Raw genomic sequence first — 57,671 nt, 5'->3', positions numbered from 1 at the left:
ATGCGGCGGCCTCTCCGGTGGAAATGCCAACGCCCCAGGACTTCGTCATCCTGATCGTTACAGCGCTATGGGTCGAGACTAAGACTGCGTCGCTCAAATTGTCAACAGTTCTACAGTTGACCCGTAGCCCTATCACTGGCATCCTTGTATAACTGTTGAACAGCAAATGAGGCCGTTCAATGTTCACCCATTCCCCGCTGGACGGCAGGAGCCTAAGACATGGATGTCACTACCGATTCTGCCTTTATCGAAGCCGTGGCATCGGAAAGCGGGCTTCTAACTTCGCAGTCACAGCTCACGGACCCCAACGTCTTGGAGCTACTTCAACAGTTCTACGAACTAAAGGGAACGCTTATACGTATTCCAACGGAGAAAGATGACACCTTCAGACTCCACGACGGAGAAGAAACGTACTTGGTCAAGGTCTCACCAGCCGATGAGGATCCGCTGATTGTCGAACTGCAGACGGCATGCATGGAGCATTTGGAGCGGACCGCCCCTGAACTTCCCGTACAGCGTCTCGTGAGGAGCCGCAGCGGGAATCCTCAAGTCCTCCTCGCGGCAACCGATGGTCCTTTTAGCCGCGTACTGCGGGTAATGCGCTTCATGCCTGGAGCGCTCCTGGCCAACCATTCGGCGTCGGCAGGCCAGCTTCAATCAGTGGGCTCAAGCCTTGCCCAACTTGGCCTTGCCTTACAGGGTTTTGACCATCCCCGCGCCGACCGGATGCTCCTTTGGGACCTTAAACACTTCCACCGGCTGCGTCCTTTGCTTGACTACATCGATGAGAAGCAGAGACGCGGACTGGCCGAGCAGATTTTCGATCAGTTCGATGCAAAGGTCGCTCCTCTTCTGGATACCCTCTCCACCCAGGTTGTCCACGGGGATTTCAGCCCCTTCAACGTTCTGGTCGATCCGCATAAGCCAGACTATGTGGCCGGGATTATCGACTTTGGGGATGTTGTACGAACCCCCGTGATCTTCGATCTCAGCGTGACTATGGCAAATCTTCTGGGGGCGGTTCCCGAGAGTCCTTGGGAACAGGCTCTCCACGTCATGGATGGCTTCCTAAGCATCCGCCCGCTGCCTGCCCGGGAGCTGGAAGCCCTTATTGTCTCAGCCAAGGCCCGCCTCCTGCTGCGGGCCCTGATAACGCAGTGGCGGGCCAGCCAGCTTCCCCAAAGACGGGACTACCTTCTCTCCCATTCAAAGCCGGACTGGGAACGTCTGGCCTTCACAGCTGCAGTGCCCGCACCAAAACTCCACACCACCACCTGAACCCGACCCACCAGCATTCAAGGAGACATCGTGAGCAACGCTCCCCAGACCATTCGCAAGCCATCCCGGGCCATGATCAACGGCTTTGACCCGAACCGCCTCAATGAACTCCCGGAGCAGATGCAGAAAAGCATTCGACGCCGGGACCAAAGCCTGGGACCGAGCTACCGGCTTTTCTATGACGAACCCTTGGAAATCGTTCGTGGCAAGGGCGTGACGCTGTTCGACCGGGACGGCAATGACTACCTCGACGTCTACAACAACGTTCCGTCCGTCGGCCACGCCCACCCTCGTGTCATCGAAGCCGTGCACCAGCAGATGCAGACGCTGAACACCAACACCCGCTACGTCCAGGAGTCCATTCTCGAATACTCCGAACAGCTGCTTGCTACATTCCCTGCCGAACTTGGCCATGTCATGTTCACTTGCACCGGGTCCGAAGCCAACGATTTGGCCATGCGCGTCGCCAAGTATGCAACGGGAAACCAAGGCATCATCGTCACCTCCGGCGCGTACCACGGGCTCACCGCCGAAGTGTCATCTTTCTCGCCGTCGCTGGGTGTCGGCGTACCGCTGGGCGCGAACGTCCGCGTCATCGACGCGCCGGATGCCCTGCGGCACGCCTCGGACAAAGGCTCCCTGGGGGAGCACCTGAGGGATCAGGTACGTGCCGCCATCGCTGACCTGCACCGGCACGGAATCGGAGTAGCTGCGTTCATTGCCGACAGCATTTTTTCTTCGGACGGTGTTTTCGCCGGGCCGACAGGCTTCCTCCACCCCATCATCGATGAGGTCCATGCTGCGGGCGGCTTGTATATCGCCGATGAAGTGCAGCCGGGCTTTGGCCGTACCGGCCAGGAATGGTGGGGCTTCCAGCGCCACGGAATCGTCCCGGATATCGTGACCATTGGCAAGCCCATGGGCAACGGCATCCCCGTAGCGGCAGCGATTTTCAAGCCCGAACTCCTCGTGGAGTTCGGAAAGAATATCCGGTACTTCAACACGTTCGGCGGGAACTCAGTAGCGATCGCTGCCGCTCAGGCAGTCCTGGATGTCATCCGCGAGGAATCACTCATTGAGAACGCCCTGAAGGTGGGCGGAAAGATCATCTCCGAGCTGAAGAGTCTTTCGCACGGCCTGGAACAGGTCGCAGAAGTTCGCGGTAGCGGTTTCTTTATTGGGGTCGATCTCGTCACCGACCGAGCCACCCTGTCACCCGATGGGGTGGCAGCAACTGAAATTGTTAATTCCTTGCGCCAGGATCGAATTCTCATCTCTGCCTGCGGCGCCCAAGGCAACGTCCTGAAACTGCGCCCACCCATGCCGTTCTCCAGCAGCGATGCTGATCGCCTGATAGAGGGCATGGCCAAGGCATTCACAAACTTGCGCTGATCCCACACTCAACCGGGCGCGACAGACAGCGATCAGGGGCGCCTTCCTCCCGAGGAAGGCGCCCTCGCCTACCGCACCAGACGCAGTTCGAAATACAAGCGTTATTGCGACTCATTCTTGATAGGCTGATGGAGTCCAGCGCCGTTAGATAAGGATCCACCATGGCCAGCCCCGACATACGGCAGCGAAAGATGAGTCCGACGGCGGCGCGCACCCTTCGTTCGAAACGCACTGGGTTACGTCCTGCAAGGGCTCAACCCGCTCCGCAATTGCTGCTCGCCAGTCAACTCATTTTCAACATCGGCTTCTACGCAGTTGTACCCTTCCTTGCGGTGGCCATGCGAAACGACTTTGGAATGGGCGCGATGGCGATTGGCATCGTCCTGGGGGGCACGCACCTTCGCCCAACAGGGAATGTTCCTGTTCGGTGGGGCGCTTGCAGACCGATGGGGAGCACGTCAGTCCATGATCACGGGATGCCTTGTCCGCATTACCGGATTCTTGCTCCTGGCTTGGGCTGCTGACTTCACCCTGTTCCTGATCGGAGCCGTGGTCACCGGGATAGGCGGGGCATTGTTCTCCCCAGCATTGCAAAGCCTAGTCGGTGCTGCGGCCGGGCGCGGTTCTTCCAAGAACACCGACCGCGCCGGAAGCAATGCCGCCGGGCAGAACAACAGGTCCAGCCTGTTTGCGTTGCTTGTGATCTGTGGAGAAGTAGGCGTTGTTGTGGGTCCGCTGCTGGGATCACTTCTCCTCGCCACAGGCTTCGACACCGCACTGCTGACCGGGGCCGCTGTCTTTGCCCTGATGGCTGTGGTCTTTTGGCTCTTCCTGCCAAAGACCGCCTGCACGACCAAAACTCCTGCCGAACCAACTGGCCGCGTGCCGCCGTCGAACCTCTGGTCCTGCCTGAAGGACAAAAAGTTCATCGGGTTCGCGGCCTTTTTCAGCGTCAACCTGGTGGCGACCAACCAGCTGTACTTCGGACTTCCGGTAGAACTCGAGCGGAGCGGGGCCGGCGCAAGCTCACTGGCGCTCGTCTTTGCCTACGCATCTATTCTGACCATCACTTTGCAGTGGCCAATAGCAGGCCTCATGCGGAAAGCCGGACCCAGGATCGCCCTTCCCCTAGGTTTCGCCTTGCAGTCCCTCGGCTTCGCATCATTGGGAGTTCTGGCGATTTTTCCCCCGCCGAACTGGCTGCCGATCCTTCCAGCCCTAGTGCTGGTGACGGGTACAGCACTGGGCAACATGTGTGTGTTGCCCGTCGCCATGGGCCTGGTCCTGGAGTTCGCGGCTGGACGCCCCACCGGCGCGTACTATGGCTTACTGGCAAGCGCTGGAGGCCTGGCGGTTGTCCTGGGCAACACGGCCCTTGCTCCCCTTTACGAACTCGCCTACACGCCGTCAGCCACCGCCCTCGCTCCCTGGATCTTCCTGTCCGCGCTCGGGGCCATCACAGCTGCGTTCATCCGGCTTTTCGTCCCCACATCTTCCGTGCACCATTCACTTCGACAGGACCTGCATGCTGCCCAAGGTGGGGCAACGCCTCAGAGATAGTCGCTGCCACGTTCACGGGCAATCTCCAGAAGGGTTGAGTGGAAGGCTACCTCAGCGGGCGCATACACCTTGTCCTGGCGCTGGGCCAGAAGAACCCGGCGCAGTGGGGCGTCAGCACCGAGACTTAGGATCCTGACGTCCGGATGTTGCAGGGCCACTGCTGTTTTGGGGACCATCGCCACGCCCATTCCAACGCTGACCATGGCCTGAGCCTCTTGGTAATCATTGGCAAGGAACCCGATGGTCGGCTCAAAGCCGGCGTCGTGGGCGGACCGCTGAAGTACCTCTACTACAGGGTGTGCCTCCGCGCGGACTATCCATGACTCCTTTCGGAGTTCTTTCATGGTCACTTCATCACGGTCCGCCAGAGGGTGCCCCTTGGCCACGAGGATAACCGTGCTCTCCTGGAACACCTCCGTGATCCGAATGGCCTCGTCGTTGAACCGGTTCCAGGGATAGTCCCAGAGCAAGCACAGTCCCGTCACTCCGGACTCCAGGTCTGAGACGAGCTCATCGAAGCGCGCGCTGCGCACGGAGAGGCCAATCGCCGGGTATCGCTTTTTGAACGCGCGGATCACCAATGGCAAGAAGGAACCGGCCAGCGTGGGGAACGTACCCACCGTCAACGAGCCACGCCCCAAACCGGCGATCTGGCCCAGGTCAGACCTCGCTGCTCTCATCTGTCCGACAATTTTCCGAGCATGCCCCGCCAGCACCTGACCCGCCTCAGTGGGAACCACTCCGCGGGATCTGCGGTTGAGGAGGGGTTGCCCTACCTCCTGCTCCAACTTTCGCAGCTGCTGCGAGACGGCTGAGGGCGAATACATCATGATGTCAGCCGCCGCCGTGATCGATCCCTGCTCAACCACCTCCACCAGGAGGGCAAGCCGCCGGATATCGAACAAATCCAAATTCTCATCGTTAAGCAAGGCTTCACCCTTCTCCTTCTTTAGTTCATTCTATGCAGTCTGCTGCTCTGACGAGGGAGTTACGGATGAAATGACAGCATGGCAGCAGCCATCCAAGAATCATTTGGGTCCGTCTCTCAATGAATGAAGAGTTCCTACACTCCCCCTCATATATCCAACATTGTCTTCATATGTGATCCGCATCATTCTCGTAATAGGCCAAAAGTTCACTAAGTGCCACGGGAAAGCAGGGAACACAATGAAGATCGAAGCGGAATGGATGCGCGGGGGCACCAGCAAGTGCTGGGTGTTTGAAACGGACCACTTGGAGAGGGCAGGCGCCGACCTGGACGATCTCCTGCCGCGACTCTTCGGAAGCCCCGATTCCCGGCAGATCGATGGCGTGGGCGGGGCTACTTCAACCACCAGTAAGGCGATGATCCTGAGCCGCCCGGCGGACCAGGACGTGGATGTCGAATTCACTTTCGCCCAAGTGGGCATCGAAGAAGCAGCAGTTGACTGGGGCAGCAACTGCGGGAACTGCTCGGCGGTGGTGGGTCTCTACGCTATCGAGAAAGGGTGGGTAGTGCCCGATGGCGATTCCACCCGGATCGTCACCAGGAATACCAACACGGGCCAGATCATCATTCAGCGGGTTTCAACTCCCGCCGGGGCCCTGCCGATCGTCCCGGATGCACAGATGCCCGGCGTCGTGTTTCCCGGCTACCGGGTGGGCCTCGGATTCCAGAATCCGGCAGGTAAGACCACCGGACTGCTGCTTCCCACCGGCTCTGCGACTGACACGATCGTTGCCGGAGGAACCCACTGGACGGTTTCCATGGTGGATGCCGGCGCACCGGTGGTCATGGTGCGGGCTGAGGAGCTTGGATTGGACACTGCCCGCTATGACACGTGGAAAGCCGGCGTCGAATTGCAACTGGACACCTTGGATATTATCCGTCGCGAGGCAGCCGTCCGGATGGGAATGGCGGCCACTCCCGCTCAGGCCGCGCGGGCTGTTCCCAAGCTCGCAATCATTGGGCCTCCCGAAGGGCCCGAGGCGGAAAATGACGTCAACGTCATGATGCTCTCCATGGGCAAACCGCATCCCGCCCTGGCCATCACCGGCAGCATTGCGCTTACGCTCGCAGCCCGTACGCCCGGCACCGTGCTGAACACCATCACCGGCACCACAGACGAATCAGTTCTGAAACTCAGGACGCCTGCCGGCGTCATCGAAACCTGGAGCGAGGAACAAGACGGGTCCGTCCTGGTGGGCGTCGACCGAACAGCGCGCACCATCGCCTCCAGCATCATTCATCTCCCGGAGACTCTCGGCAACGTCGTCGAAGCCCCACTAGCAACAGCCACTCGATGAGGAGAAAACACCATGGCTAAGACTATTTTCAAACCAGCGCCCGAAGCTGAGAGCGACATCCGGGAAGAACCTTCCCAGCGCCCCAACAACCGCCGCCGTATCCTGCTCATAACGGTTGCCGCTTCTGTCATCCTGGGTCTGGCTGCCATCCTGTTCGGGGGTGTCATCTTCAACCCGGCGGCTACCCCGGAATCGGAGCCGACCATGACAGCCACCCAGATCATCCCGCTGGTAATCCTCGTGGTGATGTTCGTCGTCGCAACGAAATGGCCTTTGAACATCGGCGTCATGGGACTCGTGGCCTCCTTCGGCGTGGGCTACTTCATGCTCGGTATGACCGACAAGGAGATCCTGGCCGATTTCCCCGCCAACATCGTGATCACGATCATTGGTGTCACGTACTTCTTCAGCATGGCCCAGAGGAACGGGACCATAGACATCATCGTCCAGAACTGCGTCCGGCTTGTTCGCGGAAAAACACTGCTTCTGCCGTGGGTATTCTTCCTCCTGGCAGCATCACTCACTGCTTTGGGCACGTTCTCTCCCGCCGCCGTAGCGCTACTGGCACCCGCCGCAATCGGACTGGCCTACGAATCGCGCATCCACCCGGTCCTCATGGGCGCCTTCATCATCAACGGAGCTCACGCCGGCGGTTTCTCCCCGCTCTCTGTGGCCGGCGTTCTGGTGCATGACATCGCTGTGAAGAACGGCTTCCCGATCTCCCAAGGCGCGCTTTTCGGAGCGAGCTTCGCGCTGAATCTCATCCTGTCAGTCCTCACCGTGGTCCTCTTCGCCCTCCTGGGCAAACTTCGCGACGGCGCTGCCGGCCAGCGCGCCGACCTCGAGGCACGGGCCACCCGGCCTCACGGCCAGCAGATCCTCACCTTGGGACTCATCGTGGCCATGCTCGTCTGCGCTTTGGGCTTCCACATGCCGATCGGCTTCGTCGCGCTCTCAGCGGGACTCCTGCTGGCGTTGGTCAACATCAAGGAGCACCAGACGTTCATCGGTGGAGTCTCCTGGTCCACCGTACTGCTCGTCGCCGGCATGATCACCTACGTTTCCCTCCTTCAGCACGTCGGAGTCATCGATACCCTCGCCGAGCAAGCCCTTGCACTCGGAGCACCGCTCCTCATCGCCTTGGTGCTCTGCTACGTGATCGGTGTCGGCTCCGCCTTCGCCTCGTCCACCGCACTCCTGACGGCCTTCATCCCCTTGGCCGGTCCACTGCTTGCGACGAGCTCACTCAGTGCGTCGGGGACAGTGGCTGCCCTCGCCATCGCAGCAACTGTCGTTGACGTATCGCCGTTTTCCACCGACGGAGCACTGGTGGTAGCCAACGCCCGTGAAGACGACCGTCAGCGCGTCTACAAACAGCTGATGATGTACGCAGGCGGAGTAGTCCTGGTAGCACCCGCACTTGCCTGGGCGCTGCTGGTTCCCACGGGCATCATGTAGCTCCGGGTGGATACACGCCGACGAAACAGTTCGGCAAACGTAGGGAAGCGCTCCCGCACACCATCGCAACAGGTAGCCCGATCGACGGGCGCAGGAGCGTGACCCAACGCAACAAGGGCAGGACCACCCATTGGTGGTCCTGCCCTTGTTTGTGCTTCAGATGTTAAAGGTCAGTGCGATCCGAGGGTGATGGCGATTTCGTTGGGCACTACGTCAAGCTTGGACGATGCCGTGACCTTCCCGGTGGTCAGATCCACTGAATGAACAGTGTTTGCTGCCGGTTCAGTGACATAGGCGATGTTGCCGTTGACCACGATGGCGGGGTGGGCGTCCTGCCAATCGGCCGGGCCTTCCCAGGCCTTGATCACAGGGAACTCGTTGACAATCTTCCCGTCCTTGGGATCAAGCACATGGATTGAGCCGTCCGTGGAGAGGATGTAGGCCAGGTCTCCCGGCCCCCGGGCTACATCCCGGAACGTGTACTGGACGGTTTCGGGGAGCTTGACCACGTTGAAGGTGTGCTTTTCGGTGTCGATCAGCGCCACCGAGTTAAGAAGGTAGCCTTCAGCGTCAGGATCAGTCTTGTAATCACCCACCACGATGGGGCTGGTCTCGGAAACGAATGCATTGCCCATCCGGCCGTATTTGTCCGGTGCCGTGAACTTCTCGAATTTGCCGTGGTGGTATAGCAGGGCACCATCCTCGCAGCCGAAGATCACTGCCTCGCCGGCTGCAGTTCCCTCGCCATGGATGCCCGGGCATTCTTTGCTTTCGGCCACTTTGTCCCAGTGGTCGCCGTGGGATTCGAGTGCCATAGCGCCGCTGCGTGAAGTCTTGTCTCCGATGGTGGTGAGAAGCTTCCCGTCCTCCAGAACAATCGACACACCATGGTGTGCGGAGTCAGCCTTGTACGTCTGTGCCGCAGGCACAGCACCCTCAGCCTTGGCGAGCTCGTCGGTCTTCAGGATGGTGGTGGTGCCCGTCCCGTCGTCGAACAGGACGGTGTTGCCGGCGTGCCGGACCACGTGGCCGGCAGCCGTCGCGTCAACCTGCAGATCGGTGAGCTTCGGTTCCACCGTGTCCAGCAGCTGGAAGCCTGCCTTGGTGGTGACGAAAACATGGCGACCGTCCCCAGCTGCGTTCAGCCTGGTGAACTCCTCGGAGTCGAATTTCTTGACGACTTCCAATGTTTTGCTATCCAGGACGCTGATGCCTCCCGGGTAGGAGATGGCGACGCGTCCGTGCGCTTCGACCGAATCCGTGGAAGATGCGCCGGGCGTCTCGGATGTACCGGCTGGAGTTGTGCTGCCTGGTGTGGTGTTGGCGCAGGCGGAGGCCAGGAGCGTCATCCCGGCAATCAGTGCGATGCCACCCAGGCGGGTTCTTCTTTGGCGGAGCATGTAAGGGTTCCTCATTCTGTTGTGGTGTTAAAGAGCGGGTGAAGTGATCAAGGCTTGAGCCCGGTGACAATGCGCTCGGTATTGGTGCGCATCATGTCCAGGTAGGTTGCTGCGCCGCCGTCGGGTCCTGTCAGGGATTCGGTGAAGAGCTCCGCGACCTGGACCTTAACGCCGGCTTCGTTAGCGAGGACTTGCACCAGCCGGTCGGGCTGGGACGAGTCCGCAAAAATGGTGGGGACGCCGGCACCACGGATGGCCTCGCTGAGTTGGCGCAGATCAGCAGCACTCGGTGCCGCCAAAGTGGTCCCCCCGGGGATGACCGCACCAATAATCCGGAAGTCGAATCGTTTGGCAAGGTAGCCAAAAACGTGGTGGTTTGTGACCAAGGCCCGGCGTTCCTTGGGGATGGCAGCAAATGCGCCAGTCATTTCCGTGTCCAGTTGAGTGAGCTTGTCCCGATAAGCCCCTGCACTGGCCGAAAGCCGGGCGGAGTCGATTCCTTCGATATCGCGTGCCGCACCCTCTACGGCGTCCACGACGTCGATCACCGCTGCCGGGTCGGTCCAGAAGTGAGGGTCCGGCGCCCCTTCAGCATCACCGGAACTGTAAGGCACGACGTCGATCACCTCACCCGCCGCCATTACCGGTGCACCGGCTTTCGCGGCCCTGTCCAGGTGTTGCTGCAGCCCTTCCTCCAGGCCGAGGCCATTGGAAACCACCAGGTCTGCGCTGCCCATGAGGGCAGCCTGTTGCGCCGATATTTCAAAGGAGTGCGGATCAGCGTTGGGTTGCATGAGAGTAGTTACTTCGGCCTGGTCGCCAAGGACCTCTTTCGTGATGTCACCCAGGATGTTGGTTGTCACCACTACCTGCGGCTTCTCCGGAGTCCCGGGTTGGGAGCAACCCGACAGAACCAGCCCGGCCACCGCGGCGAGGGCAAGTAGTGCCGCCCGCCTCATCGGCCGGTCTCCACGAAATGGACGGGCTTCGTAGGCAACTCGAGGGTCCGGGCAATCCGGGCGTTATCGGCATAGTCAATTTCATGGACCACGCCCTCGGCGGGCGCATTGACGTAGGCGCGTTGGGCGTCAACTGTGAGCTGAATATTGTCGGCGAAGGCCGGATCAGCCAGTGATCCGACCAGCAGCGGTTTCGTGCTGGCAATCTGTTCTTTGGATGATCCGTCATATACCTGAACCGTGCCGTCGGCGCCGATGACCACCACGTGGTGGTCGGCGTCGTCGACTGTTGCGGCGGCGACAACGGGGGTACTCGTCGGCAGCCATTCCCACGTGCGCTGGCGGGTGTTCAGGAGCCAGACCCCGGAATCGGTGCTGAGGCCGGCAATCGTGGGCCTGCTCTTGCGTCCGTCGAATTCGGTGGCCGGAGCAGCGACGCCCCGCGGGTAGGGAACCCTTTCGAACACTGGCGTTGACCCTTCCATCGTGGCGATCACCGCGCCATCGGAGCAGCCAACCACCAATCCCACCCTGGTGGTGATAGTTCCTGCCGCTGCGGGGCAGTCGGTGGTGGCCAGTTCCTTACCGTCGACGTCAATGGCTCGCAGGCGGGCGGCATTCCCTGCATTGCCGGGTTCGGTGACCACCGCCCCTTCGCCCAGTGGAGCGATCAAGCCCGCGTGCGGTTCAGTCTTGAAGCGAAGGGTCTCGGTAATGGTCCCGCCGGAGAGCGCCGGATTATCCAGAAGTACCGCCTCCCCGGAGTTTGGGAAGAAAATCCCCGTTGTGCCGGCCGTCGACAGCAGCCCCGTGGCAATGGTGGTAGTACCTTCACCGTCAACCCTGCCAATATTCCTCGCTGCGCCCCGGTAGTAGTGGAAGTGATCCACGTGATCCCAGGTCCACGCGCCACTGTCCACGATGTCAACACCGGTGTTGCTGGCGGCAAAGACGTAACGCCCGTCGGTGCTGACATCAGCTGGAGAGCGGACCTTCCCCAACCGGGACTGTGTCCCGTTCAGGAGGTCCAGCATGGAGGTTTCGCCTTCGGCGTCGATGGCCACAAGGTGAAGCTGCGGTTCAGCGACCTCGGCCACTCCGGTGATCGTCCCGTGCCCGTCACCGGTCGACGCCGATTCGCTCGCGTCAGGTTGCGGCGCCTGCGCAGTGGACGGGTTGCCGCACCCCGCAAGCAAGAGCAGTGCCAGCGTGGCTAGTGCCACCGGTTTTATAGGGATGTTCATGATTACTTTCCAGTGAGGGATACAAAGTCAGGGGCCGGTTCCGGCTCAGGAGTTTTGACCGCCCGCTTGCTGTGTCCGGCGTAGAGGTGCCCACCAATACCGGATAAGGCAGCCAGCGTAATGGCCGCCATGGCGATGGATGCGCCCGCAGCTGTGCCGGCATACCAGGAACACAGCAGACCAAGAGCCACGGCCACTATGCCGAAGGCGACTGCTACGGTCATGCGGGCCGGAATACTGCGTGTCCACGGGCTGGCCGCAACTGCCGGCGCAAGCAGGAGTCCCACCACCAGGAGCGACCCCACTGCCTGATAGGACGACACAACAGCAAGGGTTACCAAACCCACCAGTGCCAACTGGACTACATGCGGACGGAGTCCCAGGGTTTGTGCGATCCGTGTATCAAACGCTGCGGCGACGAAATTGCGGTGAAGGATGACCGCAATCGAGATTGTGGCAGTCGCCGCCAGCAACAGGCCAAGCAGGTCACCATCGTCCATGGCGAGGATGTCACCAAACAGCATGGCAGTTGCGTCCGTGGCAAAAGAGCGTGAGTGAGACACAATAATGACCCCGAGCGACAACATCGAGACGAAGAGAAGGCCGATGCTGGTGTCATATGACAAACGGCCGCGCCGTTGCAGCAGGCTGATCATCGCACTCATGACGACGGCGCTCGCCGCCCCGCCCGCTATTGCCGGGGCGCCGGCTACTGTTGCCAGGGCCACCCCTGGCAGCATCCCGTGACCGATGGCTTCGCCAAGGAACGCCATCCCTCGAATGACGACCCAGGTGCCGACGACACCGCAGATGATTGCGACGAAGGCACCACCGACGAGGGCCCGGAGGAAGAAGTCTGCGGTAAACGGTTCAATTAGCCAGTGCACTCAGCCACTGTAAAGCATATTGAGATTCATTATCAAAAAGGATTAGGATCGAGTGTGAACTCTTCCAATTCAGCCCTGCGCGCCCGCAACCTTCACTTCAGCTTTGGTGACGCTCCAGCGCTGGTAGGCGTTGACCTGGACCTCGAGTGGGGCAAAGTGACCGCCATTGCCGGCCCCAATGGAGCAGGCAAATCGACGCTCATCGAGATCCTTGCGGGGGTTCGTAAAGCCGCCCGCGGGACGGTGGACTGCAAGGACGACGTGGCCTTGGTAGTCCAACGGGTGACAACCCCCGACGCTCTCCCCCTCACCGTTCAGGACGTGGTGACGATGGGCACGTGGGGCGATCGGTCAGGCCGGGCGCCGATAAACCGCGCCCCCAAAATAGGGGCAGCGGAACGAAAAGCGCGGGTCTCTGAGGCCCTGGCCCGCGTTCAGCTCAAGGAACACGCCTCATCGCCGTTCAACGCACTGTCCGGAGGCCAACGACAGCGTGCTCTACTGGCCCAAGGCATAGCCCGCCGTGCACGGATCTTCCTACTCGATGAGCCCGCTGCGGGGCTGGATCTGGAGAGCCGGCAGCGTACGAGGGCCATGCTCGCAGCAGAAGCAGCGCGCGGTGCAGCAGTGGCCTGCGTCAGCCATGACGAAGAATCAATTGAAGCCGCAGACTGCATCGTGAGACTTATCAGCGGTCGACGCGTCAGCTAGCTCTGACGTCAAACGACCTTGAGCTCCCGGATGGTCAGGTCCCGGAACGTCGCCGCTCCTTCATGGGCGTAGAGGCGGATGCCGTCATCGCCTTCAAGCGGGAAGACCCGGTGCGAATGCACCACACGGCCATCCCCAATGAACATCTCCAAGCTTGTGCGATCCACGAGGATGCGGATGGTCAGGCGCCCGGCGGAGGGGTCCATTGGTGTTTGGGTTTCGCCTGCCGTGGGGTTGACGGTGGGGCGGCGGTTGACGTACGTGAACGGACCTGGCAGGAAGGCACCTGCGGCCACATGCCTGCCCCCGCCTGGTGCACGGCATACTTCCAGCCCGAGATTGGCCGGCGGCGAGGCCGGATCCCACACCACCTCGCAACTCAGATCATAGGCGCTTGAGCGAACCTTCAGATCATGAGTACCAGCAACCGACACATCACCGAGTAGATGTGTGCGCTTCACGTGGTCCCCCAGCGCAGACGTTGGCGCGGAGACGAGGTAGTAGGTGCCGTTTCCACGCTTGAGCCGGACATCGCGGACGATCATGTCATCGCCGTTATAGCCGTCAGTGGCAAGGGTTGGCGTGTTGTGCGGGTAGTCCCAGAAATTTGCCCAACCGATCGCCCGGCGGAGGGTTGGGTCCTCGGCACCAGATACAACATGATGCGGGTAGGTCACTGCACCGTAGAAGTCGAAGCCATAATCGAGCCATTCCGGCTCGTCATGGTCCGGCGTGAAGGAACTGCCGTCAAAAGCTCCCGTCCAGTACGCATACGTCGCGGGCAGTCCGCGACCCTTGCCGTTCGCACTGGTGCCAAGAACCCAATGCGAGGTGCCGTCGTCGGCCGTCATTCGAAAGATGTCCGGACACTCGAGCAGACCCAAGTCAGTGCGCACGAACTCGCCAACACGCTTCCAGGACCGCAGGTCCGGTGACGTGTAGAACCCGAGCTTTTGCCCTTCTGCATTAACCATGAACCACCGCCCACGTTCCTCGTCCCAGATAACCTTGGGATCGCGGAAATCGTGCACCCCCGGGTTGGGCAGCACCGGGGCCTCGCCTCCCGGCTTGAAAGAGCGGCCCCTGTCCGTGGAGTACCAGAGGTACTGTGCCTGCCGGCCCTCCGGCGCCTGGGTGACAAGCGCAATCACCGCGCCCGCCCCGTATCCTGCGGTATTTCCCTCATCGACCACCAGGCATCCCGACCAGCAGTCACCGTTGCCGTTGCTGAACTTCGGGATGGCGACACCGCGGTCCCGGAACGCGACGTGATCGGTAGTGGTGGCCCGTCGCCATGACGTGCCGCCACCGCCACTGATGTAGTCGGCGTTGTACAAGTAGTAGTAGTGGTACTCGCCGTCCAAGTAGATGGGTCGCTGGGGATCGTTCTTCCAGTTGTCGGCCACGCTGAAGTGATAGACCGGGCGCATCCGGGATGATCCTTTCGAAGGGCCACTCACCGCCGAGGCGGGGCCGGCGGGACTGGACAGCGCCAGGGACCCGCCCAGCGCAACCGCCCCAGCGCCGGTCAGCAGTCCACGGCGGGAGACCGATGAAGACTTTTCCATGGGTTTCACTTTCCTTCCGGCAAGAGGCTCCGGGTACTTTCAAAGATCCCGACCATGGTCCAGGCGTCGAAAGTAAGGAGCCGCGCCGAACCTTCGGTAGCGGCCAATGTCACGCGCTCGCCCCCCAGGGTCGGGTAGACACGGGCCGTCAGGGGCTTGCCGTTGGCAAAAATCTCGACGGCGGACCGGTCCACCACCACGCGAAGGCGAACCCGACCGTCCATCATGGGAACGGGGCCGGACTTGTCCTCCACATCGACGGCAGGGTCGAGGCTGCTTCGAGTACGATCCAAGCGCAGAGTGCCGACGGGGGTTCCATCTGCGGCCCGACTCAGCACTATCACGGTCTCCTCGACGCCGTCCGGAGACGTCAGCACTCCCAGCCGAACCTCCGCACCAGGCGCAAGCTGCAGGTCCAGCTCCAGGTCCACCTGGTTGCCGGATACACCGGTCTCAAGGGACGTTCCAGCCCCTACCAACACCTGGCCGGGGACGGTGACGTGGTTTCTGCGTAGCTTCTCAATTTCGGGAACCGGCGCAAACTCCAAGGTTCCATCGTTGGCCACGGTGGTGACCCTTGGCAGGCTCATTACGCCCGACCAGCCGGCTTCCACCATCGCCGCATCACTCCGGCCTTCTTGCATCCAGCCGAACATGACACGGCGGCCGGACTCATCTTCGAAAGACTGCGGCGCATAGAAGAACCGGCCTCCGTAGTCCAGCCGGTGCAGTGCCTCCGGCTCGAAGGCATCCCCGGCGTAGCGGCCGGTCCAGTACAGCGGATGGCGGGTTTCGCCGTCGTCCCACGCGGAAAAGACCAGCACATCCGGCGCGTTGTCCGCAGGGACAGAGCCCAACGAACCCTGTCCGGCGCGGAACAGGTCAACGCATTCCCACATGGTCCCGGTCCAGTCAGAGTCCGCAGGATCGCCCTGCGAAGCATCGCCTATGCACAAGGGCCCGATGTAATCCCAGGACCGTAGATCCGAAGACTCGTACAGGAAGGCCGTGCCGCCGCGATGACGAATGCCCGCCCCCACCAGCTGTCGCCACTTGGTGCCTTCGCGCCATACGCAATGATCGCGGTATGCGGTGATCTCCACTCCGGCCGGCGGCGCCGCGATCACTGGATTCCCGGGGTCCTTGGTCCAGTTCTGCAGGTCCGGGGATCCTACAGCGACGCAGGGCAGCTCCTTGCCCTCGAACCGTCCCGAGTACACCAAGGTGGGCGTACCGCCGTCGTTCACCAATACCCCCGACCAGCAGCCATCAGCGTCCGGTCCCGCGGACGGTTCCAAAGCAACGGGCAGGTCAGTCCAGGTGACGAGGTCGGTGCTGATGGCGTGGCCCCACTGGATGCGATGGTGGAAAGCACCCTCCGGGTTGTACTGATAGAAGAGATGGTACGTGCCGTTCCACTGGCTGACGCCGTTGGGATCGTTGAGCCAGCCGGCCGGCGACACGAAATGGAACCGCGGGCGGAGGGGGTCTGCCTCAGCGCGGGTCAGCAACTCGTCCTGGGGAACGGTGGCGAGCGGGTGGGTTAATTCAGTCATGCTGAAGCCTCTTCCTGAGCGTTCGACGCCGGGCCGCTGGATTGGATTGGTTCGCTCGCCAATGCATGGCCGCCGGCTGCGGCCCACGGCCGGTACAGATGGCAGCGCACCCAGTGACGGTTCGCAGGGTCACCCACTTGATGGCGCACAGGTTCTTCGGCCGAACATGGCTGGTTCGGATCGCCGTCGAACGCGCAGTGCGTTGAGGCCATGACCGCCTGCCGCAATTCGGCCCTGCGGACGGGGTCGTACGAGCCTGCCCGGGCGGGGTCCGGAACAGCCGAAACCAGCAGTTGCGTATATGGGTGCGCAGGATTGGACAGCAGGTCCAGGGACTCGCCCTCCTCGACGAGTTCACCGGCGAACATGACTGCCGTCCGGTCCGCCAAGTAGCGGGCGGATGCGAGGTCGTGCGTGATGTAGAGCATGGAGATGCCCTGCTCGTCGCGGAGCTTGCGCATCAGGTTCAGCACGCCGATCCGGACAGAAACATCAAGCATGGAGGTGGGTTCGTCGGCCAGGATGACCTGCGGTTCAACGGCGAGCGCCCGGGCTATGGCTACGCGTTGGCGCTGGCCGCCGGAAAGCTCATGCGGATAGGAGTTCAGCATGTCAGCCTGCAGACCGACAGTGGTCATGAGTTCTGCTAGCCGACGCTGGGTCTCCTGCTCGGAACCGCCGCTCTTGCCATGGATCGCCAACGAGCGCCGCAGGAAATGGTCCATCCTGTGAGCGGGGTTCAATGAACCGAAGGGGTCCTGGAACACCATCTGCAGTTGCGAGCGAAATGCACGCGACGCTTGGAAACGATCCCGTTTGAGGATGTCGACGCCGTCAATCAGGATTGCGCCGGTGCTCGGCTTTTCGAGCCGCGCGACGCAGCGGGCCAAGGTGCTCTTGCCGGAACCGGACTCCCCCACAAGCGCCACGATTTCACCGCGGCCAATGCTCAGGTCGACGCCGTGCAGGGCACGGACCGAATCGCGGGAGAACAGCCCGCCAATGGGAAATGACTTTCCCAGGCCGCGGATCTCGAGGGCGGGGGTACCGGTGCCGGCCACGGCCGGTGGGGTCATGAGTGAGTGGCTCATCGTGCAGCTCCTTCCAGGTTTGCTGAATCAACCGCCGGGGTGTCGGCACCAAACGGAGCTACGAAATGGCCGGGTGCTTCTTCGGTGAGGTCCGGGATGTTCCGGAACTTCACGCCGTCGGGCAGTCCCGTCAACGGAACGCGGGGACCGGTGAGCGGCGGAAACGCGCCCATGAGGGCCTGGGTGTAAGGGTGGCGGGGATTGGCGTAAACGTCCTGGGCTTTCGCGGTCTCCACGATCCGGCCGCCGTACATCACGGCCATGCGGTGCGAGAGTTCCACCATGAGGGACATGTCGTGCGTGATGAAGAGGACGGAGAAGCCTAGTTCACGCTGGAGGTCCTTGATTTGTGCCATGATCTCCTGCTGCACCACTACGTCCAGGGCGGTGGTGGGCTCGTCCAGGATCAGCAGTGACGGCTTGAGCGCCACGGCCATGGCAATCACGGCTCGCTGGCGCATGCCGCCCGAGAGCTGGTGCGGATAGGACTTGAGCCGTCCGGGATCGATCCTCACGAGTTCCAGCAGTTCCCCGGCGCGCCTCAGCGATTCCTTACGGGAGTAGCCGGCGTGAGTGGTGAAGATGTCAACGATCTGTTCGCCTATGGTCAGCACCGGATTGAGCGAGTTCATGGCAGATTGGAAGACCATCGCCACGTCCTGCCAGCGGAAGCGCCGCAGCTCTTCAGGGCTCATGGCCAGGACGTCCTTGCCACCGAAGGAGATGCTGCCGCCTGCAATCTTTGCGGGGTCCTTCAGGAGCCTCATGATTGAGTTGGCAATGGTGGACTTCCCGCAGCCTGACTCCCCCGCGAGGCCGAACACCTCACCGGTGCCAATGCTGAAGGAAACGCGGTCGACGGCGGTGGTGGACCGGGTGTCGCCGATGTACTTGACGGTGAGGTTTTTGACGTCAAGGACTGGTTCGTGGGTGCCGAAGGAAACTTGGGAGATGGTCATTTGGCGGCGCTCCTTTCGGTGTCTTTTGGAGTCTTGATTTTCCGCAACCGCGGGTTGGTGACCTCGTCCACGGCATAGTTGATGAGGGCTAGGGCGAAGGCGACCAGCGCTATACACACGCCTGAGGGGACGAAGACCCACCAACTGCCGGTGAGCAGGGCGCCTTCGTTGCCGGCCCAGAAGAGGTTGTTGCCCCAGGAGACCGTGCTGACATCGCCCAGGCCCAGGAACTCCAGGCCCGCTTGGGCACCGATTCCGTAAATCACGCAGGCAAGCAGGGTGCCCATGACAATCGAGGCCATGTTGGGCAGGATTTCGCGGAACATGATCCGACCCGCCCGTTCCCCGGACACCACGGCCGCGGCCACGAAGTCCTTGGATCGGATGGACAACGCCTGTGACCGAAGGACGCGGGCAGAGCCGGCCCAGCCGGTGACGACGAGTACCAGGATTACCGTGCCCAGACCCGGCGGAAGGAACGCGGCCAGGATGACCAGCAGGGGCAGGCCGGGCAGGAGGAGGAAAACGTTGGTAACCAGGGACAACGCTTCGTCAATGAACTTGCCGAAGTACGCCGAGGCGAGGCCGACGAGGATGCCGATGAACGTGGACGCCACCCCGACGGTCAGCCCCACGAAGAGGGAACTCCGTGAGCCGTGGACGGTCAGTGCGAGCACGTCCTGTCCCTTGGCGGTGGTGCCAAGCCAGTGCTCGGCAGATGGTTCCAAGGAGGCCATCGCGGTGATCCTCGACGGGTCGCCGGGAAACAGCACCGGCGCCAGCAGGGCCAAAGCAATGAAGATGAACATCACGGCCATGCCCGTCAGGGCCTTCTTGTTGTTCAGGAGCCCGTGGACGAAGCTGCGGTTGGGTTTGCGGACAGCCGGTGTTGGAGTTGGCTGCTTCAGAAGTGCGGTTGTCATGATCAGTCCTCTAGTTGCTGCGCACGCGCGGGTCGAGGCGGACGTAGAGGATGTCCACCAGGAAGTTGGCAAGCAGCACAGCGGCGGTGATAGTCAGGAACAGGCCCTGCATGAGCGGATAGTCGAGGCCTTGGACGGCATTGAGGAGTTGGTAGCCGACGCCGGGATAAGCGAACACCACCTCCGTGAGCAGCGCACCACCCACCACGAACCCCAATCCCATGCCGAAGCTGGTTACCGACGGGAGCATGGCATTGCGTGCCGCGTAGCGGAGCATGATGCGGCCGGGGCGGAGTCCCTTAGCTTCGGCCATGGTGATGTAATCCTCGGAATTCGTGGCAATCATGGTGTTTCGCATGCCCAGCATCCAACCTCCGATGGAAACCAGCACGATCGTCAGCGCGGGCAGCACAAGGTGGGCACCGACGTCGCCGATGAACTCCCAGGTGAACGCCGGCTCCAAACCGTCAGTGAACGCATGTCGGATCGGGAACCAACCCAGCACCACACCGAACAGGTACAGCGCACCCATGGCAAGCCAGAAGTACGGGAACGAGCCGATGAAAACCAGTACCGGCGGAAGCGCGGAGTCGATCGCGCCGCCACGGCGCCAAGCGGCCAGGATGCCCAGCAGGTTACCCACGACGGCGGCCACCACCAGTGCGGTACCGCCCAGCAGAAGTGTCCAGCCGATTTGGGACGAGATGACTTCGGTGACGGGGGTGGGGAAACGGGAGATGGAAACACCCATTTGCCCGGTGAAGATGTTGTGCATGTAGTCGATGTATTGCTCCCAAATGGGCCGATCGTCAACACCCAGCAGCTTGCGCAGGGCCTCGATTTGTTCGGGCTGCATTCGGTCCTGGGAGCGGGCGAACATCCGGGAGACGGGGTCACCGGGCATGAAACGCGGGAGCAGGAAGTTCAGGGTGATGGATGCCCAGAAGGCGATCAGGTAGAAACCCAGGCGGCGCAGGATGAAGCGCACGGTTTCCCTCCATTCGGGAATTGCGGAAAGTTTGGGGCACGTCCGGGCGGAGTTGGCCGCCCGGACGTGCGGTGTAAGGCCCGTGAGGGGTCAAAAGCGGTGGGCCCACGCCGCCCGGGTTCCCTGGCCGAAGCGCAGCGAGGTTAGGGCGGCGGTGGTTGGGCCCACGCCGCCCGGCTTCCCTGGCCGAAGCGCAGCGAGGTTAGGGCGGCGGTGGGGACTACTTGCGCGGTTCCAGCGTGGTCAGTACCAGCACCGTTGTAGGTGAACGGACCGAGAGGGTGGCGTACGGGTTGCCCTCAGTGGGCCAGCCGGTGAACCGGTTGTCATTGAAGGCTCCCCATTCCGGGCCGGAGAACAGCGGCACCAGCGGTGCGACGTCGTTGTACTCTTCCTGCAGCTTGTTGGCGAGGTCCTTTTGCTTGGACTCATCACTTGCCGCGGCGAAGTCGGCAAGCAGTGCATCCGCTTTCGTGTCGCCGAAGCGGTGGTAGTTGTCGAACGTCTTGGTGCCCACGGGCTTCACTGTTGCTGTGCCCATTGACGTGTTGAAGTACTTGTACGGGCTGGGGTCGTTGGCGCTCCAGACAATGCCGGAGTCGAAGTCGCCGGTCTCATAGCCGGCAACCACGGCAGCCCAATCCGGGGACTCCACCTTGGCAGTTACGCCCACTTCGGCCAGGTTCTGCGCGATCACGTTGGCCACTGACAGCCAGTCGGAGGAAGTCGCGCCCACGGAGATCTCGAATTCGAACGGCTTTCCGTCCTTCATCGTGCGCTTTCCGTCGGCTCCCTTGGGATATCCGGCCTTGTCCAGAAGCTCGTTGGCCTTTTGCACATCGTGGTTGGTCCACGTGCAGTTGTCCTTGACCGCGGCGTTCTTCCAGGTTTCGTAGTTGCCGGAGAGTCCGGTGCAGTCCGCCGGTTTCGCGTAGCCGCTCATGCCGATCTTGGTGACTTGCTCGCGGTCAACGGCCATGCTCAGTGCCTTGCGCACATCAACGTCGTTGAACGGCGCTTTAGTGGTGTTGAGTTGCCAGTTGATCATGGCACCCGTGGCCGGGAACCAGTATTGACGGTGTTCCTTGTCCTTGGAAACGAAGGTCTTTTCGATGTTCGGGATGTACTGCGGAGCCCAGTCCACGTCGCCATTCGCGGCGGCGAGGTTGGCGCCGTCGTTTCCTGCAAAAGCGAGCATCTTGATGCCGGCGATCTTCTGCTTCTCCGGCTGCCAGTAATTCGGGTTCTTGGTCAGCACGAACGACTGGGCCTGGAAACTGTCCACCTCGGTGTAGGGTCCGGTGCCCACCGGCTTGGCGTTTGCGTCCTTTTCCGGGTCCGGCAAAGCGGACCAGATGTGCTTGGGCAGGATGACGAGCTGGCCGACGTCGTAAAGGGCTGGTGACCAGGGCTTGTTGAAGTTGAACGTGACTTTGTTGCCCTCGGCCGTAACGGTGTCCAGATACTCGAAGCCGCCCTTGATCTTCTTCTGAAGTTCGAACGTATAGGCAACATCGTCAGCCACGAAGGGCTGCCCATCGGACCACTTCACACCGTCACGGAGGGTGAAGGTAAGTGACTTGCCGTCCTCCGCAGCATTCCACTCGGTGGCAAGCCACGGCACCGTGTCTCCCTTGGCCGGGTTGAAGATCAGGAGGGATTCGTAAATGGACTGCTGAACCATCGGGTTGACCGTGGGAGCGAACGGGTTGAAGTTCTGCACGAACGTTCCCATGTCCTCACGCGGGATGGTGAGGAACGCGCTGGCGTTCGCTCCGGCGTCGGAAGTGCTTGTCTTGGTGACATTGGCCGTGCAGCCGGTGAGCAGCATTGCGCCCACTGCAAGGCTTGCCGCCGTCATCCGGGCAGCCCTGAAATATCGGGGTTGTGTCATGATGGTTATCTCTTTCCTATCTTCATCAGCAAGGTGAAGGGGTTGGTAAGGGGTTTGCTCTTCGACGTTGATTTCGCGGTCAGACCGAAGAGCGTTCTAGCAGCGGACAGTCGACCAATTGCTGGTCGGCAATGATCGGCTGTCCTGCTGTTAGTGCGGCGAGCGTTTGGACGCCCAAGGCGCCCATTTTTTCGAATGGCAACGCAACCGTTGTCAGCTTTGGCCGTAGGTAGGCCGCGATGAGTTCCTGATTGTCGAAGCCGATCACGGCGATGTCCCCGGGGATGGTCAGGCCCCGTTCCTTGATGGCGTCATATGCGCCCATCGCCATGCGGTCATTGAGGCAGAACAAGGCCGTTGGCCTGTCCTGTTGTGGATAGCGGTCCAGTATCCGGCAAGCGGCTTCGTAACCGCCATCGGCCGTGGCATATCCGGACACCACCAGTTCCGGGTCCAGCTCCAGTCCGGCGACGGCAAGCGCTTCGCGTGCACCTTCCAGCCGCCCCACTGCAGCAGGAATAACCGGGTCAAGGTTGATGACTCCAATCCGGGTGTGGCCGGCTTGGAGCAACCGCTCGACGGCGATCCTTCCTCCCCCACGCTCGTCAGGGACGATCGAGGGAAGCTTACCGTCTGCATCGAAGCAGTTGATTAACACGGTGGGTACTTCATTGGCACTCGCCGGAACGTGGACGCCCCGGTGAAAAGTAGCTGCGTAGAGAAGTCCTTCCACTCGTTGTTCCAGCAGCTTTTCAGTTGCAGCATCTTCCAGGCCCTCGTTGGGTCCTACGGCATCGGCCTGGTCGGAGGGCGCGATGAGCAGGAACCGGCGGTCAAGCCAGGCTTTGTCCTGGGCTCCTTTGATGATGTTGACGGCGAACGGTGCCGTGACGATCTCCGTCACGATCCCGTACCAATCGCTGCGCCGCGATGCCAGCGCACGGGCACCGGCGTTGGGCCTGTAACCCAGTTCCTGCACAGCGTGGTTGATCCGAGTGCGGGTTTCCTCGGAAATGCTGGCGTTTTCGCGGTTGCTCAAAACAAACGAAACCGCAGTCCGGGAAACGCCGGCATGTTTGGCGACGTCTTTCATGGTGACTCCCCGCTGCCGTACAGGTACGGCCTCGCCAGGGGTGGTTTTCGCCATTGAACGCTCCGGGTGATCTTGTTTGGTCCGAGTGTGGTGCCAGGCCATCATTGCCTGGCTTGCTCTGCAGGAAACGCTGTTGGTAACGCGCGTTACTTGTTGAGCATGTGACCTAGGTTACCCGCGTTACTTCAAGTCTGTCAACAGGTGGTTTTGACAGACTTGAAGGTTCAAAACCGCGCCGTCTGCCGTCTATTTTGCGCTGGGTTCGCCCGTAGATGCGTCGGGCAGTTCTTCGTTCGGGACATCGTGAACTTTTTTCGGGATCTTGCCCTCAACGTCGGCAGGTACGGGAGGGTCTTTCTCTTCATCAGTAGACATGAGCCAAGCATAGGGGCGCGTACTGACAGTCTATGGACTCTTCAGCTGCCAGAGCCTTGAAAAAGTGGGGCGTAGTGTGGACTTTGGACGAAAGGAGCACTTCATGAAGAAAATCCTCATGGTACTGACCAGCGTTTCCGAGCTCGGCGATACGGGCGAGAAGACCGGCTACAACGTGGCCGAAGCCGCACATCCGTGGAAGGTGTTCAAAGATTCAGGTCACTTCGTCGATTTTGCCTCGATCAAAGGCGGCCAGCCTCCCAGCGACGAGGTAGACACGGATGATCCCATCCAGGTCGCCTTCACCAAAGATGAGACCACGCGCGCCGGCCTCTACAACACTGCCCGCGTGGATGTTATTGATCCCGGGCAATATGATGCCGTCTACCTCGTGGGAGGACACGGCACTATGTGGGACTTCCCGGATAGTGAAGGATTGCAGCGCCTGGTTGCCAGCGTTTACGACGCCGGCGGCTTGGTGGGCGCTGTCTGCCATGGTCCGGCCGGACTGCTGAATGTGGAGTTGGAGAACGGATTCCGTCTAGTCCAAGGCCGGGATGTGGCCGCGTTCACCAATGACGAGGAAGTTGCCGCCGGGAAAGACAAGGTCATTCCATTCTTCCTGGCAGACCGCTTGGAGGAACAGGGAGCACGACATGTCTCCGCGGGCGTCTTTGAAGAAAAAGTGGCGGTAGACGAGCGACTGGTCACCGGTCAGAATCCTGCTTCAGCTGCCGGAGTAGCCAAGGAGATGGAGAAGCTCTTCGCCCAGGTCATCCATCAGGAAAAGGCCGAGGAGCAGCACGAGGCGGAGGCGCTGCGCGCTGAGAAGGACGCGGAAAAGACCGCTAAGAAGCAGGCAGCGGCGGACACGGAACACTAGAGGTTCCGCCCGACATCGTATACTCCGAACATGCCGATTATGCGACTCTACCCAGGTATTCACACGCCGCTGCCCGCCCTTAAGCAGGACGGAGTTCTCCTGTGAGCGGCGGTCTCGTAGCACTGTTGGACGACGTCGCAGCGCTGGCCCGCATAGCGGCTGCTTCTGTGGACGACATCGCGGCTGGAGCCGCCAAAGCCGGGGCCAAAGCTGCCGGCGTCGTGATTGACGACGCCGCGGTCACACCCCAATATGTCTCAGGGGCGGACCCGTCACGCGAACTGCCAATGATCAAAAGGATCTTCTGGGGCTCGCTGCGAAACAAGCTAGTGATCATCCTGCCGGCTCTGCTGCTGGTTAGTGCTTTCATCCCGGGAGTAATTCCGTTCATCCTCATGCTGGGCGGCAGCTACCTCTGCTACGAGGGCGCCGAAAAGGTGTGGCACAAGTTCCGCGGCGACCATGCAGATACCGAGAAGGCGCCGGCTGTCCAACGCGGCCCTGAAGCGGAGGCGAAAGTTACCAAGGGCGCCATCACCACAGACTTCATCCTGTCCTGCGAGATCATGGTCATCGCCATGAATGAGGTGGCCGCCGAGTCCCTGTGGGTCCGGGCGTTCATCCTGGTCGTCGTTGCAATCGCGATCACGGTCATTGTGTACGGCGCCGTCGGCCTCATCGTCAAAATGGACGATATTGGCCTGCACCTGACCACCAAGGCCTCCGAGGGCTCCCAGCGCTTCGGCCGGCTGCTCGTGAAGGGGATGCCGGCCGTACTGGCCGCCATCACCCTCATAGGAACGATCGCCATGCTGTGGGTTGGTGGTCACATCATGCTGCAGGGTGCGTACGACCTCGGCTGGCACGGCCCCTATGACCTTGTCCATGTACTGGAGACACCCTTCGTCGGAATCCCTGTGGTGGGCGGCTTCCTTGCCTGGCTCGTGAACACGATCTGCTCAGCCATTCTCGGAGCCATCTGGGGCCTGGTCATCATGCTCATCCTGCACCCGCTGCTTAAGGTGCTGCCGTTTGGCAAGAAGAAGGATGGACACGAAGAGGGCGATGTCCGCGCCGCGATCGCCGGTCACAAGCCGGCCAAACACAACCCAACTAAGTAGCAGATGACGCCGTTTTGAGGACTCAAAACGGCATGTACTGCGACCTACTTGGGCGCGCGACGACGATTCGGCGTCCTAACAGGCTGAGAACAGTGGCACTGCGTCCAGGTTAAGACCCGGACGCGGTGCCACTCTCATGTGATGAGGTCATAGTGCGTCGCACTCTTGTGCTGAGGGCCACATGACGCTTTGATATATTAGTCATGTATTAGATGTCTACGAATGACTCTTAACTCAACGAGGAGTACACAGCATGCAGCAACTCGCGCATCGACTCGAACGGCTCGGCACCGAAACCGCCTTTAGCGTCGCCCAAGCGGCGGCAGCTTGGAAGGCGAAGGGGAATCTGGTTTACCCCTTCCACCTCGGTGACATCAATATCCCCACCGCCCCGCACATCGTCGAAGCCATGACCAAGGCAATCGCCGACGGCTACACGGGCTACTGCCCCGGCCCCGGCATCCCCCAGCTGCGCGAAGCCCTCGCCGAGGACATCGGCTCACGCCGCGGCATCAGCCTCTCCCCCGACAACGTCGTGGTCATGACGGGCGGCAAGCCGGTCATCACCAAGTTCCTGCAGGCAGTGATGAACCCCGGTCAGGAAGTGCTGTACCCGAATCCCGGCTTCCCGATCTACGAATCGCAGATCGAATACCTCGGAGGCACAGCAGTACCGTACCGCTACCTCCCCACGAGCCAGGGCTTCTCGATCGACCTCGACCAGGTGCGCGCATCGATCACGCCGAACACCGTTGCCATCATCTACAACGACCTGCAGAACCCCATCTCCGCGGAATCCACTGCAGCTGAGCGCGAGGCCATTGCCCAGATCGCCCAGGAGCACAATCTCTGGGTGCTCTCCGACGAGGCCTATTTCGAGACCCGCTACGAGGGAGTCTCCAGTTCGATCACGTCGCTTCCGGGCATGGCCGAACGAACCGTGATCCTCTACACCTTCAGTAAGAAGTTCGCCATGACCGGCTCACGCCTCGGCTGTGCCGTAGCTCCCCTTGAGATCGCCAAAGTTCTCAGCACCCTTAACACCAACGACGAGTCATGCACCACCCATTACGTGCAGTGGGCCGGTATCGAAGCACTGCGCGGCACCCAGGAACCGGTCCAACAGATGCTCGACGTCCTGCGTGACCGGCGGGATGCTGCCTGCGAACTCGTGAACTCTGTCCCCGGAATGCACGTCGCAGTGCCCCAGTCGACGTTCTACCTGTTCCCGGACGTCACTGACGTCATGGAGAAAATGGGCTACACGGCAGTGGGCGACTTCGCGAGCGACGCCCTGTACAAGACCGGGGTCTCCTTCTGCACCCGCGAGCACTTCGGCCGGCGCCTACCCGGCGAAGAAAGGCAGTACATCCGGCTCGCCTACTCAGGCATCGACGTCGCCGATATCCGTGAGGGCCTCGGCCGCCTCCGGGACTGGATCGTGACCGCATGAGCCGGGTCGTCGTCACGGGACGTATCCCCGACGCTGCAATTGAAAAACTCCGCGCCGAACACGACGTCGAGGCCTGGGATGGTCCCGAGACCATTACCCGCGAAGAACTTCTGCGCCGGGTAGCCGGCGCCGATGCCATAGTGTCGCTGCTCACCGAGCGCGTTGATGCAGAACTGCTCGACGCCGCCGGCCCGCAGCTCAAGGTCGTCGCAAATGTCGCCGTCGGCTACGACAACATCGACGTGCCCGCCTGCAGCGAACGCGGCGTCGTGGCCACCAACACGCCAGGCGTACTCACCGACGCCACGGCCGACATCGCGTTCGGCCTCATCCTCATGGCAACCCGACGGCTCGGTGAGGGTGAACGACTCATCCGCTCCGGCCAAGCCTGGAAGTGGGGAATGTTCTTCCTGCTCGGCAGTAGCCTGCAGGGCAAGACACTCGGCGTCGTCGGCATGGGCGGAATCGGCCAGGCCACCGCACGGCGGGCCAAAGCCTTCGGAATGGACGTCGTCTACCAGTCCCGTAGCGAAATCGACCCAACGATCGCCGCGGAACTGGACGCCCGACGCGTCGACCTCGACGAACTGCTGGCAGTCTCCGACGTCGTATCACTGCACTGCCCGTACGGTCCCGCCACCCATCACCTGATCGGGGCCGAACAACTCGCTGCGATGAAGAGCTCCGCGTTCCTCGTCAACACCGCGCGCGGACCAATCGTCGACGAAGACGCACTGGCAACAGCCCTCCGCGAAGGTGCAATCGCGGGAGCCGGACTTGACGTCTACGAGCAAGAACCACGCGTCCATCCCGGCCTGCTGGAACTGGACAACGTCGCCCTCCTGCCGCACCTCGGCTCAGCCACGGTGGAAACGCGTACAGCCATGGCCATGCTCGCCGCCGACAACGCACTGGCAGTGTTGAGCGGTGAACGACCGCCGGCACCGATCGCGTAGACGGATCCGACAGATAGAAACCATTGGAAGTACATTTCTCAAAGGAGAGAAACTATGGCTGACATCACCCAAGCCCAGACAGAAGCGGTTCTAGCGGCAGCCGCCAAGGTTGCACTGGAACAAGGAACGGCAATGAATATCGCTGTCGTGGATGCAGGCGCCAACCTCAAAGGCTTTACCCGGATGGACGGGGCATGGTTGGGAGGCATCGACATAGCAATACGGAAGGCACGCACCGCCCGATACTTCGATATGCCAACAGGTTCGATCGGCGAACTCTCCCAGCCCGGGGGTTCCCTCTTCAACATCGAAGTATCCAACGGAGGACTCATTACGTTCCCCGGCGGCGTTCCCCTGTACAGCAAGGACGGCCATGTCATTGGCGCTGTGGGCGTCAGCGGAAGCACGGTAGAAAATGACCATGCCGTTGCCTCCGCGGGGGCCGCGGTCGAGTTTTAACACCAGGGGGCGTCCGGATTTCATTGGCGCCCCTGTCACCCCTTGGATCGGATCAGGCCAGCCAGCGCCACCAGCGTGAACGTTCCGGTTCCAGCGTCGCTTCCAGCTCCGGCTCCGGTTCCTCGCCGAGGGCCAGGGCTGCCTCAACGACGTCGTCCGCCGTGAGCGTCATGACGGCATCACGATCGAGCGCATCGAGACTGTGGTCCTCGTCGCGTGACAGACGCAACGCCTGTCGGTTGAGCGCCTGCTCGAACAGCGTACGGGCGAACCGGGCGTTGCCCGAGTCCTCACCAGCGTGGAGCCCGGTGAGGATGCGACGCAACATCTGGTCCGCACCAGGCTCCAGTGTGTACTCGTGCTGGGCCAGCATCTGGTGGAAAATCGTCTGGAGTTCATCGACTAAGTAGTCGGAGAACGTAATCTCGCGGGCAAACCGAGAGCGCAGCCCGGGGTTGGAGAGCAAGAAGGACTCCATCAGCCGCGGGTACCCGGCCACGATCACCACCAAGCGGTGGCGATGGTCCTCCATCCTCTTTAGCAGGACCTCGATCGCCTCGGGACCGAAGTCCATTCGGCCATCCTCCGGTGCCAGCGCGTAGGCCTCGTCGATGAACAGGACACCGTCCAGCGCACGCCGGATCACCCGGTCCGTCTTGATGGCGGTCGCCCCGACATACTGCCCCACTAAGCCCGAACGGTCGACCTCAACCAAGTGGCCCTTCTGCAGTAGGCCCACCGCGCGGTACATCTCGGCCAGAAGCCTCGCCACGGTTGTCTTGCCTGTGCCCGGATTTCCGAGGAACACCAGATGCTGTGATGTGGCCACCTCCGGGAGGCCGTGTGCTTTCCGGCGGGCCTGGACCTGGAGCAGGGCAACAAGGGCCCGCACCTGTTCCTTCACGGTCTCCAGCCCGACGAGTGCGTCAAGTTCCGCCTGTACTTCCGATAGCGGCCGGGCCGGCCCTGGCCTCGCGCCGATGAAATCGCCCATCAGGTCGTCGACGCGCTCGGAACCTGACAGTTTGAGCTGGTTGGCCAGATGGCCTACGGTTTCCCGCAGGTCATCGAGCGGATTGCGGCTTGCAGCCATACGACCACTGTAGTCCTCGATTTCCGTCCGAGAACAGCGAGTTCGACGTGCCTGTTCGACGCCAGTCGCGGAACCGTTCACACCGCCGTCGTTCGGGTGGTTAGGCTGGGTGGATGGCCACAGTTATTCTCGTGCGGCACGGCCGCACCACAGCTAATGCCACTGGACTGCTGGCCGGTCGGGCCGACGGCGTCGGCCTCGACCAGATCGGGCGCGAACAGTCCGCTCTGACGGCAGACCGGCTCGCAGCCGTGCCGTTAGTCGGGGTGGTGTCGAGCCCTCTTGAGCGTTGCCGGCAGACAACCCGGTTCATCCTTGATCGTCAGGCTGGCGCACCGTACGCGCCCATCGATGTGGATCTCACCGAATGCGACTACGGCCTGTGGCAGGGCCGTACGCTCACTGATCTTGCCTCCGAGGACTTGTGGCCGGCAGTGCAATCGCAACCGTCCGCCGTCGTGTTTCCCGGCGGTGAATCCATGGCAGCGATGCAGGCCAGGTCCGTGGCAGCGATCCGACGCCACGATACAGCTTTCGAAGCCGAGCATGGGCCCGGGGCGGTGTGGGCGGCCGTCAGCCACGGTGACATCATCAAAGCCATCCTCGCCGACGCGCTGGGCATGCACCTTGACCTGTTCCAGCGTATTAACGTGGGCCCTGCATCCGTGTCGATCGTGCGCTACGGACCCAGCCGGCCGAGCGTTTACGCGACCAACACCGATTCGGGTGACCTGTCATGGCTGTCGAACGGCATCCAATCGGGCGATGCGCCGGTCGGCGGCGGTGCAGGGCAGACCGCGCCATGAACCATATGTGCCTAAAATACTGACATGCCTACACGTGTTCACGAGTTTGCCTGGCCTGATCGGGTGGTAGTTGGCACCATTGGCCTCCCGGGGGCACGAACGTTCTACCTGCAGGTGCGCGCAGGGAAGCAGATCGTGAGTATTGCCTTGGAGAAGCAGCAGTCGGCCCTTCTCGCGGAGAAGATCGACGATATTCTCGACCAACTGATCACCGCCGAGGGCAACCCCTTCAGCGTTCCCACGGGTACTCCCATTGAGCTTGTCGACAACGACCCTCTTGAAACCGTTCAGGAGCAATTTCGCGCCGGCGCCATGAGCTTAGGTTGGGATCCAACCACCGCCCAGGTTGTCATTGAGGCCTATCCCATCACAGATGTCGATGCGGATGACGACGACGAATCGCCCGGTGAGGACGACGCCAACGAGATGCTGCTGGTGCGGATGCCGGTCGGCACCGCGCGAGCATTCGCCAAGCGCACCCGTGAGATCGTGGAGGCCGGGCGTCCGACGTGCTCGACCTGCGGTTACCCCATGGACGCCGATGGGCACGTCTGCACCCTTCCTGAGGTCTGATGCCGACGCCGGACCTGGTGACCGCCGAGCTGACCCTCACCGGGCGCATCACCACGGCTTCAAACGCTACATTCCTGGGCAGCATCGGCGACGTCGAAGTCGTCTATAAGCCGATAGCAGGCGAAAGTCCGCTGTGGGACTTTCCGCACGGCACCCTTGCTCACCGCGAAGTGGCCGCTTACTTGGTGTCGCAGGTCTTCGGCTGGGACATCGTTCCACGCACGTGGCTGCGCGATGGCCCCTTCGGCGACGGAATGGTGCAGCTGTGGCAGGAGCAGGACCCGGCCCAACGCGCCGTGAGCCTGCTGGCAACGGACCAGGTCTCAGGGACAGGCTGGAAACACGTTCTCGAAGGACAAGATGAGAACGGACGGATGGTCGCCCTGGTTCACGAAGACACGCCAGCTCTCAGACGCATGGCGGTCTTCGACATGATCGTGAACAACGCTGACCGCAAAGGCGACCACATCCTCGCCATGACGGACGGACACCGCCACGGTGTGGACCATGGGCTCACTTTTCACCAAGCCCACAAGCTGCGCACCGTGCTATGGGGATGGCTGGGGGAGCCGCTCACAGCCGAGGAACGCGACGGCATCGATCGCGTTGCCGACGGACTGCACGGCGGGCTCGGCCGGGGCCTGGCCGGCCTGCTCAGCGCCGAAGAAATCGCATCACTGGCCACCCGCTGCGCCCGGTTGCGCTTGGCAGGGCGGTTCCCCGCTCCGAGCGGTGGGATGCCTGCGGTGCCTTGGCCGCTGTTTTAGGGGAAATAGGCTAACGCACGGTACGTGAAATTCCTGAACCGTACTTCCCCCGCCCCGGCTGCGAACAGTGCCGGGCGCAGGCTGAGGAGCTCATCGGCGGTATTGGTGTTGTACCCCTCCACGTTGAACCGCAGTCCGTGCCTGGTCCAGTCGGTTCCGTTCAGGCTGTAGTACTGGGTGACTATGTGGTTGTCGTTGACAATTCGCAGGTGCAACGTTCGGGCCGCAGGTGCAGGCTCACGCCAATATGGAATGGCCCTGCCTGCGCGGTAGCTGGTCATGTGACCGCCGTCATGACCCATGCCGCAGAACAGCCGATCGCTGTAATACAACAGCATGCCACCTTGGGCACCGTCACTGACGTCCATCTCGACCGTGATCTCATAGCGCCTATCGCCAACGATGCACGTTAAAGCCGAGCTGTCAGAGGGTCCTGATCCGCGGGCTTGCAGGACCAGACCATCGCCAAAGGATGCCCGAAGATACTCATCCTTGGACGGGGCGTGAAACGACCACTGGCCGCCAAAGCGCCCGGCGGAAAAATCATCGGAAAGCGGCGAGCCATGGGTCTGATCCGCTGCCCTGGAAACGGCGGGCAGGGGTGCCGGCAGTGGCGCCGAAAGATCGCCCCCACCCGCTCTGGGCCATCCGTCGTCGTCCCATTCGATGGGTTCCAAGAGCGTTTGCCGGCCGAGGGTCGCGAACCCGTTTTCGTAGCCGTGATACACGCTCCACCATTGGCCGTTGGGGCCCTCGAACAAGGTTGCATGGCCCTTGCTCCACCAAGGCTCTTCCGCATTCCATGTCCTGATGATGGGATTGTGGGGACAGTCCTCCCACGGGCCGTTGATGGAACGGGAGCGGGCGACGGTGACCATATGCCCGGTGGGCGGACCTGAGGTGCCGCCAACCGCCGTCGTGAGATAGAACCATTCGCCGCGGCGGGTCAGTTTTGGCCCCTCCAGTGCGTAGGCTTCAACCACCCAATCGTCGGGGTAGCGCCAGCCGTCGTAGACGTGCTCCACCGGACCGTCCGTAGCCAGTCCATCGTCGGTAAGCCGGACACGGCTGACTCCGCTGAGGAACAGGTAGCGGTTGCCGTCCTCCCCCACCACGTGCCCAGGATCGATGTGCCCTTCGATGCCCAGGTTGATCGGTTCGCTCCAAGGTCCCGCCATGTTCTCGGCATGGATGACATAGGTCAGCACAGGCGCAGTTGGGTCCGGTGAGATGGCAGTGGGAATGATCGGTATGTAGATGAAGTACCGGCCGTCGACTTTGCACATGTCAACCGCAAACACGCAGCCGATGGGTGTGGAAAGGGCCGGTCCCAGTGGTTGCCAGTTCAGCAGGTCTCGGGAGTGCCAAATGATGAGTCCGGGTGTGGACTCAAACGAGGAGAAGGTCACGTAGTAGTCATCACCGTCGCGCAGGATGGCCGGGTCCGGGTGGTCCCCTGCGAACACCGGGTTCAGGTACGTGCCGTCGCCAAGATCGGCCCGGCGCTGGCCCTCCAGGCTCACAGCGGGCTGCGTTGTTTGGTATGTCATACGTCCAGTCTTTTCACTAGTGGAGATTACGGGCGGTTTTTGTAGACCAAGCTCAGTGGCCCCAGTAAGCCAGACGGTTGGATGTCGGCTTCATCGTTGAACACTCTCGTCATAGGTGGGTACAGCGTCCCGGTGTTGCTGCGGGCTTCAGAAATCAGCCTGTTGCGCCACGGATTGATGACGCTGATCTGGATCCGGTTATTACCGGGCCTCAGCGCGTTGGTGGACACCCTGTACGGAGCAGTCCAGAGAATTCCTGACTCTTCTCCATTGATTTCGAGGCGCGCTACATCAGCAATATCGGAGAACTGGACAGCGTGCGGGAGTTCGGGGCCATCGAGCTGGAACTCCACCAGATACGTAGCCGTTCCAGAGAAGTGCTCGGCCCCGAGTCCGGGGTCGGTCCAATGCCTGGCGTGGGCCAGCGGCACCGGATTGGAGCCGGGGATGGTGAGCGTCCACTCACCAGAGGCCTCTGTAATCCATTCGTTTTCGGGATGTGGATCCGCTTCGCCTCTGAGAATGAAGAGCGAACCATAAGGGGGTAGACGCACATCGAAGCTGTCTCCATCCTCGGATCGGATGAGGGCATGTTGTCTGAGTGTCACCGGGTCCCACGCAACGAATGTGCCACCCGTATCCTGCAGCCTCAGGGGGGTGTGCAGCTCTTCGTTGACAGGGTTGGCGATGAAAATCAGTGGCTGATCGCCGTCCACCCATCGAGCGATCCGCCGTACCCGGGGGTCTTCTACGATCACACGAGGAAGGAAATGCTCCCGAAGCACGGAAGCCAGATCTGCAGTGGCGAAAACCTTGCCACTGTTCGGGCTGTCCCAAATGGGGTGACACAAACGCTTGTACTCGGTGTCCTCGTCAGCCAGTGAGCGCTTGGCCGTTGGACGTTCGCCCACCACCGTTGCACCCTGTTTCACCAATCGTAGGATCGCTTGGAGGGCGCCTGTACTCATCCTGTTGCTGGCACCGCCGAGGTAAAGAAGTCTGTAGCGGGAGGCGCCCGCCTGCAGTTCGCCCGCCTTAACATTCAATACGTTGCTCAGTGCGTCCGGGCCGATGTAGTCGTAGTCGTAGTCAGCTGGAACGTCGTCATTGAACGCGTTACCGAAAAGCGCCGTAACGGGGGCTTCCTCGCCGATGAAGTAGGCGATATCCACCGCTGGCCCCGTCAATCGGTGTGTCCTCGAACTGCGCCAGATGGGTTGAGATGTAACGCCGAACTCTCTCACTATCGAGTTTGTCCACCTCAAGTCCTGTGGCTTCCGGGAGCGCCGGGCCGTTGGTCTGGCCCGTGAGCGAGGAGCCGAAGCGAACGACTCTCCACTTACCCTCGGGAAGCGGGCTGGTGAGCCTGCCCTGTGAAAGCTGACTGCTGACATCAAGGATGCTGGCCAGCTGCACTGCAGCGAATGCTGCACGGGCGTCTGTATCAAGGGCGTCGTAGTCCAGTGCGGTGGCGAAACCACTCTTCGCCTCCCGGTGGGCGGGCAAGCCGGATTCGTAGAGGGCGAATCCCTTGACGGCGTACTGGCTGAGTGGCCGAAATACCGGTGGGGGCACCACCCCTTTCTCGAACGCTGCCAGAACGGTCGATATCCCCTCGGCTTCGAGCCGCAACCGGAAGTGCGTCCCGCTGACCGGCGGGAAAGACATGCTCCGTGAGGGGCATTGTGTGGCGGGCAGCGTGCAGACGGTGACGTAGCCGCCGTCGTCATTTTGGACTTGCAGGGCTGCAGCGGCGGGCGGAGCCGCGCCGAAGCCGTGAGGGCCGGGCAGCTCGATCACGCAGGAACGCACGGTCACAGGAGTAGCAAAGGACTGTTCAATCCAGGCCACGGAGGGGTTGTTTAGGTCACGGGTCAAGCGGAAATCTTCGACGGCGGTGGCACGGTTGGCGGTGACCGCTTCGGTAGGCGAGTCGGAGGTGCGGACGAACACCGGCTCCAACGCATCGTGGGCGCTGTGGAACGGGATGGCCAACGCGAAGAGATCTTTGGCATCGCCTGAGCCTTCATGCGGTTCGACTCCCCACCTGGGGATGTCCTGATACGGTCCTGCGATGTCCGGGAGCTTGTTGAGTTGGGTCAACTCGCCGCCTTGGACGACAGTTTGCGACCACACCAGCTTGCGCATGGCGTCGGCCTTATCAACCCACGGAGCTCCGGAGGCGCTCCACCCTGCAGAAGTGGCAACAGCGAAGTCCAAGCCGAGGTCGTGGGCCGTCGCCCCCGCAAGGGCAACAGCTTCGCGCCACTGCGCGCTGCCGGGAATCACGGCTTCTTCCACCACCAGCGGATTACCGAGCGCCCCGTCGAAGGCTTGAACACCCCGAACGCCAACGGAGTGGAGCCAGCGAAGGTCCGCGCGAATGCCTTCGAGATCCACGTTGCCGTCCATCCAGTGCCACCACACATGCGGCCGCGCCGAATCCGGAGGATCAACGAACTCACTCCAGAGAACTTCGCTCGATTGCTGTTCGCCGTTCATCCGGTTCACGTGAGCATCCCGGACTCGCTCCGGGAACTTGATGACAGGCTGAGGCCGGCACCATAGGGGTAGAGCGGATCTTCAGTGTCGTTGGGGACATCAGGATGTGAGGTTTCGACGGCGGCCATGGAGCGAGGCAGTTCGATCGGCAACCTGCCCTTCGGAGGAATCGTTGCAGTCAGGGCATCCAGCAGTGCAGCATCGGATGCTCCAAAGTTGGCGGTGATGACAGTTGCAACGGTGTCGAAGGGGGTCAGAATTGCTGCCCGTTCGAGGTAGACGTCCAAGATCACAGGGAGTTCTGCTGCAATCGCTCGTACCCGCGCGATCTCTTCGTCAGGGAAGTCGAGGCTGCCCTGATGCGTCATGGCGTCCAGGAAGTACTCGTTGCGTGGTTCGTAGGGCGCTGCCAAGCGCACCAGCGCCACATCTGCATCCGCCATATCCGGGACCACGATCACCCGATCATGAACAACGGAGGGGTCCGCGCCTTCGACATATACCCGGGTTGCGGGTGCCAGGGGCAGTAGTCCATCGTTCTTGAGAACGGTGACCGATTCTGCCTGGGCGCGGTGTCCGGCCTTGCGGAACGGCTCAGATCCGACCACCTCGTTGACAGCATCCGCGTCAACAAAAGGATTATCAAAAAGCCCGAGCTCGAATTTAACCCGGAGGATTCTCAACGCCGAAGCATCCACTCTCTCCGGGGACAACCTGCCGCTGGCCAGCAGCTCAAGTACCAACTCCGTGCAGGATTCGCCACCAAGCTGGTCCACGCCGGCGTCGAAAAGTTTCTGCACCCGGTCCAGAGGGCTGAGGTGCTCAACACCCCACGCCTTGGCGGGAAAGGGCAGGCCAAAGACCTCAAGGTCAGTGACAAGCTGCCAGTCGCTCAGGACAACACCCTCGAAGCCGAGCTGTTCTCGAAGAAGTGACGTGATCAGGTACTTGTTATACGAGAAGCCCACCTCCTCGACTTCCACGCCATCTATGACAAGGCCTTTCGCCAATGAGTAGTAGGGCATGATCGCGCTCGTGCCGGCGGCGATCGCAGTACGGAACGGTGCCAGGTGCTCTTCGAAGTTGCCCCCTGGGTAAACCTGGGCTTTGCCTTGCGGGAAGTGGGGATCCTCCCCGTCTTCTTGCGCCCCGCCTCCCGGGAAGTGCTTAGCCGTACAGGCAACGCTCGAGGATGACAGCTGCCCTCCCTGGAGACCTGCGATGAGCAGCGCACCGTACTCCGAGGTCACCGCGGAGCTTGAACTGAAGCTCTGAAGTTGGCGTGCCCAGCGCGGTTCAGATGCCAGGTCAATCTGTGGGTGGAGAGCGGCACGAAGCCCTATGGCCACATACTCCTGCCTGGCCGTCTCCGCGAAGTCGCTTATGACATCAGAATCGCCGAGTGCGGCAAAGCCCATAGGTTCGGGCCACTGCGAAAACGAGCCCGCGGCAAAGGCCATACCGTCATTTTGTGCAAAGCCATGGCGGGGATCGGTGGCAAAAGTTATGGGGATCCCGTGTGGGGTGAGCTCTGCGAGCTCCTGCATGGCATTCTGCCAACGCGCCATGTGCTGGGCGGAAGGGAAGTGGCCAACGTTGAAATGGTTAATGGACCTGCCCACCACAAAGTCACGCGGAGACTCCGGCCCGAAAGGACTCGATGCGTCGTGATCCGCCACCTCACCGACGACCATCACCGTGTTGAAGAGGAGCCCGACTTTTTCTTCGACCGATAGGCGGGTCAGGAGATCCTTGGCGCGCGTGGCTGCATCCAATCGGGGATCTTCATACGGATCCAGCACTCCGTTTCCGTTCAAGTCCCGGTACTGGACGCCGTCGTCTGTGGTCCTGACAGATCGCCGCACGCGGCCTCCTTATGTGATGGGTTTCATACAGTTTATCCGCTTACCGGAAAAAGTTATACACTTAGTCATGTTCAGCGCAAGCTAAAGTTGCGGGTGGTGACCCAAAAAGCACCCTGACAGCCCGACCATTTACGTCAAGGGTGTCGGGCTGACGCCGCGGGTTGCGTCAAGGTGCTGAAGGCGCTTGGAGGGAAAATCAATGGCCATAGAGCGGTACACCGGACTGGCATCAGTGCTGGAGACAATCCGTTGGCAGGGCGGCATTACGCAGGCAAGCCTGACCGATCAGGTTGGGCTGGGGCGCAGTGTTGTCGCCGAGCGAGTTGCAGAACTCGAACAGATCGGGCTTATCCACTCCCCCGGCCGCGCTCCCTCCACGGGCGGGCGGACCGCCAAGCTGTTGTCCCTCAACGCCCAGGCCGGGTACGTCATAGGGGTGGACATCGCCTCCAATGAAATGGTGGTCAGCGCCGCCGATCTGGCCGGCGCCCTGCTGGGCACCCGCCACCGGGAGCTATGCGAGATTGGCGAAGGGCCTGAGCGGATCCTGAGTCAGGTCAATGCGGTCATCGACGACGTCATCAGGGAGCAGAGCGGCAACAACCTGCTGGGGATCGGCGTGGGACTTTCCGGCCCGGTCAATTTCGATACCGGCACTCCCGTTGGCGTACCGGTCATGCCCGGCTGGGAGGACTACCCCGTACGGGAAGAGTTCGCGGCGCGCTGGCCGGTTCCGGCATGGGTCGACAATCGAGTCAATCTTCTGGCGCTAGCTGAAATAGAGAGCAATCCGCGGGCTGCCAAGGCAAAGCACCTACTCTACTTCGGGGCCGGCGCTGGGGTTGGAGCCGCCCTCATCACCGACGGCAGGCTCTACCGGGGCTCCCATGGCCTGGCAGGATCCATTGGCCATGTGGCCGTTCCCGAGGCCGGAGTGGTTGCCTGCAGGTGCGGACGCACGGGCTGCCTTGAGGCAGTCACCAGTGGATGGGCGATTGAGCGGGATGGCCTAATGCTGGCCGAAACGGGACGCAGCCCCTACCTCGCGCAAGTCCTTAAGGACACCGGACGTGTTCGCGCCTATGACGTGACCCTGGCCGCTGAGCACGAAGATGCCTCCGCAAGGGAGCTACTCGACCGAACAGCGGCACTTCTTGGAAGCAGCCTGGCAACCCTGGTCAGTTTCTTCGCTCCTCACATGCTGGTGGTTGGCGGTGGCATTGCCCGGGCCAAGGACATAGTGCTCAAGCCCATACAGCAAGCCGTCCTTGAACGACTGCCCTCCACGGGCGCTCCGGACCTGCTCGTCGAGTTATCTGCCATTGACGAGCAGGTGGGCGGAGTCGTAGGCGCCGCCCAGCTTGTTCTTGGCGAGCTCTTCTCCAAAGACAACCTGCCCGGGCTCCTGGAGCGATTGACGCAACCCCTGAGGCAAATGGGTGAAAGCAACGAAGGACTTTCTGCCTAATATTCCGAAGACCGGAAGAAGTTGTTGACTTCTTCCGGTCGCCGGATTATCGTTGTAACAGGCGCCACAAAGCGCTCAACCAGCAACATGAACCTCGACGGCGAGGGAGACCACATGGAGCACACCCTCTGCATCCGTTGGCCCTGCGCCCGTAACGCATACAAGGAATCTGCGGGATTCCCTGTGAAGCAAGGCGCCTTTCCACGGCATTTCAGCCACCACTCACCGCAATACCTATCGATCTCCGTAGCGTTGTCGCCGGAGAACAGTCGGATCACTCGAAGCTGAGCTTTCGACGCCTTGTCTAGGAGAAACATGCGCAAATTAGTCGGCATTGCCGCCGTCACAGCCGTCATGGCGCTTACTGCCTGCACCGGCTCTTCCCCTGGTGGTTCCACCGCCCCCACTGAGTTGGACATTGCAGCCATTGCCCCGCCCGAGTCCTTCTCTCCGGGCAACTTCGGCACTGGCCCCACCACCCAGTTCCTTCAGCCCGTCTACGACTCCCTCTTCCGGAACACCAATGAAGGAGAACCGGCCGAGAACATCGTGACCAAGTGGTCCTACGATGACGCCCGGACCAGGCTCTCCCTCACTATCAGGGAAGGCGTCAAATTCACCGACGGTACGCCGCTGGATGCCGCCGCGGTGAAGGCCAATCTTGATTCCGCCCGCAAGGGCACCGGTGAAGCCGGTGGGCAACTGCGCTTCATCCAGGAGGTCACCGTCACCGACGCCACCAACCTCATGGTCACGCTCTCCGCTCCTGACCCATCGCTCGTGCCGAACCTGGGCGGAACCGCCGGTGTCCTTGCCAGCCCCAAAGCCTTGGGAACCCCGGAGCTGGACACCACCCCCGTAGGTTCCGGCCCATATATCCTGGACGCAGCAAAGTCCCAGACCGGCATCAAGTACATCTACACGCGAAACGCTGACTACTGGAACGCCAAAGACTTCCAGTTCGACACCATCGAAGTCACGGTCTTCAACGACAACAATGCAATCCTCAACGCACTGCGGGCCGGCGAAGCCGACTTCGCTGTGGTAACCGACAAAGATGCAAACAGCCTTAAATCCGCAGGCCTGAACATCCAAACCAGCCCTGCTTACACCACCAGCGGCTTGTACTTGTTCGACCGCAAGGGTTCCCTGGTTCCTGCGCTTGCCGAGCCCAAGGTTCGCCAAGCGATCAACATGGCCTTGGATCGCGACGCCATCCAGGCGCAGGTCTTCGGCGGTAAAGGTAAGGCCACCAGCCAAGTCTTCAGTTCCACCAGTGACGCCTTCATTCCTGAGCTGGACAAGAAGTACCCCTTCGATGTAGACGCCGCCAAGAAGCTTCTCGCCGACGCCGGTTACGCAAACGGCTTCACCTTGCCCATGCCGGATGTATCACCCGTCTATCCGGACCAGCAAGCGGCTGTAACTGAAGCGTTGACGGCTATCGGCATCACGCCGCAGTACCAGCCAGTGAACGGCCAGACCTTCATCTCGGATCTATTGGCAGGAAAGTATCCCGCAGCGATTTTCGGGCTCAACAGCCCGCGTCCTTGGGATTTCGCCCAGATCGCGCTCACTCCCGAATCTCTCTGGAACCCGTTCCGCGTCTCGGATCCCACCGTGGTGGATCTGATCAACAAAGCCCAAGGCGAAACCGGTGAGGCCCAGACCGAAACGTTCCGTCAACTGAACACTTACCTGGTGGACCAGGCCTGGTTTGCGCCCTACATCCAGTCTGACAACGTCTTTGCCAGCACCGCCGAAATCACGGTTACACCGCAGCGCTATTCCACCCTGCCGCCGCTTTGGGGCCTTAGTCCCTCGAAAAAGTAGCAGGTGGGCGGCCGGCCCCATCCAGGGCCGGCCTCCCCTACCCATCCCTCATCTTCCCGAAGCCCAAGGAGCTGCCGTGCTGATGTTTATCCTTCGCCGCCTGGCCTCAGGACTGGTGCTCATGTTCGTTATTTCCACTGCGACGTTTTTCCTCCTGAACCTCACAGGGCAAGACCCTGTCCGTCAGGTTTTGGGGCCGGTGGCTTCGGTGGAACAGGTGGAGGCCAAGCGCCAGCAGCTGGGTCTGGATGAACCCCTGATCACCCAATACTTCCAGTGGCTCGGATCAGCCGTCCGCGGAGACTTGGGTCGGTCCTGGTTCACTAACCAGCCAGTAGGAGAACTACTCTCCCAGACACTCCCTCCCACCCTGTCCATGGTGATCGGGTCACTGATCCTCGCTGCCTGTTTCGGAACTTTGATCGGGGTCACCGCCGCCTTGCGCCGGGGACGACTCGATCGCGGTCTGCAAGTGGCGTCCACCCTGGTGCAGGCAATTCCCGGCTTCCTGGTGGCACTGGTCCTGGCTTTGGTATTCGCTGTCCAACTCCGCATGCTCCCGGCTACCGGGTTCACTTCTTTCAGCGATTCTCCCGGCAAATGGCTCGCCTCCATCACGCTCCCCGTAGTTGCGCTGGCGTTGGGTTCTTTGGCTTCCATCGCCCTGCAGGTCCGGGGGTCAATGATCGATGTGATGCAGCAGGACTTTGTTCGAACACTGCGCAGCCGGGGCCTCCCGGAGCGCAGCGTTGTGGTGAAGCATGCCTTGCGCAGCGCCGCCGGGCCGAGCCTCACCACGGTATCCCTGATGTTCATTGTGGCCATCTCCAGTTCGGTGATCATTGAGAAAGTTTTCAATATCCCCGGTATTGGCACCCAGGCCAACAACTCAGCCGGCCGTGGCGACCTGCCCGTTGTGCTTGGGATTGTCCTGGTCACCGTGGTGCTCGTCGTCGTCGTCAATCTCCTCGTCGATCTGGCACAAGGCTGGATCAATCCGAAAGTTCGTGTCTCATGACCGATAACCTTGTCACCGGCACCCGCAAGTCCCTTGAAGTGGTTAGCTCCGCGCCACAAGGCGACAAACTGATCAAGAAGTTTCTTCGTGAACCCGCAGCAGTGATTTCCCTGGTGTTCCTCGCCTTGCTCGGGCTGGTGGCGGTCCTCGCACCGTTGATCTCCTCCTACGATCCCACCGCCACGCGCCTCGCCGATGTCCTTGCACCTCCATTCACCCCTGAGCACCCACTAGGCGCTGACGGTGTGGGCCGCGACGTGCTGGCAAACCTCGTTTACGGCGCCCAGACCAGCCTCTCAAGTGCCGCGATCGTCATCGCCGTGAGCCTGCTGATCGGAGTACCCACCGGGCTCCTGGCAGGTTACCGCCAAGGATGGATCGACGGTGTCAGCATGTGGATCAGTGGCGCGCTCCTCTCGCTGCCGGCAATCGTTGTGCTCCTTGTAGTGCTGGCCCGTGTAGGACGCAGCACCTCACTTGCACTGGTGGTCTTCGGCATATTGATCGCCCCCTCGGTGTTCCTGCTCATCCGCGGCTCGGTCCGGGCCGTGCGGGAAGAGTTGTACGTGGACGCAGCCAGGGTCTCCGGCTTGGGCGATATCCGCATCATGGTTCGCCACATCCTTCCCGTAGTCATCACGCCCACCATCATCCAGGCGGCATTGTTGGCAGGCGCCGGCATAGGAATCGAAGCAGGCATCGCCTTCCTCGGCCTTGGTTCCTCTGACAAAGCCAGTTGGGGCCTGATGCTCAACGACGCATCGCAGAACATCTTCAACGCTCCCTGGCTGCTCCTCTGGCCAAGCGTTGCCCTGGTGTTGACGGTCATGGCCTGCACCTTGGTAGGAAACGGCTTCCGCGACGCTTTGGCGAACTACGGATCTTCTGCAGGCCCCGCCAAAAGAGTAAAAGCAGCAAAGCAGGCCACTACAACTCCTGAACCTGCACGGCCAGTGAAGAAAGCGCCTGTGGATCCTGGCGACGCACTCCTGGTTATCGACGATCTCCGGGTTTCCTACCCCCGCCCCAACGGTGAGAAGTCCGACGTCGTCAAAGGCATTTCCTTGAAGGTGAAGCGCGGCCAGATCCTTGGCCTGGTGGGAGAATCAGGCTCCGGTAAATCACAAACTGCCTTCTCGGTCCTGGGACTCTTGCCCGGTCAAGCCGAAATGACTGCGGGGACGTTGAGTTTCGCAGGAGCGGATCTGCTGGGTATGACTCCAAAGGAGCGCAATCGCCTGCGTGGCGCCCGGATCGGGTACATCCCCCAGGAGCCCATGAGCAACCTCGATCCCGCCTTCCGCATCGGGTCCCAACTCACCGAGCCAATGCAACACCATTTGGGAATCTCAGCGAAGGCTGCAAAAGATGAAGCCATCAAACTGCTAGCCCGCGTGGGCATTCCTGATCCGGAGCGGGTTTTCAAGTCCTACCCGCATCAAGTCTCAGGCGGCATGGCGCAGCGCGTGCTCATTGCCGGAGCCGTTTCCTGCAATCCGGAACTGCTCATTGCCGACGAGCCCACCACCGCCCTGGACGTTACTGTGCAGGCCGACGTGCTGGACCTGATTCGCAGCCTTCAGGCAGAACGCGGCATGGGAGTGGTCCTGGTGACCCATAACTTCGGCGTCGTCGCGGATCTGTGCGACCAAGTGGCCGTGATGCGCAACGGAGAAATTGTGGAGGTAGCTGAGGTGACTGAGCTGTTCACCAACCCGCGGGAAGAGTACACACGCCTCCTCTTGGACTCTGCCCTCGATTCAACCTCGAAACCGCAGGGTGAACACGCCGTCGTTTCTGAGAAGACCACCCAGACAGAAGGTGCACGATGACTTCCCTCAGCCAGACGCTGCCCGAAGCTGACCCCCTCCTGCGGATCACCGACCTGACGGTCGACTACAGGGTTGGCGGGTTCGGCAGAAAACGGACATTCCGGGCGTTGCAAGGCGTGAGCCTGGACATCAAACCCGGGGAAACCCTGGGACTCGTAGGCGAGTCCGGATCCGGTAAGTCAACCATCGGCCGTGCAGTGCTCGGCCTCGCGCCCTTGACCGGCGGCGACATCCATTTCGACGGCAGGTCAATCACCAAGCTCAACAAGAAGGAACGCCGGGCACTGAGCAGCGACATCCAGGTGGTTTTTCAAGATCCTTATACCTCCCTGAATCCGTCCATGACCATCAGCGACATTTTGTCCGAGCCGATGCAGGTTTCCGGAACGTCCAAGGTTGATGCTCAACGACGGGTCCGGGAACTCCTGGATGTTGTGAATCTGCCCGCCAACGCCAGCACCCGCTACCCGCGCGAGTTCTCCGGTGGCCAGAGGCAACGCATCGCAATCGCCCGTTCTTTGTGCCGGAATCCCAAGCTCATTGTGTGTGATGAGCCCGTCAGTGCATTGGACCTCTCTACCCAGGCACGGGTTCTTCAACTTTTCTCCGACATACAAGAACAGACCGGGGTTTCGCTCCTGTTTGTCACTCACGATCTTGATGTGGTGCGGCATATCAGCGAGCGCGTGGCGGTGATGCGACGGGGAGAAATTGTGGAAACCGGCATCACGGAAAAGGTTATTGCCAATCCGCACCATGCCTACACAAAGGCCCTCCTTCTGGCCTCCCCTATCGCCAACCCGGCCCGTCAGGCCGAGCGGCGCCGGGAACGACGACTTTTTCTTGACGCTCAACCCGCACTGTCCACAGCTGCCCGCTGAGCAAACCACCAGGGCGTGAAGCCCTCCCTTCTACAGATTCCCGGAGAACAGCATGACCACCACAGCAGTACCTTCAGCGCGCCCTTATCCGGCCGGCGTCGACGTCGCAATCATCGGCAGTGGCCCTGCCGGCGCCACTTACGCACGGATACTTTCGGAGCTCAGCCCCCGGGCGAGCATTGCCATCTTTGAGGCCGGACCCACCATCAGTGATCCGCCCGGATCCCACGTGAAGAACATCGCAAGTGTTCAGGATCGTGAAGTTGCCCAGCGCCGTTCCGAGGGCAAAGTGAGCGCCCTGCCAACTGGCGGGAACCTCGCAGAGTACGCACGCGACGTCGCACGCCCGGTGCGGCCCGGCACCTTCCTGCTTGATGACGGTTGGCAGCAGCCCGGCGAGGCTGGACTTCCGGGTCTTGCATTCTCCAGCAATGTCGGCGGGATGGCGGCCCACTGGACCGGGGCATGCCCGCGTCCAGGTGGGAGCGAGCGCATCGCGTTCCTTCCGAACATGGATGAGCTTCTAAGCGAGGCCGAACGCCTCCTCTCGGTCAGCTCGGAGGCCCTGGCTGATGCTCCCCTGGCCGATCTGGTCCGCTCGCGTCTGGCAACGGCGCTCGACGGCGGCCGCGCACCTGACCGTCGTGTACAGCCCATGCCGCTGGCCGTCCGTCGCACTGACGACGGCCGCTTCATTTGGTCCGGAGCTGACGTGGTGTTCGGTGACGAGACGCGAAACAACCCCCGGGCCCGCCTCTTCGACGAAAGCGTGGTTGTCCGGGTGCTGACCGACGGAGACGAGGTCAGCGGTGTGCGGGTGCGCGACGACAAGTCCGGAGACGAGCATGAAATTGCGGCGCGGTACGTCGTAGTTGCCGCCGATGCCCTCCGCGGTCCGCAGCTGCTGTTCGCATCCGGTATCCGTCCCGAAGCACTCGGCCGGTACCTGAACGACCAGCCTCAGATTGTCCACGCAGTCCGGTTGACCGGGGTCGAGGATGATGTTCCCGCTGCTTCGTCAAGCGACACCACCATCACCGCCCAAAGCGGAGTCAGCTGGGTGCCCTTCACGGATGAGCAGCCCTTTCATGGGCAGGTCATGCAACTCGACGCCTCGCCGGTGCCCATCTCCGGAGATGTCATCCCTGGTTCGATCGTGGGCCTGGGGTGGTTCTGCGCCAAGGACCTTCAAGCCTCCGACCGCGTTGTCTTCTCTGAAGACACCAAGGATGCCTACGGGCTGCCGGCGATGAACATCCACTACACCTTCACGGAGCGTGACGAGCAGACACTTTCCGCAGCACGCCAATCGGTGGTTGCCGCTGCCCGGTCCTTGGGAGAGCCACTGGGCGATGAACCGCTCACCTTCCCTGCCGGGGCCTCACTGCACTATCAAGGCACCCTGCGGATGGGGACATCCAACGACGGAACCGCTGTGTGCGATCCCACCGGACAGGTGTGGGACGTCAGAGGGTTGTTTGTTGCCGGGAACGGTGTCATCCCCACCCCCACAGCCTGCAACCCAACGTTGACCGGGGTGGCCTTGGCCGTCGCCGGTGCACGCCACATCGCCGAATCAATCAACTCCACGTCCACAGAGAAGTGAGGAAAACATGGTCCTCGAACGAGAACTGATCCAAAGCCGGGGCTTTCGCAACGTCCAGGAAGGAGCCGACATTGTCGGCTTCGAGATAGCCCTGCGCATGCCCAACTACCGGGGCGTCTGGGGAAGCCTCATCGACGGGGTGGCTGTCACGGTGGACGGTCAGGAATGGAGCCGGGAAGTACCGCGCTGGACACTCCAGGGACGCACTTTCAGCATCCAGGAACTGCGCCAATCCACCGATGTCCGCTGGCAGCTCGATGAAGTGGCCACTGTCATGGTGCCGCTCGCAGGTGGCCTGGCCGTAGGTGTCCATGATGTTCGCGTTGATATTGCGCTGCACGCACCTTACATTCCGGCTGAATTCCAACCGTCAATTTTCACGTCCCAGCGAAAGGTCACGGTCCTCGCATGAGCAACCTCAAGTACGGTGTATCCCTCTACAGCTACACCGGTGACATCAACACCGTCCTCACCCTCGAAGACGCCATGGCACAAATAGCTGACATCGGGGCAACCGGGATTGAGATCCTGGGCGAAGGTAATGTGCCCAACTATCCGGAGCCGTCCACCGCATGGATTGACCAGTGGTACGGGCTGCTCGAAAAATACCAGCTGGAGCCTACAAACTACGGGTCCTGGATCGACTCGAGCATGTGGCGTGACCGCGACCTCACCGCAGATGAGGGCGCTGTGATGCTGGCTCGTGATCTTCGGCTGGCCCATCGCCTTGGATTCACCTCAATCCGCCCCAAGATCGGTGTAGTGTCCATGGACCTGCGCCCACACCCGATCTGGGAGGAAGTGATCAAGCGCAACCTCGATCTCGCAGCCGAGCTGGATCTCATCATTTGCCCGGAAATCCACGCGCCCACTCCCATCAAGCACCCGGTGGTGGACGAGTACATCGCTTTCATCGAGCGAACCGGATCGAAGAACTTCCGCCTGCTCATCGACACCGGCATCTTCCAGAGGGCAATCACCACCGCCAAGCATGACGGCCTCAGCGAAGAAGCCCAGGAAGAAGGCTGGCGTAAGCCCCTGGCCGTTCCTATGTCGGATCTGGTGGATGTTCTCCCCTACGTGTCGTTCATTCAGGCCAAGTTCTTCGACATCGACGATGACCTTATTGACGGCCAGATACCTTGGCGCGAGATCCTTCAGACCCTGAAGGAGAACGAATGGTCGGGTTACTTGTCCAGCGAATACGAAGGCGATCGGCTGCCTTACCGATCCATCGAACAGGTGCGCCGGCAGCATGCTCTTCTGCACAGCCTGGAGGCCGAGATCGACGGGACGCCGTGACCGGAGTCCGCCGCAGCAGCACGGTCCCGATTTCTCCCACACGTCTCAGGCTCCTCATGGCAGCGCTGCTGGCGGTGTCGTTCCTTGGAGCACTGGATCACACCATCGTTTCGACGTCGTTGGCCACTGTTGCCGGCGAACTTGGAGCCCTCCAGCACATGAGCTGGGTGGTGGTGGGCTACACGCTCGCCAGTACCGTCCTGCTCCCGGTACTCGGAGGGCTGGGCGATCGGGTCGGACCGCGGATGGTCTTCCTCATTGCGCTCATCGGCTTCATTGCAGCTTCCTTCGTGTGTGGTCTCGCGCATGACATGACCCAACTCGTCGTCGCCCGTGTCCTCCAGGGCATGAGCGCCGCGGGTCTCCAGCTGATGTCGCAGACGATCGTTGCCGAGGTCACCACGCCCAGGCAACGTCCTGCGTACCTCTCACTGATCGGCGCTGCTTTTCCGGTTGCAATTTTAATCGGGCCGCTCCTCGGCGGTCTGATCACGGACCACTGGGGGTGGCCCTGGGTGTTTTGGATCAACGTCCCGGTGGGGCTTGCCGCACTTCTCCTGGCAGTCATTGCCGTTCCGCACATCGAACCGGCGGGCAAAAAACGGTTCGACGTCGTTGGTGCAGTGCTGCTCACCGCTGTCCTTGTGGCGGTGGTGCTGGCAGTTGCGTGGTTCAGTTCCGCTAACTCCACAGCGTGGATCGCCCTTGGAGCAGGTGTCGCAGCGCTGGGTGGGCTGGTCGTCGTCGAACGTGGTCAGCGCAACCCCATCATCCCGGTTCACCTGTTCCGCAACCGCACCTTCAGTGCAGGCGTGGGCCTCTCAGCAGTCATGGGTGCCGGCCTCATTTCAGCTACGGCGTACCTGCCAACGTACTTCCAGATGGCCTATGGCGTGAGTGCCACCATCTCAGGGCTGGTACCCATCGCCACTGTGTTGGGAATGTTGGTGGGCAATCTGGTGACGGGCTGGCTTGCGTCGCGAACGGGCCGTTACCGCGTCTTTCCCATTGTCGGAACGGTGATAGGAGCACTCGGACTCGGAGCCATGTCCTTGCTGCCGGGGGGCGCGCCGCTGTGGATCCCGGCGTCGATCATGGCGTTCGTTGGCCTCGGCACGGGAGCGTTCATGAGCCTCGCCATTGCCATCGTGCAAAGTGCTGCACCACGCAGTGAACTCGGCGCCGCAACCGCAACCGCCGGACTCAGCGGGCAGATCGGATCCACCATAGGATCAGCCGTAGTAGGCGGAGTGGTGGGGTTCGGCGTCGCATCGCTCTTGCCAACCGGGCTCGATTCCCAAACCCTGACCCCTACCTTGGTCCACGCCGCCGCCCCAGCGTTGCAGGCTGAGATCGCGTCGATTTACCACGACGTCTTTTCTCCCGTTTTCCTTGCCCTGGCCGGCGTCTACATCCTGGGTTTCATTGCAGCGTTGCTGCTGCCGGATGGACGGCTGTCCGATGATGCCGCGGTCTCTGCCGACACCGCCGCCCTGGACGACTCTGCCAACCTGGCTATGCAAGGAAAGGATTGACGTGCCCGGCAACAACACCGTGAGATGGGGGCTCGCCGGCACGGGAACCATTGCCCGTGAATTCGCGCGGACCCTTGCTGAAGTCCCCTCTGCCTTCCTCGCTGCTGCAGCGTCCCGGACCGAGGCGGCCTCAGGGAAGTTCTGTTCCGAATTCGGCATCCCAACACAGCACCTGTCCTTTCAGGATCTTGCCCATGACCCCACTATTGACGCGGTGTACGTTTCCACCCCTGCAGGATCCCACCATGAGCTTGCCGCGCAATTCCTGGAGGCGGGAAAACACGTCCTGGTGGAAAAGCCCTTTACCGCCACCCACGCCGAGGCCCTGGACCTTGCCCGAACCGCCAACCGGTCCGGAACAGTGCTGATGGAGGCCATGTGGTCCCGGTTCCTGCCTGCCTACATTGAGCTGAAGCGGCTGGTGGACGATGGTGCAATCGGAGAGGTGCGGAAGGTCGAAGCGTCCTTCGGTTTCCCGATTCCGGAGGCCGGGCCGAGGGCGCGGCCGCAGTTGTACGATCCCGCGTTGGGCGGCGGAAGCCTGCTGGAGATGGGCGTTTACCCTGTCCAGCTCTCGCACTGGCTCCTGGGAGATGAACCGGCCGTCGCCGCGTTCGGCCGCAACAGCACCAGCGGGGTGGACCTGGACACCACGGCGCTTCTTTCCTTTCGCGGCGGTACAACCGGATACATCAGCTCATCAATGTCCACAGTGCTTCCCAACAACGCGCGGATACTGGGAACCGAAGGCCTCATTGAACTGCCGGCCCCGCACCATTGCCCCAACGAGCTGACTGTTTCTCGCTACAACCCCGCGGGGCCGGGACTCCAGCCGTCCCACATCATTCGGGCACCCATTGTTGGCGGCGGACTCAGGTACGAAATTCTCGAGTTCCACGCGCTGCTCGAGTCCGGTAGCCTGCAGAGCTCCGTGATGCCCCTGGGCGACTCTCTGGCCATCATGCGCACACTGGACCTCATAAGGCACCAGGTCCACAAACCTTCCCAGGAGGATCCTCACCGTGAAAGTTAAAGTACAGCCGGAGCAGATCCTGGCTTCCATGACCTATGCGCAGAAACTGGCACAGCTTCAGATCGTTTGGAGGCCGGACCCTGCAGAAGCGGGAAACCTTGCCCGAAACGGTGCCGGGGCGTTGTTCTGGCCTGCCTCGGCGCAGGCCACCAATGCGCTTCAGCGGATCGCCGTCGAGGAAAGCCCGCACGGTATCCCCCTCCTGATCGGCCTTGACGTGGTCCATGGCCAGTTCACCATCTTTCCCACTCCTCTGGCACAAGCTGCCAGCTTCGATCCCGAGGTGGCAAGGGCCGATGCCTCGCTCTCTGCGAAGGAAGCCCGGTCCAATGGAGTGAACTGGACCTTTTCGCCCATGATCGATGTGTCGCGGGAACCCCGATGGGGTCGCGTGGTGGAAGGGTTTGGCGAGGATCCCTACCTCAATGCCGTTTTCGGGGAGGCCATGATCCGGGGTTACCAGGGTGATGATCTTTCCTCCAACGCATCCATTGCCGCCTGCGCAAAGCACTTTGTTGGCTACAGTGCCGCCGAAGGAGGCCGTGATTACAACACCACGGACATCTCGGTCCAGCGGCTCCACAACGTGTATCTGGAACCCTTCAGGGCCGCGGTCGCAGCAGGAGTTGCCAGTGTCATGGCGAGCTTCAACGCCGTCTCAGGCGTACCCATGCACGCCAACCGGGAGATGCTCACCGATGTCCTGAAGAACGAGTGGGGACATGACGGCATTGTGGTGGCAGACGCCGGCGGCGTGGGCGAGCTTGTGGACCATGGCATTGCGGCCGACGCTTCCGACGCCGGACGCCTGGCACTTTCAGCAGGTCTCGATGTTGAAATGGGCGGTTCATTGCTGAGCGACGGTGAGCCCATTATCCGCGAGGACCTGCTGGACTCCGCGCGCTTGGACGACGCCGTGCTCCGCGTGCTGCGGCTCAAGCAGGCTCTGGGCCTGTTCGACAACCCTTATGTGGACGAGCCAACGGCCGCAACCGGCCCCGATGAAGCCTCGCTCTCAGCGGCAAGGGATACCGCCGCGCGTTGCGCGGTCCTGCTGAAAAACGACGACGGCGTGTTGCCCTTGAGGCCCAGGGCACAACGCATTCTAGTGGTGGGTCCTTATGCCGAAAGCAGGGACCACCTCGGGGCCTGGGTACAGTATTTCGCCTCACCCACGTCCACCTCCATTGTGGAATCGCTGACCACAGCCCTGCCGGACTCTGTGGTGACCACGCTTCCCGGCGCTACCTTTTTTGACTCCGATCCGGGACTGCAGGCTGAGGCTGCCGCCGCCGCAGCGGAGGCAGATCTTGTGATTGTGGCGGTTGGGGAACCCAGTGACCTCTCCGGGGAGGCAAGCTCGCGGAGTTCATTGAACCTTCCTGGAGACCAGGAACAACTGATCCGGGCCATTGCCGGCTCAGGCACTCCCTTTGCCGTAGTCCTCATGACAGGCCGCCCGCTGGTGGTCAGCGAATGGATTGATCAATGTCCGGCCCTTCTGGTGGCATGGCATCTGGGCACTGAGGCAGGAAGAGCAATTTCGGATGTCCTCACCGGCGCGGTCAACCCGGGCGGCAAGCTTCCCATGTCCTTCCCGCGCTCAGTGGGTCAAGTTCCCATCTACTACAACCACGAGTCAACCGGGAGGCCCGCACGCAGTGGAGGCTCGCTTGCTGACATACGGCCGGACGTGGGGCTGACCGGACCCAACAACACCGATGACTACTACAAGTCGAAGTACCTGGACTTGGAACTGGGACCCCAATTCGGTTTCGGATATGGGCTCAGCTACACATCTTTTGAGTTGGAATCATCGCCGGACCAAGCACTTTCAGTCACCTTGGACGAGTTGAGCGCTGGATCCAGGATCTCTTTCACCACCATCGTTCGCAACACCGGAATAAAGGATGGCGACGAAGTTGTCCAGTTGTATATTTCTGACCTCCTGGCAAGTGTGACCCGGCCCGTCAGGCAGCTGCGGGGCTTCAAACGAGTATTCGTACCGGCTGGAGAAGAACGACGTGTATCACTGACCATAGGCTTCGATGATCTGGGATTCTGGACCAACCATCCCCGTACCGGATACATCGTGGAGCCAGGCGAGTTCCGGGTGGGGATCGGCAACGGCCTGACCTCCCGGGAATTCAACCTGACAGTCGCTCCCCGTTCCGCTTGAACCCAGTAGCCCCGCCCACCAACTTATTTCGCCCACCAAGCATTAAGGATTGATCACCATGGCACACCAGAACCTCCCGCGACTCGAGCGGACAGGCGGCCACGTACGGCTCATTGTTGAGGAGAAGCCGTTTCTCTGCATCGGGGGTGAACTGCATAATTCGAGTGCGTCGCACCGGAGCTACATGTCGCCTATTTGGGACAAATTGGCAAAGTCCGCGGTCAACACTGTCATCGCTCCTGTGTCCTGGGAACAAACAGAGCCGGTGGAGGGAGAGTTCGACTTCTCGATCGTGGACGGGTTGGTAGAGGACGCTCGGACCGCCGGCGTCCGTCTGGTCTTGATTTGGTTCGGGGCGTTCAAGAACGCTTTCTCCACCTATGCCCCCGGCTGGGTTCGCTCTGACCGTGAACGTTTTCCGCGCGCGGACAGAGGCGTCAAACCGTTGAAGACCCCCTTCTCGTATCCGGGATCCATGCCGCGGCCAAGCTTGTCCGTCTTCTCTGAGAATCTATTTGAAGCGGACCGAACTGCCTACATTGCACTGATGAAGCATCTGGCCATGATCGATCCGGACCATACAGTCATCATGGTTCAGGTTGAAAACGAGGTTGGGCTGCTGGGTGCAGGAAGAGACCACAGCACACTGGCCGAGGCCGCCTGGAATGCACCGCTCCCTGAGCAGTTGATTGCTGCGGTTTCCCAAGCTCCGGATTCCTTTGACCAGGAGTTTGTGCAGGCCCTTGGCTCAAGTCCGGACGGTAGCATGAGCTGGGCAGACCACTTCGGCGATGACAACCCCGTTGCTCAAGAGACGTTCATGGCCTGGGGATTTGCATCCTTTGTGGGCGGTTTGGCAGCAGCCGGAAAGGAAGTCCTGCCTCTCCCCACGTACGCCAACGCGTGGATCGGCCCGCAACGCGGCCAGGACCTGCCTGGCCAGTACCCAAGCGGCGGTCCGACGGCGGGCATGGTTCCGGTGTGGCGTGCCGCGGCTCCGGCCATCGACTTCCTGGCACCGGACATTTACGTTCCCAATGCTGAGGAAGTCATGCGGCAATACGCCTCCGCTTCCAATCCCCTCTTCATCCCCGAAGCGCGATTCCGGGCCGGAGATGCGTTCTTGGCCATAGGCGGTTTTGATGGCCTGGGCTACAACGTCTTCGGTGTGGAGGAAGGCAGGGAAGGCAACCAGTTCAGCGCCGCCTGCTCCATTATCACTTCCCTGACTACAGAGATCGTTGATGCCCAGCGCGACGGCCGTATTTTCGGTTTCGCCCTCGACCGGGAAGAGGAATCCATCAGCACGGAACTGGCGGGTACAGCAATTACGGTTCGAAATTCCAGGAAGCTTCTCGAAGGAATGCTCCTGGACGCAGGCGTTCGAGTTCCTCCGGCGCCTGAACTCCTGGAAGAAACCGTTGCTGCCACCCATGGCCCCACCCCCGGAGACGCCCGTCCCTTCGGGATGGTCCTGGCCATCAGTCCCACCGAGTTCATTGTGGTAGGCCAAGGAGCTCAAGTGGACTTCCACAAGCCCGGTTGTGAAATTGAGCTTGATGCAGTGAGGGAGTTGGTAGTAACAGACGCCGGGTTAACGGAAGGACGATTCCTCAACGGGGATGAGCGCCTCGAGATCCTCTCGGACAAGCACATCAGCGGGGTGAGGGTTAGCCTCCTCGTCAGCGCCGGCTGAAAGCTGCAAACCCCGAAAGGAACCCCATGCCGTTTCACCCCGACATCGCCGCCCGGCTCCCCTTGCTGGAAGGCATTCCTTCCTTGGAGGCGGGCCTTAGTGAGCCACTGATGAGGGCACAGATGGAGGCATTTGACGCCTACCCGGACGCGCCTCCCCCGGCTGAACCTGCCCCCAACATTTGCTCCTGTCGACGACGCATTGCAACGAATCGCAGCGAGGCTGCGACCAAAGAGTTCCTGAGGGACTTGCTTTCCGCCTGTACCACTTCCCTGGAGCTGGCACCCTCCGCTGTGACTCCCTGCCAAGTCCACTGTAGCCGCGGAGGCCTCAGCGCCTTGGGGGCAGTGCCAGCTTGAAGACTTTAGCCCACGCGGAGCCGACCTGCTTCGGCAACGGTCCGGTGGTGTACTTCAGGCCGTAACGTTCGCAGATATCGCGGACCCTGGGTGCGATCTCGGCGTAGCGGTTGGAAGGAAGGTCGGGGAAGAGGTGGTGCTCGATCTGGTGCGACAGGTTCCCTGTCATGAGGTGCATGAACCGCGGCCCCGAGATGTTGGCGGAGCCGATCATCTGACGCACATACCAGTCGCCGCGCGTCTCGCCTTCCACCATTTCCTCGGTGAACGTATCCGTTCCTTCGGGAAAGTGGCCGCAAAAGATGACCGCATGGGCCCAGACGTTGCGGATGGCATTGGCAGCGAGCGTGCCATAGAGGGCTTGCTTCCCTGAACCCGACAGCATGGCCAGAGCCGGGGTGGCTGCATAGTCCTTGGCGAACTGCTTAAGTGCCTTCCGCCCCAGCGCTTTGAGGTCCTTGTTCATGGCCTCCTTGGATTTCAGGCCTTCCTTGTACTCGGGGATCTCCAAATCGTAGATGGCGATCCCCCATTCGAAAACGGGTGCAAGCAAGGCGTTGTAGAGAGGATTTCCCAGGTTGAAGGGCTTCCACTCCTGATCGGGGTCCATGCGCAAAAGGTTGTAACCGACGTCGCGGTCCTTGCCAACTACGTTGGTCCAGCGGTGATGGAGATCGTTGTGCGTATGCTGCCACGACCGCGACGGGGTAACGAAGTCCCACTCCCACGTGGTGGAGTGGATGTCCGGGTCGCGCATCCAGTCCCACTGGCCATGGAGGATGTTGTGGCCAAGTTCCATGTTTTCCAGGATTTTTGCCACGCTGAGGAGTGTTGTGCCGGTGAACCAGGCGGCCTTGTTCCTGCCTACAAGTAGCGCCGCACGACCGGAGATTTCCAACCCTCGCTGGATCTTGATCATGCGCCTGATGTAGGCGGCGTCGCTGGAGCCCCGCTTGGCAAGGATCTCGTCACGGAGCGCATCGAGCTCACGGCCCAGCTGGGCCACTTGCTCGTCGCTCAGATGTGCGGCTGCCGGTGGCCGCACCGTGGGCCTGCCCCCATCGGCAAGCGCACCAGGACGTGTCTTGGGTTCGACGGCGGCGGCGGACCTTTTGGCTGAAACTACTGACATTCGGTTGTACTCCTCAGATTTCGAGGTTGACGGGCCCGGCGGCTGCCGAGACACAGGTTTGGATAAGTTCCCCGGGCGTCCCATGAATCTCACCGGTGCGAAGGTCGCGGACCCTTCCGGCGAGCAAAGGAGTTAGACAGCTATGACAAATGCCCATGCGACAGCCGCTGGGCATCAGCACCCCTGCGTCCTCGCCGACATCGAGGATGGGGACCCCGCCGTCGGCCATAACCTCGCGGTCGGAAGCTTCGAACGTGACCACGCCACCTTCGCTGCCTTCGCCTCCCAGGAGCTCGGTGCTGAATCGTTCGATAGTGAGCGAGCCGTGGCCTGTTCCACCATTGGTTTCCTCGCCTGATGTGGCCACAGCAGTCAACGCTGCGTGGTTCCACATAGCTTCGGCGTCATCCAGGAAAGACTCAGGGCCGCACGCATACGCTGCCCTGTCACGCCAGTCCGGGCAGACCTCTTCCAGGACGGCCGTGGATGTGAAGTTCAAGCGGCCACGGCCGTTGGTGTGCCACTGCACCAAGCGGAAATTGGGAAATTGATCAGCGAGTTCAGCCAGTTCCTCGCGGAAGATACTGTCGCCTTCGTCGCGGGAGGAATGGATCAGCACAACGTCTGCGTCGGGGCGGCTTGGGACAAGTGTCCGAATCATCGACATGACGGGTGTGATGCCGCTTCCCGCAGTGAGCATGAGGAGTGAACGGGGGTGCTCCGGGAGGACAAAGTCGCCCTGAGGCGGAGCCAGAAAAAGGACGTCACCAACCTTGGTCTTCCGGACCAGGGTCCCTGACACGGACCCGACGTCAGTGACGGTGATGGCAGGATCCTTGCCCGCCGGCGCACTCAGTGAATAGGAACGCCATTGGCGGACCCCGTTGAGATCGACGCCGATCCTCGCCCACTGGCCCGCGAGGTGGGCGTGCCAGCCGCGGCCGGGACGGAAGAAGATAGTGGCCGACTGCGCAGTTTCCTGGACGACCTTGGTCACGATCCCGCGTAACTGCCGGGACGAATACACCGGATTGAACAGGGCCAGAACGTCTTCCGGCGCAAGCGGGGTGGTCAAAACCGCGGCGATGCGGGCCAGGGGCCGAAAGCTGACCATGGACTACTCCTCACAACGACAGAGAACCAAGACCCCGACCGAATCTGTCGGGACATCCAAACTACCGAATATCATAAGCATGCTTACGATACCCTTCGCCCCCGAATTACTGTCAGACATAGGGAAAGCCCCCGGAAGGGGCTTTCAACGGAAATGGGACGTGGTGCTTGGATTGGTCAGCGGTGATGCGCTCCTCCTCTCCGGGCTGTCGCCCATACCGGTTTAGTAGCAAGACAGTAATACGTCCACCGGATTCCACGCAAACCCGAACCAGTGGTCCAGAGACGCACTGCACTTAGTGCCACCACCTTTCCCGCGCGTGTCCTTCGACACGAACGTGGCAATATCGGCTCTCCGCCCCGGCCCTGCCTGAGCGGAGTACACCCGAACCAGGACTACGGGTGGAAGGTTCAGCTGGATATGTATTCGCACGGACGGTCGCGACCGGTGGTTGCAAGGCTTTGGGTGGGCAGACGTGGGAAGTGACGCTCTTGCGCCACATTTCGACAGGGTAGTCCTGATCTTCAATCCGGACCGAGCCGGCATGGGAACACGGATCGCCTCCCTTGAGCAGGAACCCCGTAGCACGCCTGCGCCCGACCCCACCCAGGGTGGCGGAGGAGATTCACGCAGACAGAGGCGGAGTAATTTGCTCCCCGCGCCCTGGTTTCCACACCTATGGCGATTCCAACGCGTTCCTCCAGCGATGGATCCCAGGTCGCCGCCCGCGCAATCGTCACCGGGAAAGCCGTGGAGGCGCCGATCACAACACCGCGGCCACCGTCGCTGAACCGAATACCCGGTATACCGAGCCGCGCGACCGCCCCGGCCACAAACGGCACCCTGTCGAGGAGTATGGGGATGAGCGGGAGCAGCAATCTGGGAGAGTCTCCGTCGAGCAGGCCGAGGATCTCCCCATCCGTCATCAGGTCGATCAGCTGGTTCACGGCTTCATCCGCGGTGAGCTCGCCCGCCCGGACGGCCCTGACTGCGTCGTCGTAGACGCTGCCCGCCATCGTCGTCGTGTCCTTCA

At 61.5% G+C, this 57,671-nt stretch carries 49 protein-coding genes (2 of these 49 cut by a window edge); 26 read left to right on the top strand and 23 right to left on the bottom strand.

What is annotated here, in order from left to right:
• Window positions 1–2 carry a 2-nt sliver of a haloacid dehalogenase type II gene (locus tag ACNAOT_RS10295; protein WP_420180959.1) on the bottom strand. The gene continues 718 nt to the left of window position 1, outside the view, so just 2 of its 720 coding nucleotides fall inside the window; its start codon straddles the left edge of the window (only 2 of its three bases are visible, at window positions 1–2); its stop codon lies beyond the left edge, outside the window.
• Window positions 3–219: 217 nt separating this feature from the next.
• Here ACNAOT_RS10295 and ACNAOT_RS10290 point away from each other — a divergent pair, with 217 nt between their 5' ends.
• The 3 genes from ACNAOT_RS10290 to ACNAOT_RS10280 all read left to right on the top strand — a co-directional run bounded on the left by ACNAOT_RS10290 (window position 220) and on the right by ACNAOT_RS10280 (window position 4,230).
• The gene (locus ACNAOT_RS10290; RefSeq protein WP_420180958.1) at window positions 220–1,278 is read left to right on the top strand and encodes a phosphotransferase; all 1,059 of its coding nucleotides are present in this window, start codon (window positions 220–222) and stop codon (window positions 1,276–1,278) included.
• A gap of 30 nt (window positions 1,279–1,308) precedes the next feature.
• Complete coding sequence (locus tag ACNAOT_RS10285) at window positions 1,309–2,670, top strand: aspartate aminotransferase family protein (RefSeq protein WP_420180957.1); 1,362 nt, start codon at window positions 1,309–1,311, stop codon at window positions 2,668–2,670.
• Window positions 2,671–3,042: 372 nt separating this feature from the next.
• Window positions 3,043–4,230: an MFS transporter gene (locus tag ACNAOT_RS10280; protein WP_420180956.1), complete on the top strand. Its 1,188-nt coding sequence runs from the start codon at window positions 3,043–3,045 to the stop codon at window positions 4,228–4,230.
• Here the strand turns inward: ACNAOT_RS10280 and ACNAOT_RS10275 are convergent.
• Window positions 4,221–5,159, bottom strand: a complete 939-nt coding sequence (locus tag ACNAOT_RS10275; RefSeq protein WP_420180955.1) for a LysR substrate-binding domain-containing protein — start codon at window positions 5,157–5,159, stop codon at window positions 4,221–4,223. The genes ACNAOT_RS10280 and ACNAOT_RS10275 overlap by 10 nt on opposite strands.
• A gap of 238 nt (window positions 5,160–5,397) precedes the next feature.
• Between ACNAOT_RS10275 and ACNAOT_RS10270 the strand changes: the two genes are divergently transcribed.
• Together ACNAOT_RS10270 and ACNAOT_RS10265 are read left to right on the top strand one after the other, a co-directional pair.
• Window positions 5,398–6,516, top strand: a complete 1,119-nt coding sequence (locus ACNAOT_RS10270; protein ID WP_420180954.1) for a PrpF domain-containing protein — start codon at window positions 5,398–5,400, stop codon at window positions 6,514–6,516.
• Window positions 6,517–6,528: 12 nt separating this feature from the next.
• Window positions 6,529–7,974 (top strand): SLC13 family permease, encoded by a 1,446-nt coding sequence (locus ACNAOT_RS10265; RefSeq protein ID WP_420180953.1) that lies wholly within the window; start codon window positions 6,529–6,531, stop codon window positions 7,972–7,974.
• Between the two features lie 170 nt (window positions 7,975–8,144).
• Here ACNAOT_RS10265 and aztD read toward each other — a convergent pair whose 3' ends face one another.
• Genes aztD through aztB form a run of 4 tightly spaced genes read right to left on the bottom strand, consistent with a single transcriptional unit; the run spans window position 8,145 to window position 12,464 of the window.
• Complete coding sequence (gene aztD / locus ACNAOT_RS10260) at window positions 8,145–9,389, bottom strand: zinc metallochaperone AztD (RefSeq protein ID WP_420180952.1); 1,245 nt, start codon at window positions 9,387–9,389, stop codon at window positions 8,145–8,147.
• A gap of 32 nt (window positions 9,390–9,421) precedes the next feature.
• Window positions 9,422–10,333, bottom strand: coding sequence for a zinc ABC transporter substrate-binding protein AztC (gene aztC, locus ACNAOT_RS10255; RefSeq protein WP_420180951.1), 912 nt, complete (start codon window positions 10,331–10,333; stop codon window positions 9,422–9,424).
• Window positions 10,330–11,577: an ABC transporter gene (locus tag ACNAOT_RS10250; RefSeq protein ID WP_420180950.1), complete on the bottom strand. Its 1,248-nt coding sequence runs from the start codon at window positions 11,575–11,577 to the stop codon at window positions 10,330–10,332. The genes aztC and ACNAOT_RS10250 overlap by 4 nt, the downstream gene beginning before the upstream one ends.
• Window positions 11,578–11,579: 2 nt before the next feature.
• Window positions 11,580–12,464 carry a zinc ABC transporter permease AztB gene (gene aztB / locus ACNAOT_RS10245; RefSeq protein ID WP_420180949.1) on the bottom strand — a complete coding sequence of 295 codons (885 nt, stop codon included), beginning with the start codon at window positions 12,462–12,464 and terminating at the stop codon, window positions 11,580–11,582.
• Window positions 12,465–12,518: 54 nt separating this feature from the next.
• On the opposite strand from aztB, the gene ACNAOT_RS10240 reads away from it, so the two are divergent.
• Window positions 12,519–13,175 (top strand): ATP-binding cassette domain-containing protein, encoded by a 657-nt coding sequence (locus ACNAOT_RS10240; RefSeq protein WP_420180948.1) that lies wholly within the window; start codon window positions 12,519–12,521, stop codon window positions 13,173–13,175.
• A gap of 8 nt (window positions 13,176–13,183) precedes the next feature.
• Here ACNAOT_RS10240 and ACNAOT_RS10235 read toward each other — a convergent pair whose 3' ends face one another.
• The 9 genes from ACNAOT_RS10235 to ACNAOT_RS10195 all read right to left on the bottom strand — a co-directional run bounded on the left by ACNAOT_RS10235 (window position 13,184) and on the right by ACNAOT_RS10195 (window position 23,622).
• Window positions 13,184–14,605: a glycoside hydrolase family 32 protein gene (locus tag ACNAOT_RS10235; protein ID WP_420181151.1), complete on the bottom strand. Its 1,422-nt coding sequence runs from the start codon at window positions 14,603–14,605 to the stop codon at window positions 13,184–13,186.
• A gap of 143 nt (window positions 14,606–14,748) precedes the next feature.
• Window positions 14,749–16,299 (bottom strand): glycoside hydrolase family 32 protein, encoded by a 1,551-nt coding sequence (locus ACNAOT_RS10230; RefSeq protein ID WP_420180947.1) that lies wholly within the window; start codon window positions 16,297–16,299, stop codon window positions 14,749–14,751.
• Window positions 16,296–17,390, bottom strand: coding sequence for an ATP-binding cassette domain-containing protein (locus ACNAOT_RS10225; protein WP_420180946.1), 1,095 nt, complete (start codon window positions 17,388–17,390; stop codon window positions 16,296–16,298). Before ACNAOT_RS10225 ends, ACNAOT_RS10230 begins: the two co-directional genes overlap by 4 nt.
• On the bottom strand, window positions 17,387–18,349 hold the full coding sequence (locus tag ACNAOT_RS10220; protein WP_420180945.1) for an ABC transporter ATP-binding protein: 963 nt from the start codon (window positions 18,347–18,349) through the stop codon (window positions 17,387–17,389). The genes ACNAOT_RS10225 and ACNAOT_RS10220 overlap by 4 nt, the downstream gene beginning before the upstream one ends.
• Window positions 18,346–19,272: an ABC transporter permease gene (locus tag ACNAOT_RS10215; RefSeq protein WP_091467106.1), complete on the bottom strand. Its 927-nt coding sequence runs from the start codon at window positions 19,270–19,272 to the stop codon at window positions 18,346–18,348. Before ACNAOT_RS10215 ends, ACNAOT_RS10220 begins: the two co-directional genes overlap by 4 nt.
• Before the next feature lie 10 nt (window positions 19,273–19,282).
• Window positions 19,283–20,260, bottom strand: coding sequence for an ABC transporter permease (locus tag ACNAOT_RS10210; RefSeq protein WP_420180944.1), 978 nt, complete (start codon window positions 20,258–20,260; stop codon window positions 19,283–19,285).
• A 220-nt stretch (window positions 20,261–20,480) separates the two neighbouring features.
• Entirely contained in the window at window positions 20,481–22,154 is a 1,674-nt protein-coding gene (locus ACNAOT_RS10205; protein ID WP_420180943.1) for an ABC transporter substrate-binding protein, read from the bottom strand.
• A 79-nt stretch (window positions 22,155–22,233) separates the two neighbouring features.
• Window positions 22,234–23,301, bottom strand: a complete 1,068-nt coding sequence (locus ACNAOT_RS10200) for a LacI family DNA-binding transcriptional regulator (RefSeq protein WP_420180942.1) — start codon at window positions 23,299–23,301, stop codon at window positions 22,234–22,236.
• 192 nt (window positions 23,302–23,493) lie between these two features.
• The gene (locus ACNAOT_RS10195) at window positions 23,494–23,622 is read right to left on the bottom strand and encodes a hypothetical protein (RefSeq protein ID WP_420180941.1); all 129 of its coding nucleotides are present in this window, start codon (window positions 23,620–23,622) and stop codon (window positions 23,494–23,496) included.
• A 103-nt stretch (window positions 23,623–23,725) separates the two neighbouring features.
• Here ACNAOT_RS10195 and ACNAOT_RS10190 point away from each other — a divergent pair, with 103 nt between their 5' ends.
• From ACNAOT_RS10190 to ACNAOT_RS10170, 5 genes are all read left to right on the top strand, one after another.
• Window positions 23,726–24,505 (top strand): type 1 glutamine amidotransferase domain-containing protein, encoded by a 780-nt coding sequence (locus tag ACNAOT_RS10190; RefSeq protein ID WP_091467099.1) that lies wholly within the window; start codon window positions 23,726–23,728, stop codon window positions 24,503–24,505.
• Between the two features lie 101 nt (window positions 24,506–24,606).
• Complete coding sequence (locus tag ACNAOT_RS10185; protein ID WP_091467097.1) at window positions 24,607–25,626, top strand: DUF808 domain-containing protein; 1,020 nt, start codon at window positions 24,607–24,609, stop codon at window positions 25,624–25,626.
• Between the two features lie 253 nt (window positions 25,627–25,879).
• Window positions 25,880–27,079 carry a pyridoxal phosphate-dependent aminotransferase gene (locus tag ACNAOT_RS10180; protein WP_420180940.1) on the top strand — a complete coding sequence of 400 codons (1,200 nt, stop codon included), beginning with the start codon at window positions 25,880–25,882 and terminating at the stop codon, window positions 27,077–27,079.
• Window positions 27,076–28,035, top strand: a complete 960-nt coding sequence (locus ACNAOT_RS10175; RefSeq protein WP_420180939.1) for a 2-hydroxyacid dehydrogenase — start codon at window positions 27,076–27,078, stop codon at window positions 28,033–28,035. Before ACNAOT_RS10180 ends, ACNAOT_RS10175 begins: the two co-directional genes overlap by 4 nt.
• A gap of 54 nt (window positions 28,036–28,089) precedes the next feature.
• Window positions 28,090–28,494, top strand: a complete 405-nt coding sequence (locus ACNAOT_RS10170; protein WP_420180938.1) for a GlcG/HbpS family heme-binding protein — start codon at window positions 28,090–28,092, stop codon at window positions 28,492–28,494.
• A 52-nt stretch (window positions 28,495–28,546) separates the two neighbouring features.
• On the opposite strand, the gene ACNAOT_RS10165 is transcribed toward ACNAOT_RS10170, so the two are convergent.
• Window positions 28,547–29,587, bottom strand: coding sequence for an AAA family ATPase (locus ACNAOT_RS10165; protein ID WP_420180937.1), 1,041 nt, complete (start codon window positions 29,585–29,587; stop codon window positions 28,547–28,549).
• A gap of 113 nt (window positions 29,588–29,700) precedes the next feature.
• On the opposite strand from ACNAOT_RS10165, the gene ACNAOT_RS10160 reads away from it, so the two are divergent.
• The 3 genes from ACNAOT_RS10160 to ACNAOT_RS10150 are packed head-to-tail and all read left to right on the top strand — an operon-like array spanning window position 29,701 to window position 31,733.
• The gene (locus ACNAOT_RS10160) at window positions 29,701–30,393 is read left to right on the top strand and encodes a histidine phosphatase family protein (RefSeq protein WP_420180936.1); all 693 of its coding nucleotides are present in this window, start codon (window positions 29,701–29,703) and stop codon (window positions 30,391–30,393) included.
• Between the two features lie 24 nt (window positions 30,394–30,417).
• A complete protein-coding gene (locus tag ACNAOT_RS10155) occupies window positions 30,418–30,966 on the top strand; it encodes a DUF3090 domain-containing protein (RefSeq protein WP_420180935.1) in 549 nt (182 codons plus the stop codon).
• A complete protein-coding gene (locus ACNAOT_RS10150; RefSeq protein WP_420180934.1) occupies window positions 30,966–31,733 on the top strand; it encodes an SCO1664 family protein in 768 nt (255 codons plus the stop codon). Before ACNAOT_RS10155 ends, ACNAOT_RS10150 begins: the two co-directional genes overlap by 1 nt.
• Here the strand turns inward: ACNAOT_RS10150 and ACNAOT_RS10145 are convergent.
• Genes ACNAOT_RS10145 through ACNAOT_RS10130 form a run of 4 tightly spaced genes read right to left on the bottom strand, consistent with a single transcriptional unit; the run spans window position 31,730 to window position 37,650 of the window.
• A complete protein-coding gene (locus ACNAOT_RS10145) occupies window positions 31,730–33,283 on the bottom strand; it encodes a family 43 glycosylhydrolase (protein WP_420180933.1) in 1,554 nt (517 codons plus the stop codon). The genes ACNAOT_RS10150 and ACNAOT_RS10145 overlap by 4 nt on opposite strands.
• A 26-nt stretch (window positions 33,284–33,309) precedes the next feature.
• Window positions 33,310–34,470, bottom strand: a complete 1,161-nt coding sequence (locus ACNAOT_RS10140) for a glycosyl hydrolase (RefSeq protein WP_420180932.1) — start codon at window positions 34,468–34,470, stop codon at window positions 33,310–33,312.
• Window positions 34,400–35,785, bottom strand: coding sequence for a glycosyl hydrolase (locus tag ACNAOT_RS10135; protein ID WP_420181150.1), 1,386 nt, complete (start codon window positions 35,783–35,785; stop codon window positions 34,400–34,402). Before ACNAOT_RS10135 ends, ACNAOT_RS10140 begins: the two co-directional genes overlap by 71 nt.
• 5 nt (window positions 35,786–35,790) lie before the next feature.
• Window positions 35,791–37,650 (bottom strand): glycoside hydrolase family 3 protein, encoded by a 1,860-nt coding sequence (locus tag ACNAOT_RS10130; RefSeq protein WP_420180931.1) that lies wholly within the window; start codon window positions 37,648–37,650, stop codon window positions 35,791–35,793.
• 199 nt (window positions 37,651–37,849) lie between these two features.
• On the opposite strand from ACNAOT_RS10130, the gene ACNAOT_RS10125 reads away from it, so the two are divergent.
• The 12 genes from ACNAOT_RS10125 (at window position 37,850) to ACNAOT_RS10070 (ending at window position 54,033) form a co-directional block, all read left to right on the top strand.
• Window positions 37,850–39,118, top strand: a complete 1,269-nt coding sequence (locus tag ACNAOT_RS10125; RefSeq protein WP_420180930.1) for an ROK family transcriptional regulator — start codon at window positions 37,850–37,852, stop codon at window positions 39,116–39,118.
• A gap of 315 nt (window positions 39,119–39,433) precedes the next feature.
• Window positions 39,434–40,951: an ABC transporter substrate-binding protein gene (locus ACNAOT_RS10120; RefSeq protein WP_420180929.1), complete on the top strand. Its 1,518-nt coding sequence runs from the start codon at window positions 39,434–39,436 to the stop codon at window positions 40,949–40,951.
• A gap of 82 nt (window positions 40,952–41,033) precedes the next feature.
• Entirely contained in the window at window positions 41,034–41,969 is a 936-nt protein-coding gene (locus ACNAOT_RS10115; protein ID WP_402937561.1) for an ABC transporter permease, read from the top strand.
• A complete protein-coding gene (locus ACNAOT_RS10110) occupies window positions 41,966–43,801 on the top strand; it encodes a dipeptide/oligopeptide/nickel ABC transporter permease/ATP-binding protein (RefSeq protein ID WP_420180928.1) in 1,836 nt (611 codons plus the stop codon). Before ACNAOT_RS10115 ends, ACNAOT_RS10110 begins: the two co-directional genes overlap by 4 nt.
• A complete protein-coding gene (locus ACNAOT_RS10105; protein WP_420180927.1) occupies window positions 43,798–44,682 on the top strand; it encodes an ATP-binding cassette domain-containing protein in 885 nt (294 codons plus the stop codon). Before ACNAOT_RS10110 ends, ACNAOT_RS10105 begins: the two co-directional genes overlap by 4 nt.
• Window positions 44,683–44,734: 52 nt before the next feature.
• On the top strand, window positions 44,735–46,288 hold the full coding sequence (locus ACNAOT_RS10100; protein WP_420180926.1) for a GMC oxidoreductase: 1,554 nt from the start codon (window positions 44,735–44,737) through the stop codon (window positions 46,286–46,288).
• 7 nt (window positions 46,289–46,295) lie between these two features.
• Window positions 46,296–46,700 (top strand): C-glycoside deglycosidase beta subunit domain-containing protein, encoded by a 405-nt coding sequence (locus ACNAOT_RS10095; RefSeq protein ID WP_420180925.1) that lies wholly within the window; start codon window positions 46,296–46,298, stop codon window positions 46,698–46,700.
• A complete protein-coding gene (locus ACNAOT_RS10090; protein WP_420180924.1) occupies window positions 46,697–47,590 on the top strand; it encodes a sugar phosphate isomerase/epimerase family protein in 894 nt (297 codons plus the stop codon). Before ACNAOT_RS10095 ends, ACNAOT_RS10090 begins: the two co-directional genes overlap by 4 nt.
• A gap of 56 nt (window positions 47,591–47,646) precedes the next feature.
• Window positions 47,647–49,125, top strand: a complete 1,479-nt coding sequence (locus ACNAOT_RS10085; RefSeq protein ID WP_420180923.1) for an MFS transporter — start codon at window positions 47,647–47,649, stop codon at window positions 49,123–49,125.
• Between the two features lies 1 nt (window position 49,126).
• The gene (locus tag ACNAOT_RS10080) at window positions 49,127–50,158 is read left to right on the top strand and encodes a Gfo/Idh/MocA family protein (protein ID WP_420180922.1); all 1,032 of its coding nucleotides are present in this window, start codon (window positions 49,127–49,129) and stop codon (window positions 50,156–50,158) included.
• Complete coding sequence (locus ACNAOT_RS10075) at window positions 50,148–52,337, top strand: glycoside hydrolase family 3 N-terminal domain-containing protein (protein ID WP_420180921.1); 2,190 nt, start codon at window positions 50,148–50,150, stop codon at window positions 52,335–52,337. Before ACNAOT_RS10080 ends, ACNAOT_RS10075 begins: the two co-directional genes overlap by 11 nt.
• A gap of 58 nt (window positions 52,338–52,395) precedes the next feature.
• Complete coding sequence (locus ACNAOT_RS10070; protein ID WP_420180920.1) at window positions 52,396–54,033, top strand: DUF5597 domain-containing protein; 1,638 nt, start codon at window positions 52,396–52,398, stop codon at window positions 54,031–54,033.
• A 330-nt stretch (window positions 54,034–54,363) separates the two neighbouring features.
• On the opposite strand, the gene ACNAOT_RS10065 is transcribed toward ACNAOT_RS10070, so the two are convergent.
• From ACNAOT_RS10065 to ACNAOT_RS10055, 3 genes are all read right to left on the bottom strand, one after another.
• A complete protein-coding gene (locus ACNAOT_RS10065; protein WP_420180919.1) occupies window positions 54,364–55,524 on the bottom strand; it encodes a fatty acid desaturase family protein in 1,161 nt (386 codons plus the stop codon).
• Window positions 55,525–55,537: 13 nt separating this feature from the next.
• The gene (locus tag ACNAOT_RS10060; protein ID WP_420180918.1) at window positions 55,538–56,638 is read right to left on the bottom strand and encodes a ferredoxin reductase; all 1,101 of its coding nucleotides are present in this window, start codon (window positions 56,636–56,638) and stop codon (window positions 55,538–55,540) included.
• Window positions 56,639–57,162: 524 nt separating this feature from the next.
• Window positions 57,163–57,671 carry the 3' portion of a glycoside hydrolase family 3 N-terminal domain-containing protein gene (locus ACNAOT_RS10055; RefSeq protein ID WP_420180917.1) on the bottom strand. 49 nt of this gene lie beyond the right edge of the window, so 509 of the gene's 558 nt are visible here — the last part of the coding sequence; its start codon lies off the right edge, out of view; its stop codon occupies window positions 57,163–57,165.

Origin of the sequence: Paenarthrobacter sp. TA1.8, from assembly GCF_048595705.1 — a bacterium.
Classification (GTDB): Bacteria; Actinomycetota; Actinomycetes; order Actinomycetales; family Micrococcaceae; genus Arthrobacter; species Arthrobacter nitroguajacolicus.
Note: the sequence above shows the minus strand (reverse complement) of the source record. Positions and strands in the feature narration are given on the sequence as shown.

Excerpts from the sequence above, each read along its gene's own strand:
- ACNAOT_RS10290 (WP_420180958.1), top strand. The coding sequence starts at position 220 with ATGGATGTCACTACCGATTCTGCCTTTATCGAAGCCGTGGCATCGGAA.
- ACNAOT_RS10270 (WP_420180954.1), top strand. The coding sequence starts at position 5,398 with ATGAAGATCGAAGCGGAATGGATGCGCGGGGGCACCAGCAAGTGCTGG.
- ACNAOT_RS10265 (WP_420180953.1), top strand. The coding sequence starts at position 6,529 with ATGGCTAAGACTATTTTCAAACCAGCGCCCGAAGCTGAGAGCGACATC.
- aztD (WP_420180952.1), bottom strand. The coding sequence starts at position 9,389 with ATGAGGAACCCTTACATGCTCCGCCAAAGAAGAACCCGCCTGGGTGGC.
- aztC (WP_420180951.1), bottom strand. The coding sequence starts at position 10,333 with ATGAGGCGGGCGGCACTACTTGCCCTCGCCGCGGTGGCCGGGCTGGTT.
- ACNAOT_RS10250 (WP_420180950.1), bottom strand. The coding sequence starts at position 11,577 with ATGAACATCCCTATAAAACCGGTGGCACTAGCCACGCTGGCACTGCTC.
- ACNAOT_RS10235 (WP_420181151.1), bottom strand. The coding sequence starts at position 14,605 with ATGCGCCCGGTCTATCACTTCAGCGTGGCCGACAACTGGAAGAACGAT.
- ACNAOT_RS10230 (WP_420180947.1), bottom strand. The coding sequence starts at position 16,299 with ATGACTGAATTAACCCACCCGCTCGCCACCGTTCCCCAGGACGAGTTG.
- ACNAOT_RS10225 (WP_420180946.1), bottom strand. The coding sequence starts at position 17,390 with ATGAGCCACTCACTCATGACCCCACCGGCCGTGGCCGGCACCGGTACC.
- ACNAOT_RS10220 (WP_420180945.1), bottom strand. The coding sequence starts at position 18,349 with ATGACCATCTCCCAAGTTTCCTTCGGCACCCACGAACCAGTCCTTGAC.
- ACNAOT_RS10215 (WP_091467106.1), bottom strand. The coding sequence starts at position 19,272 with ATGACAACCGCACTTCTGAAGCAGCCAACTCCAACACCGGCTGTCCGC.
- ACNAOT_RS10205 (WP_420180943.1), bottom strand. The coding sequence starts at position 22,154 with ATGACACAACCCCGATATTTCAGGGCTGCCCGGATGACGGCGGCAAGC.
- ACNAOT_RS10200 (WP_420180942.1), bottom strand. The coding sequence starts at position 23,301 with ATGGCGAAAACCACCCCTGGCGAGGCCGTACCTGTACGGCAGCGGGGA.
- ACNAOT_RS10195 (WP_420180941.1), bottom strand. The coding sequence starts at position 23,622 with ATGTCTACTGATGAAGAGAAAGACCCTCCCGTACCTGCCGACGTTGAG.
- ACNAOT_RS10190 (WP_091467099.1), top strand. The coding sequence starts at position 23,726 with ATGAAGAAAATCCTCATGGTACTGACCAGCGTTTCCGAGCTCGGCGAT.
- ACNAOT_RS10180 (WP_420180940.1), top strand. The coding sequence starts at position 25,880 with ATGCAGCAACTCGCGCATCGACTCGAACGGCTCGGCACCGAAACCGCC.
- ACNAOT_RS10175 (WP_420180939.1), top strand. The coding sequence starts at position 27,076 with ATGAGCCGGGTCGTCGTCACGGGACGTATCCCCGACGCTGCAATTGAA.
- ACNAOT_RS10170 (WP_420180938.1), top strand. The coding sequence starts at position 28,090 with ATGGCTGACATCACCCAAGCCCAGACAGAAGCGGTTCTAGCGGCAGCC.
- ACNAOT_RS10165 (WP_420180937.1), bottom strand. The coding sequence starts at position 29,587 with ATGGCTGCAAGCCGCAATCCGCTCGATGACCTGCGGGAAACCGTAGGC.
- ACNAOT_RS10160 (WP_420180936.1), top strand. The coding sequence starts at position 29,701 with ATGGCCACAGTTATTCTCGTGCGGCACGGCCGCACCACAGCTAATGCC.
- ACNAOT_RS10155 (WP_420180935.1), top strand. The coding sequence starts at position 30,418 with ATGCCTACACGTGTTCACGAGTTTGCCTGGCCTGATCGGGTGGTAGTT.
- ACNAOT_RS10150 (WP_420180934.1), top strand. The coding sequence starts at position 30,966 with ATGCCGACGCCGGACCTGGTGACCGCCGAGCTGACCCTCACCGGGCGC.
- ACNAOT_RS10145 (WP_420180933.1), bottom strand. The coding sequence starts at position 33,283 with ATGACATACCAAACAACGCAGCCCGCTGTGAGCCTGGAGGGCCAGCGC.
- ACNAOT_RS10135 (WP_420181150.1), bottom strand. The coding sequence starts at position 35,785 with ATGAACGGCGAACAGCAATCGAGCGAAGTTCTCTGGAGTGAGTTCGTT.
- ACNAOT_RS10125 (WP_420180930.1), top strand. The coding sequence starts at position 37,850 with ATGGCCATAGAGCGGTACACCGGACTGGCATCAGTGCTGGAGACAATC.
- ACNAOT_RS10120 (WP_420180929.1), top strand. The coding sequence starts at position 39,434 with ATGCGCAAATTAGTCGGCATTGCCGCCGTCACAGCCGTCATGGCGCTT.
- ACNAOT_RS10115 (WP_402937561.1), top strand. The coding sequence starts at position 41,034 with ATGTTTATCCTTCGCCGCCTGGCCTCAGGACTGGTGCTCATGTTCGTT.
- ACNAOT_RS10110 (WP_420180928.1), top strand. The coding sequence starts at position 41,966 with ATGACCGATAACCTTGTCACCGGCACCCGCAAGTCCCTTGAAGTGGTT.
- ACNAOT_RS10105 (WP_420180927.1), top strand. The coding sequence starts at position 43,798 with ATGACTTCCCTCAGCCAGACGCTGCCCGAAGCTGACCCCCTCCTGCGG.
- ACNAOT_RS10100 (WP_420180926.1), top strand. The coding sequence starts at position 44,735 with ATGACCACCACAGCAGTACCTTCAGCGCGCCCTTATCCGGCCGGCGTC.
- ACNAOT_RS10095 (WP_420180925.1), top strand. The coding sequence starts at position 46,296 with ATGGTCCTCGAACGAGAACTGATCCAAAGCCGGGGCTTTCGCAACGTC.
- ACNAOT_RS10090 (WP_420180924.1), top strand. The coding sequence starts at position 46,697 with ATGAGCAACCTCAAGTACGGTGTATCCCTCTACAGCTACACCGGTGAC.
- ACNAOT_RS10085 (WP_420180923.1), top strand. The coding sequence starts at position 47,647 with ATGGCAGCGCTGCTGGCGGTGTCGTTCCTTGGAGCACTGGATCACACC.
- ACNAOT_RS10070 (WP_420180920.1), top strand. The coding sequence starts at position 52,396 with ATGGCACACCAGAACCTCCCGCGACTCGAGCGGACAGGCGGCCACGTA.
- ACNAOT_RS10065 (WP_420180919.1), bottom strand. The coding sequence starts at position 55,524 with ATGTCAGTAGTTTCAGCCAAAAGGTCCGCCGCCGCCGTCGAACCCAAG.
- ACNAOT_RS10060 (WP_420180918.1), bottom strand. The coding sequence starts at position 56,638 with ATGGTCAGCTTTCGGCCCCTGGCCCGCATCGCCGCGGTTTTGACCACC.